The organism is Algoriphagus sp. SE2, from assembly GCF_039563885.1.
Lineage (GTDB): Bacteria > Bacteroidota > Bacteroidia > Cytophagales > Cyclobacteriaceae > Algoriphagus.
The window spans coordinates 115,344-173,014 of sequence record NZ_JBCLWJ010000001.1; the positions used below are offsets into that span (position 1 = coordinate 115,344).

At 38.4% G+C, this 57,671-nt stretch carries 47 protein-coding genes (2 of these 47 cut by a window edge); 30 read left to right on the top strand and 17 right to left on the bottom strand.

Going from position 1 to position 57,671, the window contains the following annotated elements; translation table 11 throughout:
* A protein-coding gene (locus AAGF08_RS00410) for a class I SAM-dependent methyltransferase (RefSeq protein ID WP_343508902.1) crosses the window boundary here: on the bottom strand, window positions 1-307 show its 5' portion. 629 nt of this gene lie to the left of the window's left edge; the window shows 307 of its 936 coding nt (coding positions 1-307); the start codon lies at window positions 305-307; its stop codon lies beyond the left edge, outside the window.
* Window positions 308-522: 215 nt separating this feature from the next.
* Here AAGF08_RS00410 and AAGF08_RS00415 point away from each other — a divergent pair, with 215 nt between their 5' ends.
* Window positions 523-1,194 carry a class I SAM-dependent methyltransferase gene (locus AAGF08_RS00415; protein WP_343508903.1) on the top strand — a complete coding sequence of 224 codons (672 nt, stop codon included), beginning with the start codon at window positions 523-525 and terminating at the stop codon, window positions 1,192-1,194.
* A gap of 9 nt (window positions 1,195-1,203) precedes the next feature.
* Here the strand turns inward: AAGF08_RS00415 and AAGF08_RS00420 are convergent, their stop codons facing one another.
* The 5 genes from AAGF08_RS00420 to rbfA all read right to left on the bottom strand — a co-directional run bounded on the left by AAGF08_RS00420 (window position 1,204) and on the right by rbfA (window position 6,773).
* The gene (locus AAGF08_RS00420; protein ID WP_343508904.1) at window positions 1,204-2,994 is read right to left on the bottom strand and encodes an ABC transporter transmembrane domain-containing protein; all 1,791 of its coding nucleotides are present in this window, start codon (window positions 2,992-2,994) and stop codon (window positions 1,204-1,206) included.
* Between the two features lie 95 nt (window positions 2,995-3,089).
* Complete coding sequence (solA, locus tag AAGF08_RS00425; protein WP_343508905.1) at window positions 3,090-4,226, bottom strand: N-methyl-L-tryptophan oxidase; 1,137 nt, start codon at window positions 4,224-4,226, stop codon at window positions 3,090-3,092.
* 142 nt (window positions 4,227-4,368) lie between these two features.
* Window positions 4,369-4,968, bottom strand: a complete 600-nt coding sequence (locus AAGF08_RS00430; protein ID WP_343508906.1) for a hypothetical protein — start codon at window positions 4,966-4,968, stop codon at window positions 4,369-4,371.
* 182 nt (window positions 4,969-5,150) lie between these two features.
* Window positions 5,151-6,377 carry an FtsX-like permease family protein gene (locus AAGF08_RS00435; protein WP_343508907.1) on the bottom strand — a complete coding sequence of 409 codons (1,227 nt, stop codon included), beginning with the start codon at window positions 6,375-6,377 and terminating at the stop codon, window positions 5,151-5,153.
* 12 nt (window positions 6,378-6,389) lie between these two features.
* Entirely contained in the window at window positions 6,390-6,773 is a 384-nt protein-coding gene (gene rbfA, locus AAGF08_RS00440) for a 30S ribosome-binding factor RbfA (protein ID WP_343508908.1), read from the bottom strand.
* A gap of 94 nt (window positions 6,774-6,867) precedes the next feature.
* Between rbfA and AAGF08_RS00445 the strand changes: the two genes are divergently transcribed.
* From AAGF08_RS00445 to AAGF08_RS00550, 22 genes are all read left to right on the top strand, one after another.
* Window positions 6,868-8,253 carry a hypothetical protein gene (locus AAGF08_RS00445; protein ID WP_343508909.1) on the top strand — a complete coding sequence of 462 codons (1,386 nt, stop codon included), beginning with the start codon at window positions 6,868-6,870 and terminating at the stop codon, window positions 8,251-8,253.
* A 437-nt stretch (window positions 8,254-8,690) separates the two neighbouring features.
* Window positions 8,691-9,329, top strand: coding sequence for a response regulator transcription factor (locus AAGF08_RS00450; RefSeq protein ID WP_343508910.1), 639 nt, complete (start codon window positions 8,691-8,693; stop codon window positions 9,327-9,329).
* 158 nt (window positions 9,330-9,487) lie between these two features.
* Window positions 9,488-10,078: a DUF4255 domain-containing protein gene (locus AAGF08_RS00455; RefSeq protein ID WP_343508911.1), complete on the top strand. Its 591-nt coding sequence runs from the start codon at window positions 9,488-9,490 to the stop codon at window positions 10,076-10,078.
* A gap of 2 nt (window positions 10,079-10,080) precedes the next feature.
* On the top strand, window positions 10,081-10,698 hold the full coding sequence (locus AAGF08_RS00460) for a hypothetical protein (RefSeq protein WP_343508912.1): 618 nt from the start codon (window positions 10,081-10,083) through the stop codon (window positions 10,696-10,698).
* Window positions 10,699-10,728: 30 nt separating this feature from the next.
* Window positions 10,729-12,123, top strand: a complete 1,395-nt coding sequence (locus AAGF08_RS00465) for a phage tail sheath C-terminal domain-containing protein (protein WP_343508913.1) — start codon at window positions 10,729-10,731, stop codon at window positions 12,121-12,123.
* Window positions 12,124-12,156: 33 nt separating this feature from the next.
* Window positions 12,157-12,588 (top strand): phage tail protein, encoded by a 432-nt coding sequence (locus AAGF08_RS00470; RefSeq protein ID WP_343508914.1) that lies wholly within the window; start codon window positions 12,157-12,159, stop codon window positions 12,586-12,588.
* A 2-nt stretch (window positions 12,589-12,590) separates the two neighbouring features.
* Window positions 12,591-13,088, top strand: coding sequence for a phage tail protein (locus AAGF08_RS00475; protein WP_343508915.1), 498 nt, complete (start codon window positions 12,591-12,593; stop codon window positions 13,086-13,088).
* Between the two features lie 10 nt (window positions 13,089-13,098).
* On the top strand, window positions 13,099-13,269 hold the full coding sequence (locus AAGF08_RS00480; protein WP_343508916.1) for a DUF5908 family protein: 171 nt from the start codon (window positions 13,099-13,101) through the stop codon (window positions 13,267-13,269).
* Window positions 13,269-13,985 (top strand): LysM peptidoglycan-binding domain-containing protein, encoded by a 717-nt coding sequence (locus tag AAGF08_RS00485; RefSeq protein WP_343508917.1) that lies wholly within the window; start codon window positions 13,269-13,271, stop codon window positions 13,983-13,985. Before AAGF08_RS00480 ends, AAGF08_RS00485 begins: the two co-directional genes overlap by 1 nt.
* 4 nt (window positions 13,986-13,989) lie before the next feature.
* Window positions 13,990-15,759 (top strand): type VI secretion system tip protein VgrG, encoded by a 1,770-nt coding sequence (vgrG, locus tag AAGF08_RS00490; protein ID WP_343508918.1) that lies wholly within the window; start codon window positions 13,990-13,992, stop codon window positions 15,757-15,759.
* Between the two features lie 7 nt (window positions 15,760-15,766).
* Window positions 15,767-16,060 (top strand): PAAR domain-containing protein, encoded by a 294-nt coding sequence (locus AAGF08_RS00495; protein ID WP_343508919.1) that lies wholly within the window; start codon window positions 15,767-15,769, stop codon window positions 16,058-16,060.
* Window positions 16,061-16,064: 4 nt separating this feature from the next.
* Window positions 16,065-16,481 carry a GPW/gp25 family protein gene (locus AAGF08_RS00500; protein ID WP_343508920.1) on the top strand — a complete coding sequence of 139 codons (417 nt, stop codon included), beginning with the start codon at window positions 16,065-16,067 and terminating at the stop codon, window positions 16,479-16,481.
* Between the two features lie 6 nt (window positions 16,482-16,487).
* Entirely contained in the window at window positions 16,488-20,060 is a 3,573-nt protein-coding gene (locus tag AAGF08_RS00505; RefSeq protein WP_343508921.1) for a hypothetical protein, read from the top strand.
* The gene (locus AAGF08_RS00510; protein ID WP_343508922.1) at window positions 20,060-23,041 is read left to right on the top strand and encodes a hypothetical protein; all 2,982 of its coding nucleotides are present in this window, start codon (window positions 20,060-20,062) and stop codon (window positions 23,039-23,041) included. The genes AAGF08_RS00505 and AAGF08_RS00510 overlap by 1 nt, the downstream gene beginning before the upstream one ends.
* A gap of 2 nt (window positions 23,042-23,043) precedes the next feature.
* Window positions 23,044-27,144: a PKD domain-containing protein gene (locus AAGF08_RS00515; RefSeq protein ID WP_343508923.1), complete on the top strand. Its 4,101-nt coding sequence runs from the start codon at window positions 23,044-23,046 to the stop codon at window positions 27,142-27,144.
* A gap of 1 nt (window position 27,145) precedes the next feature.
* A complete protein-coding gene (locus tag AAGF08_RS00520; protein WP_343508924.1) occupies window positions 27,146-28,666 on the top strand; it encodes a contractile injection system tape measure protein in 1,521 nt (506 codons plus the stop codon).
* 14 nt (window positions 28,667-28,680) lie between these two features.
* Window positions 28,681-29,856 carry a DUF4157 domain-containing protein gene (locus AAGF08_RS00525; RefSeq protein WP_343508925.1) on the top strand — a complete coding sequence of 392 codons (1,176 nt, stop codon included), beginning with the start codon at window positions 28,681-28,683 and terminating at the stop codon, window positions 29,854-29,856.
* Between the two features lie 6 nt (window positions 29,857-29,862).
* Window positions 29,863-31,167, top strand: a complete 1,305-nt coding sequence (locus AAGF08_RS00530) for an ATP-binding protein (RefSeq protein WP_343508926.1) — start codon at window positions 29,863-29,865, stop codon at window positions 31,165-31,167.
* An 18-nt stretch (window positions 31,168-31,185) separates the two neighbouring features.
* Window positions 31,186-33,030, top strand: a complete 1,845-nt coding sequence (locus AAGF08_RS00535) for a DUF4157 domain-containing protein (protein ID WP_343508927.1) — start codon at window positions 31,186-31,188, stop codon at window positions 33,028-33,030.
* 26 nt (window positions 33,031-33,056) lie between these two features.
* The gene (locus AAGF08_RS00540; protein ID WP_343508928.1) at window positions 33,057-34,736 is read left to right on the top strand and encodes a DUF4157 domain-containing protein; all 1,680 of its coding nucleotides are present in this window, start codon (window positions 33,057-33,059) and stop codon (window positions 34,734-34,736) included.
* 9 nt (window positions 34,737-34,745) lie between these two features.
* Window positions 34,746-35,135, top strand: coding sequence for a hypothetical protein (locus tag AAGF08_RS00545; protein WP_343508929.1), 390 nt, complete (start codon window positions 34,746-34,748; stop codon window positions 35,133-35,135).
* A 71-nt stretch (window positions 35,136-35,206) separates the two neighbouring features.
* A complete protein-coding gene (locus tag AAGF08_RS00550; protein ID WP_343508930.1) occupies window positions 35,207-36,763 on the top strand; it encodes a DUF4157 domain-containing protein in 1,557 nt (518 codons plus the stop codon).
* 761 nt (window positions 36,764-37,524) lie between these two features.
* On the opposite strand, the gene AAGF08_RS00555 is transcribed toward AAGF08_RS00550, so the two are convergent.
* Window positions 37,525-40,779 carry a PDZ domain-containing protein gene (locus tag AAGF08_RS00555; protein ID WP_343508931.1) on the bottom strand — a complete coding sequence of 1,085 codons (3,255 nt, stop codon included), beginning with the start codon at window positions 40,777-40,779 and terminating at the stop codon, window positions 37,525-37,527.
* Window positions 40,780-41,434: 655 nt separating this feature from the next.
* On the opposite strand from AAGF08_RS00555, the gene AAGF08_RS00560 reads away from it, so the two are divergent.
* Both AAGF08_RS00560 and AAGF08_RS00565 read left to right on the top strand, forming a co-directional pair.
* Window positions 41,435-42,490 carry a helix-turn-helix domain-containing protein gene (locus AAGF08_RS00560; protein ID WP_343508932.1) on the top strand — a complete coding sequence of 352 codons (1,056 nt, stop codon included), beginning with the start codon at window positions 41,435-41,437 and terminating at the stop codon, window positions 42,488-42,490.
* A gap of 78 nt (window positions 42,491-42,568) precedes the next feature.
* Window positions 42,569-44,398 carry a DUF4932 domain-containing protein gene (locus AAGF08_RS00565; protein WP_343508933.1) on the top strand — a complete coding sequence of 610 codons (1,830 nt, stop codon included), beginning with the start codon at window positions 42,569-42,571 and terminating at the stop codon, window positions 44,396-44,398.
* Between the two features lie 64 nt (window positions 44,399-44,462).
* On the opposite strand, the gene AAGF08_RS00570 is transcribed toward AAGF08_RS00565, so the two are convergent.
* Entirely contained in the window at window positions 44,463-45,200 is a 738-nt protein-coding gene (locus AAGF08_RS00570; RefSeq protein ID WP_343508934.1) for a CPBP family intramembrane glutamic endopeptidase, read from the bottom strand.
* A gap of 74 nt (window positions 45,201-45,274) precedes the next feature.
* Window positions 45,275-46,375, bottom strand: a complete 1,101-nt coding sequence (locus AAGF08_RS00575) for an AraC family transcriptional regulator (RefSeq protein ID WP_343508935.1) — start codon at window positions 46,373-46,375, stop codon at window positions 45,275-45,277.
* Between the two features lie 520 nt (window positions 46,376-46,895).
* Here AAGF08_RS00575 and AAGF08_RS00580 point away from each other — a divergent pair.
* The 3 genes from AAGF08_RS00580 (at window position 46,896) to AAGF08_RS00590 (ending at window position 50,116) form a co-directional block, all read left to right on the top strand.
* Complete coding sequence (locus AAGF08_RS00580) at window positions 46,896-47,801, top strand: endonuclease/exonuclease/phosphatase family protein (RefSeq protein WP_343508936.1); 906 nt, start codon at window positions 46,896-46,898, stop codon at window positions 47,799-47,801.
* A gap of 122 nt (window positions 47,802-47,923) precedes the next feature.
* Window positions 47,924-49,549, top strand: coding sequence for a S8 family peptidase (locus tag AAGF08_RS00585; protein ID WP_343508937.1), 1,626 nt, complete (start codon window positions 47,924-47,926; stop codon window positions 49,547-49,549).
* Window positions 49,550-49,663: 114 nt separating this feature from the next.
* A complete protein-coding gene (locus AAGF08_RS00590) occupies window positions 49,664-50,116 on the top strand; it encodes a DUF4231 domain-containing protein (RefSeq protein ID WP_343508938.1) in 453 nt (150 codons plus the stop codon).
* Window positions 50,117-50,295: 179 nt separating this feature from the next.
* On the opposite strand, the gene rpiB is transcribed toward AAGF08_RS00590, so the two are convergent.
* The 3 genes from rpiB to glyA form a co-directional block, all read right to left on the bottom strand.
* A complete protein-coding gene (rpiB, locus tag AAGF08_RS00595; protein WP_343508939.1) occupies window positions 50,296-50,733 on the bottom strand; it encodes a ribose 5-phosphate isomerase B in 438 nt (145 codons plus the stop codon).
* 103 nt (window positions 50,734-50,836) lie between these two features.
* On the bottom strand, window positions 50,837-51,700 hold the full coding sequence (gene tatC / locus AAGF08_RS00600) for a twin-arginine translocase subunit TatC (protein ID WP_343508941.1): 864 nt from the start codon (window positions 51,698-51,700) through the stop codon (window positions 50,837-50,839).
* Between the two features lie 15 nt (window positions 51,701-51,715).
* Window positions 51,716-52,984, bottom strand: a complete 1,269-nt coding sequence (gene glyA / locus AAGF08_RS00605; protein ID WP_343508942.1) for a serine hydroxymethyltransferase — start codon at window positions 52,982-52,984, stop codon at window positions 51,716-51,718.
* Window positions 52,985-53,142: 158 nt separating this feature from the next.
* Here glyA and AAGF08_RS00610 point away from each other — a divergent pair, with 158 nt between their 5' ends.
* The gene (locus AAGF08_RS00610; protein WP_343508943.1) at window positions 53,143-53,517 is read left to right on the top strand and encodes a UDP-glucuronosyltransferase; all 375 of its coding nucleotides are present in this window, start codon (window positions 53,143-53,145) and stop codon (window positions 53,515-53,517) included.
* A 328-nt stretch (window positions 53,518-53,845) separates the two neighbouring features.
* Entirely contained in the window at window positions 53,846-54,754 is a 909-nt protein-coding gene (locus AAGF08_RS00615; RefSeq protein ID WP_343508944.1) for an AEC family transporter, read from the top strand.
* Here AAGF08_RS00615 and AAGF08_RS00620 read toward each other — a convergent pair.
* From AAGF08_RS00620 to AAGF08_RS00640, 5 genes are all read right to left on the bottom strand, one after another.
* Window positions 54,739-55,560, bottom strand: coding sequence for an inositol monophosphatase family protein (locus AAGF08_RS00620; protein WP_343508945.1), 822 nt, complete (start codon window positions 55,558-55,560; stop codon window positions 54,739-54,741). The genes AAGF08_RS00615 and AAGF08_RS00620 overlap by 16 nt on opposite strands.
* Before the next feature lie 19 nt (window positions 55,561-55,579).
* The gene (gene rsmI / locus AAGF08_RS00625) at window positions 55,580-56,275 is read right to left on the bottom strand and encodes a 16S rRNA (cytidine(1402)-2'-O)-methyltransferase (protein WP_343508946.1); all 696 of its coding nucleotides are present in this window, start codon (window positions 56,273-56,275) and stop codon (window positions 55,580-55,582) included.
* Window positions 56,272-56,505, bottom strand: a complete 234-nt coding sequence (locus AAGF08_RS00630; protein WP_343508947.1) for a 4a-hydroxytetrahydrobiopterin dehydratase — start codon at window positions 56,503-56,505, stop codon at window positions 56,272-56,274. Before AAGF08_RS00630 ends, rsmI begins: the two co-directional genes overlap by 4 nt.
* A gap of 12 nt (window positions 56,506-56,517) precedes the next feature.
* Window positions 56,518-56,784, bottom strand: a complete 267-nt coding sequence (locus AAGF08_RS00635; protein WP_343508948.1) for a DUF493 family protein — start codon at window positions 56,782-56,784, stop codon at window positions 56,518-56,520.
* An 84-nt stretch (window positions 56,785-56,868) separates the two neighbouring features.
* On the bottom strand, window positions 56,869-57,671 hold the 3' end of the coding sequence (locus tag AAGF08_RS00640; protein ID WP_343508949.1) for a SurA N-terminal domain-containing protein. Its footprint extends 1,306 nt past the window's final position; the window shows 803 of its 2,109 coding nt (coding positions 1,307-2,109); its start codon lies off the right edge, out of view; the stop codon is at window positions 56,869-56,871.

A 57,671-nucleotide genomic window follows, 5' to 3' on the forward strand; every position in this document is an offset into this window, starting at 1 on the left:
ACCAATAGCCAAATGAAGGTTCTAAAAATTCGCTCCCAAATTTATAAAAAGCTTTCATTCTAAGGCTTTTCAAAAATCTTCGAAAAAATGAAGAATGGGTAAGACCTACCAAAGAATAATATCCACTTGCATAATAAGGTGACAGATCAGAGGGAATAGTTTCCAGTTGTAGGGAACCGCAGGACAAACATTCAGAATAGGTAAATTCACCACCCAATCCGAACATTCTTTCCTTAGCAACATGTACTTTTTGATCCGTAGAACCACAAAATTTACAATTCACCATCGAATCAACAAGTACTTTCATTGGGTTAAAATAAAATTGGTAAAATGCTAAATCAATTCCAAAGCTATTGAAGATTATTGACTTTTAGATATAGAGGAAAAATTGTCATGGATTAATCATATAGTTAGCTTAGCCAAGGAAAAATCTTCTTTTCCTGAAAAAATTGAGAAAAGATTCGACTAGGCTGATTACTTTTGGATTTAATTGTTTTCAAAAAAAGCTCCCCCGAGCAAATTATGAGTTTTATTTCCAATTTATTTGCTTCATCTGACAATCCCGATTCTTTAGGAGCTAGACTAAGAAATAAAAGGCAGAAAGAATTTGAAGCTCTTTTTTATGCCAGATTCAAAAAAACTGATCCTATAAAAATTTTGGATGTTGGAGGTACTGATTATTTCTGGAAAAATAGTTCGCTGCCAAAAAACCCAAATATTGAAATCACTTTACTCAATCTGAGCAAGGAGGAAGTCAATAATCCAAGAATCAGGAGCGTGGTTGGTGATGCTACAAATATGCCTGAGTTTTCAGATAATAGTTTCGACCTGGTATTCTCAAATTCAGTGATTGAGCATCTTTACACCTGGGAGAATCAAATGAAAATGGCCAAAGAAATTCAAAGAGTGGGCAAATCATTTTTTGTGCAAACACCAAATAAATACTTCCCTATTGAGGCTCATTATGCGATCCCCTTTGCCCAGTATATGCCAAAATCATTGATGTTGACAGTCCTAACCAAGACTAGATTAAGTCGACTTAACAAATGGGATAAAGCTGAAGCCAAGCAATATTTGGATGAAATTTTATTGATTGATAAAGCTGGTATGAAAAAATTATTTCCGGGTGCTTCTATCTATGAAGAGCGAATGATGGGAATGGTAAAATCATTCTCTGCCCATAATCTGATTTAATAAGTTCTATCAATTTTCAGCAAATTGAAGCCTCACTAGATTTGCATAAAAACCTTCTTCTCTTTTCAGCAAATCCTGGTGATTCCCTTCCTCGATTATTTCACCGTCTTTCAAAACATAAATCCGGTCTACTTTACGGATAGTGGCAAGTCTATGAGCTATGATAATTGTTGTCCTTCCTTTCATCAACTCGTCTAAAGCTTCTTGGACTAAAGACTCAGATTCTGCATCCAAAGAGGAGGTTGCTTCGTCCAAAATCAATATTGACGGGTTCTTTAGAATCGCACGGGCAATAGCTACTCGCTGCCGCTGTCCTCCGGACAATTTAACTCCTCTTTCCCCAACCATGGTTTCTAATCCTTCTGGAAACTTACTGATAAACTGCCATGCATTGGCTTTCTTAGCAGCAAGGATAATCTCTTCTTCTGTAGCATTAGGTTTAGCATAAGAAATATTCTCTCGAATAGAACCTCCAAAAAGTAAAACTTCCTGTGGGACCATCCCAACTTTACTTCTTAAAGCCTTTAAGTCCCAATTAGTAATGGATTTATCATCAACCAAAATGCTGCCATTTTGAACGTCATAAAATCTCAATAACAATTGAATAATGGTAGATTTCCCTGCTCCAGAGTGACCCGCAAGCGCTACTTTTTCTCCTGGATTGACATGGAAACTAAGATCCTTTAAAACATCAACTTCAGGCCTTGTGGGATAATGAAAACGAATATTTTTAAAGTCGATTTTACCTTGAAAATCCAAAGCAACATCTCCTCCTTCACTTTCTGTTTCTTCATCCAAAATTTCCAATACTCTTTCTGAAGAACCAATCGCTTTTTGAACCTGTCCATAGATGTCCCCTAGACCTGCAATTGATCCACCGATAAATGTGGTGTAAAGAACAAACGAAACCAATTCACCCACGCTCATCTCTCCTGAATCCACCAAGCTAGCTCCATACCACATCACAGCGACGATTCCTCCAAACAAAGCAAAAATTATAAAAGAGATAAACGCTCCCCGATATTTTGCTTGCCGCAAGGCGACACCGACAACAGAATTTAACCCTTTGCCGTAACGAGCTGATTCGTAAGCCTCACCCACAAAGGATTTTACCGTGCTGATAGATTGTAATGTTTCTTCAACTATGACATTTGCCGAAGCTAATTCATCCTGGGTTTTTTTGGAAAGTCTTCTGATAAATTTCCCAAAAACCATCGCTATAAGGACTAAAACCGGGAAAGTTCCCAACATAAAAAGCGTCAGCTTCGGAGTATTATATAACAAAAATCCGACGCCAGCTACCAATGTGACAATCTGCCTGAAAAACTCTGCCAAAGTAATAGAAAAGGTGTCTTGGAGTAAACTTACATCCGCAGTGATTCTTGAAATCAGCTCGCCTGTTCTTCTCTTGTCAAAAAAGGTCATCGGTAGCCTTACCATTCTAGAATATAAAGCCAACCTAATGTCACGCATAGATCTTTCAGAAACCAAGGCAAAAAGCCAAACTCGAAAGAATGAAAATATACTTTGGACAGCTAAAATTGCAACCAAGATTAAGGCAATAGAATTGATATCAGAAACTATCCACTCTGTTCCTTGAGCTGCGTCAATCAGCTTTCCTGCGACAAACGGAAATGTTAATAGAGTTAAAGAAGAAAAGAGAAGAAATATCAAACCCAAAATGAATGCCCATTTATAGGGCAAAAGAAAACGAAATATGGTTCCAATTTTCTCTAAATTCTGCTTTGACAACTTCCTCTTTTCATGCTCTTCCAAAGCAGTGCCTCTTTGTTTTGCCATTAGACTTTTTTGGTAATTGAACAGACAAAAGTAAGGGTTTTTATAAGTTTATCCTTCCTCATTTTAATATTCCCTTTCAGTACAGAAAAATTCAATTAAAGTTGGAATCTGGTAGGTCTCTCCAAAACCAAATCAGCTAAATATTCACCTAGTGCTGCCGAGTGTTTAAAGCCATGACCAGAGCAAGCTGAAACTATCCATTCATTTGGAATTTCAGAATTCCTTTTGATGACAAATTTAGCATCGGAAGTAACTGTGTAGAAACAGACCTCAGATTTCAGAAACTCAGGCTTCAAGCCGGAAATCCTATGATTTATCTTTTCATCCCAAAATATTTGTTGCTCTTCCAAGCTAACTTCCCGATTAATCAGATCAGGATGATCAACTGATATAAAAGACTCTGTGGCTACTTTAATACTTTTCCCATCCAAGCTTGGAAAACCATAAATAAAATCCTCTGGGTCAGGACCCATCCCCCACATAAAAACAGGAGAATCTTTCCATGAATCAGAATCAATTTTAATCCAATGAAGCACTTGTCTGCAAATTTTAAAATTTGATCTTTCCTCAGTTGAAACAAAATCTTTTATCCAACCCCCCGAGCAATTAATCACTGTATTCGTAAGTACCTCTCCTCCCCGGAAATTGAGTTTTATCAGACCATTATCCAGTTTTAAAATAGAGGAAACCGGACTATTTCTAAGAATTTGGGCACCATTAGTCTCCGCAAGCGCAAGCTGTGAAAGAATTGCTTGCTCTGGTCTAACATACCCAGCTGCCGGCTCAAAATAGCAAGCCCCCTTATTTCCTAATTGAAAAAGTGGGTAATTCTCATGAAATTGTTTGGCATTAAAAACTTTATGGTTTATTCCATATTTCTCTGCAAAGCCCACAGTTCTACTCAAAAACCCTTCTGATCCGTGCTTTGACCAAGGTGATTCTCCCGAATCAAACAAAATGCCACCACATTGGGTGAAAATCTTTGAGTTGGAAAGCAGCTCAATCTCGCGCCAAATTTCATGTGATCGCATTACCATAGGAACATAGGCATCAGATTCCCCTACTGCCAATCTCGTAATTCTTGTCTCTCCATGAGAGGAGCCCATTTTATGCGGAGGATCGAAACGATCAATTCCTAAAATGGAACGATTGGATTTTGAAAGTTGAAAAAGTGTTGCTGCTCCTACTGCACCTAATCCGATCACTACTACATCATATTTTTTTTGACTCATGCAAATAACTAGGTTAATATACTCCCGGATCGAATTAGAATTTCACTTATCAAAAAATAAGAAAAAAATGGGTAAGAATTCTGGAAACCCAGTTTTCTTACCCATTTATGATATTTCAATAATATTTTGGGGTTGTAATCTACTATTTGCCCATTTGAGCATCAACCAATTCTCTTTTTAATTTCCGCTCTCGATCTAGCGTGTTTTTTCTATGGGTGTCAAACTCTTCCTGTACATCTGCAAGATCATTTTGAGCTTTTTTAATTTTCTTAAAACTTCTCATGTATTGCATCGAGAAAAATGCCAAGGCTATTCCTAAAATAGCTACTAATAACCACATTATTGAAGAATAGGCACTCTTGTGAATTCCTATCCCTAAAAACGTGAAGTTATCTTTGTTTGCAATAGCTTCTTCTTTCTCTACCTCGGCCTGAACTAATACAGTATTCATACTCGCAATAGAGTCTTTTTGATTAGAAATCTGAGTCTTAAGACCCAATACTTCCTGCCTCATGGAGCTCATGGAATCAAGCATATTAGACATTAACTTATCCAAATTGGTCCTCTTGACAATCTTATATTCTTGATTATTTTCTTTATAACTATTGGAAACGTTATAGATGTATTCAAATTGGCTATCTATTGTGCCACTATTTAAAGATCCTTCGTCTTGTGCCATAGCCAGGCCTCCATTTCCAATAAACAAAAACAGCAAACTACTTAGGGTCAATACTTTCAACATTAGGTATTTTATTTACAACTTGGGGTGATTTGATTCAGGCTTCAAGAAACATGCCTTAGTGCAAAATTAGTAGGATTTTTTTAAGTGTGATTTCGATTCAATTGTTTTCTGTCAGACTCCTTGACATCCATAAAAAATAAGAAACTGGTATGGTTAATCTTGGAATTTCATCTAATGTATGGCTAAAGCTCTTTTACCGTATCCACTTTTGATGCAATCCATGCTGGCCTATAAGACGCAAGTAAGGTAATTCCGATTACAGAAATACTAATCCATAAAAAATCAGTCCAGGAAATTTTGACTGGATAAGCATCAATAACTGCAGAAGAAATCCCCAAAGAAACCAGTCCAAATCTCTCTTGAATTAAGCAAACTAAAAACCCTAATACCAACCCTATAATTGCTCCACTCAAAGCAATCAAGGACCCTTGTTTCAAAAATATTCTCCTAATAAGTCGATCAGGAGCTCCCATGGCTTTTAATACAGCAATATCTTTTTTCTTCTCAATTGCCAACATACTTAAAGAGAAGAAAATATTGAATGAAGCAATGGCGAGAATAAATGTCAAAGTCAAAAAGACAAAAAGCTTCTCAAGCTTGACAGTTCTTAGAAGCCCAGCATGTTGTTCATCTGTATTTTTGACTAAAAATTTTATACCGAGTAGCTCTTTTAACCTTCTCTGAACATCGCTAATTGATGCATTTTCATTTACTTTAATTTCTAATGATGTCCTCCTATTTCCATAATTCAGAAGATTTTTGGCAAATTCCAATGGGGCAATTACATATTCATCATCAAACTGTCGCTCTATACTAAAATACGCAACCGGTTCTAGAATCGCGGAAGAATAAAGCTGGCTTGGGTCAATACTAGCCGCAGATCTTGGTGCCTTTGGATAAAAAACTTTTAACGGTACATTGATATTATTCAAATTTACAGAAAGGAAAAAACCAACTCCTCTTCCCAAAATTGCAGCTGGCCTAAGATCAGTTCCAAGCGTAGTATCTCCCCAGAAATAACCTCTTGAGAACCTACCTTGATCCAAAAAATTGTCTGATACTCCTTTTAGCCGGGCTACAATTTGATTACCATTATAATCAAATAACGCATTATCCTCAATGACCTCTGTCAATATCTCCACGCCTTCGAGAGCCCGAATACTATCCAGCCATTCTTCTGTGATCTCAAAACTTTTCCCTTGCGCCGCTTCAATTTTCAGTTCAGCATCAAAACTTGCAAAAAGCCCCCTGATTAAATCCTCAAGACCATTGAATACAGACATCACTATTACCAAAGCCATCGTCCCCACTGCCACTCCCACCATTGAAATAGTGGAAAGGATGGTGATAAAGTTCCGCTTTTTTTTACTGCGAAAGTATCGGCCCGCTATGAAAAAACTGAGGTTCAATTTAGAGTTCCGTTAATCATCATTTTCCTCTTCCTCCTCTTCCGGAGCCTCAGGAATATTCAAATCAGAAATAACTTTGTCCATATGCTGGGCATAAGAAGCAGAATCATCAGGAAAAAATGCAATCTCAGGGATTATCCTAACTGATTTTCCGATTCGCTTGGCCAACTGATACCTAATTTCTTTCTTATGCTCGTTGATCAACTTATAAGTAGCATCAGGATCAGCAAGCAAAAAACTTAAATAAACTTTAGCAAACCCCAAATCCGGACTTACCAGAACATGGGTGATCGTGATCATAGCCTTTCCAATAAGGTGTTTCGCGTCTTTCTGAAAGATATCGCCTAGTTCTTTTTGGATTAGTTTAGCGTATTTTTGTTGTCTTTTACTTTCCATATGAAGTATTTGTGGTGCAAATTTAGCGAAATAGTTGGGCAAGCTTTAATTTCGGGCAAAAGCAACTCATTTCAAACTCAATATTCCAAACATCTTGCTTAGATTTTTCAAAGTTAATGACCCATTTAGGTTGGTAGGATTGGCAATTTACTTGCTTATTTTAACTTCCATCTATCTTGTTTGGAATCCTCTTCCAATCACCTCTCCTCAATTGATCTGGATGTTACTTGGTGAAAGACTTGGGCAGGGTTTCTTTTTGTATCAAGATATTATTGATGATACGGGACCGCTCTCAGCTGGTTTTTTCACTCTTATAGATTTATTATTTGGGAGAAGTCAACTTGCTTATGAATTGATAGGAAGAGTAATCATCTTATTTCAAATCATTTATTGGAACTCTACCTTGATCCGATATAAAGTATTTGATGAAAATACATATTTACCAGCCATAATTATGGCAGCCTTATTTCACTTCTCTTTTGATATGCTTTCGCTAAACCCGGCTATGTTGGGAAGTACCTTTTTAATTTTGGCATTGGGTCAACTTTTTTCTCAAACAGTTCTTCAAAAGGAAACCAGTGAATCAACTTTACTAATTGGTATTTATGGTGGTTTGGCTGCAGGATTTCATCCGAGCTATATTCTGTTTTTACCCTATCTTATCTTTACAGCTATCGTAATCAGTGGATTTTCATTTCGGCAATTAATGCTTTCACTAGTGGGGTATACCCTACCAATCTTACTTATTTCCGTTTTTTATTATTGGAATGACGGGCTGCAAGAAGCGATAGATATTTGGCCACTTATTCTTTTGACTGCAAAGTCTACATATCAATCTTACTGGAGTTGGTTGATTATTGCTGCATTCCCGATTTTACTTTCCCTGATAGGTTATTTTTTAAGCGCTGTTTTAAAGGGATCAACTATAAACCAACAAAAACAACGTCAATTAATAATACTTTGGCTTTTATTTGCCTCAGCAGAATTTCTGTTCATAAAAAAACAGGCCGGCTTTCAGTTGATCATTTTTGTGCCTGGTTTTACTTATCTGATAACCCAATTTTTCCTCCATATAAGAAGAGGGATTATTCCAAAACTTGGATTTTATCTTTTAATTCTTGGATTACCTGCCTTTGCATGGTGGTATTGGCAAAATAATGTGGATAATCCTGAATATTTTGTTTCGGATCAGATCGACCCAGCCTTTCAGAATAAAAACATTATGATATTGGGGCCAAATATTTCGGATTACCAAAATTCAATATTGGGAGGACCATTTTTAAACTACCAATTAAGTAAGACTTATCTCGATCAAGAAAGGGATTTACCAGAAAAGGCGCGGCTTTATCAAATGCTCCAAAACCAACAGCCTGAAATAATCTTAGATCAGGAAGGACAGTTTCAATCCATATTAAATGATTTCCCGGAACTCAGCAGACATTATAAACTTCAAAAGAAAGGGGTATTTATTCTAAATTAGAATGATAGATATTTGACATTCAGTATGATAAGGGGTATTTTTACATATCCTTTTTTTTTATTCCTGTTTTTCAATAAATACTTTTTTTATGAGTATGATATTAAAAATGTCGGACCATAGTTCTTTGTTTCAAGAGAGCTTTTCCCGCCAAAAAATTCAAATCCAAGACCACCGGATTTCTACGGACTATCGGCTAATGGAAAAATTGGTAATAAATTTTGATTTGAAATCAATTGGTAATTTGAAATTGATTCTTGTTCCAACTCAGGTTTCGTTCTTTTTTTCCTTAAAAAGTAGGGTTATTGATCATTTCGGGTAAAACTCCCCAAAACTCATTTTTGCTCCAAAAAGAAAGAGATGCAGCTTTTAGCTTAATTTTTCAAAAACCCCCTTAAAATTTGAATCCTAGTACTATAAATTTTTAACTCACTAAAATCATGGAAAGTCATCACATAATTAGTAAAAACACGTTACTCTCCAAAGGCCTACAGCAATACCTTGAAATCAATAGTTTTGAATCAAATGTGGATTTAATATCCTGGGAGGACATAAACAATCATTCGACTTTAACTTTTAAGAATGGTCAATACATTTGGATTGACGTAATAAATGAGATCAATTGGATTCTGGATTTATGCCATAAAATCCTTCAAAAACAGCCTTTATTAAAAGTGTTTGTATTTGGCGAATTCAAAGATCTGCGAAACATCAAATCACTCTTGAAAACTGGAATCAGTGGATATTTTTTACCCAATTGCTGTATCGAATATCTTAAGGAGGCAATTCTCAAGGCAAGCTCAAAAAACCCATTTATTGATCCCCAGATGAGCGATATCTTGATGAAAAACCTTGTCCAATCCCATCGCTCTACTTCAGGGAAGAAGAAACTAACTAAAAGAGAAAAGCAGATCCTTCAATTGATTGTTGAGGAATATACAACGCACGAAATTGCCAATAAATTATTCATTAGTTCATGTACAGTAGAGACCCATCGCTTGCATTTGATCCAAAAAATGGGAGTAAGAAATACTGCAGGTCTGGTAAGAGAGGCGATATGTGCAAACCTTGTCTACTAATATCCATGAAAACCATGAGTTTTAAAAATCAATGATTCCAAGGACTTTTATCCAGAAATTATTCCTGAACTTGAATCGTTAGATCCCCTTCGCTATCAAGGTCTTAACTGAGATAGAATTTTGTCATATATATATTTTTAGATCTTAGATTTTCTGGCATGATAGATCAAGTTTTAGGTGCAGTTGTAGAATTAGTAAATGAACACATTGGCAATGTTGAGCCTGAAGTTATTTTAGGAAATTTGTCCTTATTAGATTCATCACAACAAGGAGGGGAAACGAATATTACTGATAAAGTAGTAGTTTCTGTTATTAACATACAGGAGGAAAGTAGCTTAAGAAACAACCCTGCAAACAAACAGATTTATGACAACATGGGTCTTCCCCGTGGTGTTTCCAGGAATCCTGGCATCTTCTTGAACGTTTTTTTGCTTATTGGAGCAAATAAGGACCAATATAATATTGGACTACAAAGGATATCCCAAGTTATTTCCTTCTTCCAAGCCAATTCAATTTTTACAGAAACTGATATCCCTGGACTCACAAATTTTGGGTTGGATAAAATTCTTTTTGAACTCCACTCGACCAGTTTTGAAGAGCTAAATCAGTTGTGGGGAATAATGGGGGGCAAATATATCCCGTCTGTAGTCTATAAGATGAGATTAGCTTATTTCAGCAGTATAGATGAAAGAATGGAAATACCTATTGTAAAGTCAATAGAATCTCAATTTGGAAATAAGCCATTGTAGCTATGGATAGCATTGTCAACAAGTTTGAGAAATTATTTTCCATCAGGTTTTCCCATGATGCATTCCCTTTTTCTGCATCTACTGGAGGTGTTTTAACGCCAAATATCAAAATTGACACTGATCCTACCACCACTACACTATTTACTAAACATAGTATTTATTATCGCTGGAGAAATGACACCTTGATCTGTTTTATTCGGATTAAAACAGAAGAAGATTCCCCTTTTTTCCGTTTACCAAATAATTTCAACGCTCGATTTTTTATCAACCTTTCTGATCCGATAAAAGATAAAACTGAAGTTGCTCCAAATCACGGAAAAGAGAATATATATCGTTTTAGGATTAATGTTAGGGCATCTTCCAATTCGATGAATTTGGCAGGAGCAACTCTAGGTCCACTTGCTGCACAAGAACCAATAAAAGTTTTCAATCCCGGAAATCCAGGCTCCTGGACCACAACCGTCAAAAATCTTTCAGGACACTTTGGTGTGATTGATATAGTGACCGAAGGATCAAGCACGCATAGATTATACACTGACGTCGCTAATCAGAACTTATTTTATACAACCGCAAATGGTAATGAAAATGAACATCTGTTCACGATTCATTTAAATAACTGAATATAAAAAGAAACATAAAAATCCTTTCCAATGTCACAAATCAATGAATCCGCAATCAAGACCCCGGGAGTCTATATTAATGAAATCCCGCTCTTTCCACCTTCTGTGGCCCAAGTCGAAACTGCTATTCCCGCATTTATAGGGTATACACAGATAGCCGTTAATGAAATTGGCGAATCACTTACAAATGTCCCAACCAAAATATTTTCCTTAAAAGAATACGAAACCTATTTTGGAAAAGCTGAAAATGAGGAAGGCATAGCAGTCAATATTGTGAGGGAAACTCTGGTGGCTGATGCAAGCATCACCGATCCTTCAGATTTCACCATGTATTATAACCTCAGAATGTATTTTATCAATGGAGGAGGGCCATGTTATATCATTTCAATTGGTAATACGGAAACTACTCCTGATCCTGAACATTATGATAACGGACTCTTGGCATGTGAAGCAGAAGACGAACCTACCATTATAGTATTCCCAGATGCCATCAATACCTTGAATAGTGGGGATTATTTTACTTTGATTTCTTCAGCCATTGACCAATGTGCACTTCTTCAGGATCGGTTTACTCTCTTTGATATTCACACACCGGGAACAAATAACACCACCACAATAAGTGATTTCAGAACTGCATTTACCAAGAATGACAGTCTCAACTATGCCGCCGTCTATTATCCATATCTCAAAACAACTTTTGACTTTGAATATGATGATACCGATGTAGATGTAATCATAAATACAGCAGGAGCAGATGAAGCTGCCGTAAGCCTTGACTCTTTACGCACAAGCGAAACGGGTATTTACAATGCTGCTTTGGCAAAAATAAGAGAGAAATTAAGTCCAACACTTCCTCCTTCCTCTGCATTGGCCGGAGTTTATGCCAAAGTGGATGCATCAAGAGGAGTATGGAAAGCTCCAGCAAATGTTTCATTAAATGCGGTATACGACTTAACTGCAAAAATTAGTGAGGCAGAACAAGGAAGCATGAATATAGATCCTACTACAGGAAAATCTGTGAATGCCATTCGCATGTTCCAAGGAAAAGGATATTTGGTTTGGGGTGCGAGAACCTTAGCAGGAAATGATAATGAATGGAGATACATCAATGTCAGAAGATTTTTCATCATGGTGGAAGAGTCCTCCAAAAAAGCAACGATGCAATTTGTATTCGAGCCAAATGATGCCAATACCTGGGTCAAGCTGAGAGCAATGCTTGAGAATTACCTGACATTACTTTGGAGACAAGGTGCTCTGGCCGGAGCAAAACCTGAGCATGCCTTTTATGTACGATGTGGGCTCGGTCAAACAATGACTGCTCAAGACATTCTGGAAGGTAGGCTAATTGTCGAAATCGGAATGGCTGCAGTCCGTCCAGCTGAATTTATTATCCTAAGATTCTCCCACAAAATGCAGGAGTCTTAATGGTTATTTCTAAAATTTTAAACTAAAAATATCATGGCTAATTATCCTCTTCCAAAATTTCATTTCCAAGTTGATTGGGGTGGAACAAAAATCGGATTTACTGAAGTTACGGGACTTGAAGTGACCATTGAGCCCATTGAGTATCGTGATGGAGCAAGTCCTGAATACTCAAAAATCAAAATGCCTGGAATGCAGAGTTTTTCCAATATTACTCTCAAGCGGGGCATTTTCAAAAGTGACAATGAATTTTACTTATGGTGGAATACTGTGGCATTGAATACCATTGAAAGAAGAGATCTAATTATCTCTCTTTTGGATGAATCTCATTCGCCAGTAGTAGTCTGGAAAGTTAAAAATGCCTGGCCCATCAAAGTTCAATCAACAGATTTGAACAGCACAGGCAATGAAACAGCTATTGAAACAATGGAAATAGCACATGAGGGACTCACCATCGCAAACGAATAATTATGTTTTCTTATCCACCAGTAGGTTTTCATTTTTCAGTGGTTTTCCAATTATTCCCACAGACTCCCAATGACTTTAGATTTCAGGAGGTCAGTGGATTGGATATTGAAATGCAAATGGAAACTATTATTGAAGGAGGACAAAATCGATTTGTTTGGGAATTACCGGTCAGGGCAAAATACACAGACCTGGTTTTAAAAAGAGGGATGTTTATAGGTTCCGGGATTTTGATGTGGTGTAAAAACGCCTTTGAAAATTTTGTCTTTGAACCTGTGAATATCATCATAAGCCTGCTTAATGATAAACACATCCCCATTCAGTCTTGGTATGTGGTGAATGCTATTCCGAAAAAGTGGTCTGTCTCAAGCTTTAATGCAGAACAAAATTCAATTGTAATTGAATCCATCACGCTGAGCTATCAATATTTTAACATCATCAGCTTAGACTCAGCTATTTCAATGGCAGGAAGCATAGGGGCTTCTGGCAGTATTGGAATTTAATAAATGAAAAATGCCCATAGAAATAAGAGAACTTCAGATAAAAGCTGCAATTGGGAACAGTAAAACTGAATCCGGTACCCAAAATTCAAATCCAGCGGACTTTGAACAGATCAAACAAGAAATTGTAAAAGAGGTCACAGAGAATGTTTTGAGAGCAATCCAGTTAAAATTTGAGAGGTAATGTTAGAACTAAGCCAAAAAGCTGAAAAACTATATGTTCAGGCTTATAGAGATGCTGAATTTCAAGATCAGGTTTCAGGAAATAAATTTAATGCCCTGATTAACCCGGCCACTTACAGTGTTTCCTACAAGTTTGAGTTTGATGATACACAAGCACCGGGAACATCTGGGGCAAATATGAAATTCAACCGGATTCTTCCCGGGGATTTCAATTTTGACTTTTTGTTTGATGGAACCGGGGTCGTCAAAGATATGTCCGTTTTAAGCTTAGGAATAGCTAACCCTTTTGAAAAACCAGGTACTGTCACTGAACAAATTGAGGATTTTAAACGGAAAATCATTGATTATCAATCTGATAAACACCGTCCTTATTATCTAAAAATACATTGGGGAGAGCTGCTTTTTAAAGGAGTTCTTAGGCAGATGGATATAGAATATAAGGTTTTTGCTCCTGATGGGAAACCTATAAGAGCTATTGCAAAATGCCAGTTTGTAGAAAGTATTGCTGACGTAGAAAGAGCTGCTCAAGAAAATAGAGAAAGTCCTGACATTACTCATGAGAGGACCTTTGGTGGATCAGATAGGCTGGACTTGATGACAGAAAAAATCTATGAAAAGAACTCCTATTATATCCAGGTAGCTGAGTTCAATTCCTTAGACAGTTTCAGAAAAATTGATTCTGGTTCTAAAATATATTTCCCTCCATTAGCCAAATAAAAAAATGATTTCCACAGCGAACAGGGAACTTGTCACTTCAAAAATCCTAATTGGGAATGGTCCTTTTGCCATACCTGATCAGGAAGTATCTGGGCAAATCCAAATTCTTGAAATCGCTGTCCACTTAGAGTTAAATAAAATCCCCTACGCCAGAATCAGAATGGCTGATGGCTCAGCAGCAGATTCAGATTTTGAAATCAGCAATAGTGGAGAATTTGCTTTGGGTAAAAGCATAGAAATCCAACTCGGGTTTAATTCGGATGATACGGCAGTTTTTAGAGGAATCATTATAGCAAACTCTCATATTGTTTCTTCCAATAGGTCCACCCTACAACTCACTTGTAAACAAGAATCGGTGAAAATGACTGTGTCACCTAAAAGTAGGCACTTCAATGATCTAATGGATAATGAAGTAGTGGAGCAAATTCTAAATGAAAACGGGATAACAGATTTTGATATCCCATCCTTCGGAAGCGTTCATGAGCAATTACTTCAAGCTAATGTCAGTGATTGGGATTTTATTTTAGGAAGAATCGACTCAAATGGAATGGCTTGTTTTATCGATGGAAGTCAATTCAAAGTGATGAAACCAGATCCATCAATGGAGTCAGTTCATACCTTGACCTACGGGACCAACATCATTTCGATCAGATCCGAATCAGACATCAGATCCCAATCAACTGCCGTAAAAGCATTTTCTTGGGACTTCGCAAATCAATCCGTCCTTGAAGCCGAAGGTAGTGGTTTGGAATCTGCCTCTCCAGGAAATATTCAAGAGTCCACCATAGCAGAAATAAATGGGCAAGAATTTGAAATCAGGACTTCAGGAAAGATTTCAAATGAAGCATTACAGGGCCTTGCAGATGCCAAAAAACAAAAGCAATCTTTATCCAAAATTAAAGGGAAGGTATCCTTTTTAGGAACTGCAGAGGTAAAGCCCGGAGATTGGGTTACCCTTGCAGGAATAGGAGAACAATTCAATGGTAAAGCTTTTGTCAGCGCTATCGATCACGAGATTCGTCAAGGTAATTGGGTAACCGAAGCAACTTTAGGATGGGAAGAAGTTTTTTTTACAGAAAAATTCAACCATTCTTCCATCAGTTCTGCTACCGGACAATTTTCCAGAATTCAAGGATTACATGTGGGAATAGTCACAGATATTATAGATCCTTTGGGAGAAGGCCGGGTCAAGGTTAGGCTACCCATTGTCAATCCCAATGATGCAGGAATTTTTGCCAGAGTGGCAACATTAGACGCAGGAGATAATAGAGGTACATTTTTTCGACCTGAGATAGATGATGAAGTGATTGTAGGATTTATAAACGATGACCCTTCCCATCCTATAATTCTGGGAATGGTTCATAGCAGTGCCAAACCTTCACCAATTGAACCTGAGGATGCAAATGATAAGAAAGGTTATGTATCAAGGTCTGAAATCAAAATCACCATTCATGATGGAGATAAAAGTATAGTGATTGAAACGCCAGGTGAAAGAAAATTCACGCTGGATGATACTGCAGGAATCATTCAGGTCGAGGATTCCTCAGGTAATATCTTAACAATGGATGACAGCGGGATAGTCTTGGATTCTCCTATGGAGATCAATTTAAAAGCAGGAACTAAAATCAGTTTTGCCGCTCCAGAAATAGCAATTAAAGCAGATATGAAAATCAGTGCTGAAGCCTCTGCAGGGCTCAGCTTCAAGAGCAACGGATCCACAGATCTAGAAGGGTCTTTAGTAAATATTAAAGGAAGTCTTGTCAAAATAAATTAACGAAAGAATGCCATTAGCAGCTAGAGTTTCTGACATGCATGTTTGCCCCATGTTGACCCCCGGTGGGACTCCTCATGTAGGTGGTCCAATTTTGCCTGCAGGAGAACCGACTGTTTTGATCGGGGGATTACCAGCTGCTAGGCTTGGGGATTTGGCTACTTGTGCCGGACCACCCGACACAATTATTATGGGCTCTTCCTCAGTAATGATAGGAGGAATGCCAGCTGCCAGAATGGGAGATTCTACTTCCCATGGGGGTGTTATAATAATTGGATGTCCAACAGTAATGATAGGAGGATAATTCAATGGAAAAAATAAACAAGTCTTTTTTAGGTAGTGGTTGGAGCTTTCCTCCTCAGTTTGATAATGATGGAGCGAAAACAAAAATGCTTAGAGATGAAAAAGATATCCAAAGCAGCCTTGAAATACTGCTTTCCACAAAAAGAGGAGAACGGGTGATGCGATCTGATTATGGTTGTGACCTACATGAGCTAGTATTTGAACCTTTGACCACCACCTTCAAAACCTATATCACGGATTTGATAAAGACCTCCATTCTGTACCATGAACCAAGGATTGAGGTAGAAAAAATTGATTTAGACGACACCGGAGAATTAGAGGGAAGAATCCTTATAACTATTTCTTATAAGGTTAGAACCACGAATTCGAGATTCAACTTTGTATTTCCTTTTTACAAAACTGAAGGAAGTGAATTGAAATAAAAAAATATGGCTTGCAATGACAAAAACCCATTGACCCGAGAAGGAGTAGACAGGCTAACCAGAAAGCTACTCGCTCTCCCTCCCACATTCGCCAATGTGGATGATAGGTCTATGGAGGATATTATCCTTTTTGCAAAAAAATATGCTACGTTTCTCAAATTCAAAGATCTAAATAACGAAGATAAGGGGACATGGGAGCCATTGATGAAAATGGATATTTCAGTGGTTTTAGCAGTTCTTTTAGCACTCGACATCATTGAGTTATCTGATTATATCAAACTCCTTCGCAAAAAAATAAAACTTGCCATAAGCTCAGCGGATGATGCTGAAGCAAGCTTGCAATTCAAATTCTTCTACGATTTGATTTTTTCACTAGCCTCATTAATTGATGAGCAATGCCAATTGCTTGGAGACGAATTAGAATACCAGAAAAACATTCAATCAATAATCAGCACAAAATTAAATACCCCTTTTTCTAGATTATCAAATTTCCGAACTGAGCAGATAACCTTGATTTCAACTTCAAATCAAACGGACGCTACGGCTCCAATTATAACCATTGATTCCAATACGCCTCTCTCTTTAGAGTTTTTTGCACTTACCTCACAAGGATTGAATATTACAGTTCCTGATTCAACTGCCAGTGAAAAAATAAGTCATATTATCAATCATAACCTCTTCAATAATCAAGTAACGGTGTTTATCGGAGGGATTTCTTCAGTCCTTTCCAATGCAAAAGATTTACTTGAAACTTCTCTAAATTCTTATTCAAAACATGAGCCTCATTATGGACTTTTTCTTTCTTTTCTAAAGCTATTTAAAGCTGCTCAAGAAAGCCTCAATAATTACAGCAAAAGACATCTGGATTTTTATTATAAAGATGTTTTAAGACTGAAAAATAAAAAACCGATCCCAGATCAAGTTCATTTGACTTTTGAACTACAAAAGCATATCCAACAACATCAACTTAAGGAAGGCACACTTTTTAAAGGAGAAAAAGATATCAATGGCAAAGAAATGAGCTATAGTCTTTTGGAAGATGTAGTTTTCAATCAAGCCGTAGTTAGTGAAATAAAAGCCTTCAAAATCCATAATAAAAACCTACTGGCTTTCCCGGTTGTGAATAGTGCAGATGGGAAAGGAGAAAAGTTTGAAACAGATGATAAAAGCTGGTTCGCCTTTGGGAAACAAAAATCTGAGCCTACCAATGAAGCTGGATTTGCTGTGGCTTCCAATTTACTTTTCCTTAAAGAAGGTGATCGAACGATTACAATTACGGTTCAGTTTACAAAGCCTCTAAAATCAAAATCTGCATTTTCTCCTGTAGGATACCAAAAAATTATCCCGTTTAAAATAAACCTTACAGGTGAGAAAGATTGGATCATTAAAGATGTAGATGCAAAATACACGGAAAAGCAAAAGACACTGGTTTTAGAATTTTCACTGGGAGTAGAAGAACCTCCAATTCTTCCCTACATTGAAAAAACACATAAGAAAAATATTAATACTTCCTTACCCCTACTAATGGCCTCTCTTGACCAAGGGAAAAGCAATATCTGGTATGAGGATTTGATGAATAACCCAATTTCATCTATTAAGCTTTCAGTCGATGTAATCGGGGTAAAAGATTTGGCCCTAAGTAGTGATGGAGGTTCAATTGATGCCTCAAAGCCTTTTAAACCATTTGGAGATTTCCCTAAATTAAATGCAGGTTTTTACATAGGTTCAAGGGAAATTTTTCAAAAAAAATTAGATTCCTTAAAAGTTAATTTTCCCATATCCGACCCCATTACCTGCCAATACCTACATGGAAATATTTGGGAAACCTATCCTAAAATTAAAGAGGGCCAATCCTATTCCATCCAAAAAAATTCAGATGGATATTTATTGAAAACCACCAATATGGGTTTTGGTGCCAATACCTTTTTACAGGCAACTTCCTTTGAGGGGTTCCTCAAATTCCGATTGGATACCTCCAATTATTCCTTGGACAGTTACATGTCCGATGTAAACAAAGCCCTTGACAATGTTAAGATCAATTCTCAACAAGGAAATGTGGTAGTCAAAACTTTAGCAAGTAGATCTGCTCCACCTCCATCTGAAAGTCGAGTTGATCTTGGATCAATTGAAATGGGGATCAAAGATCTGAGTGATATTAATGCAATAAAAGGTTTGAGCACAGTTTCAGGAAATTCTGTTCCAGTACCTGATGAACTGATTTCAGATTCATTTTCTATAGATTATTCCGCCTCTGAGACCATTCCTACTGAAGGGTCAAACTCCAAGCATACCTTCTACCATATAACTCCTTTTGGATATTATCAACCGATCTCAAATGAGAACCTTTCTTTAATTCCACGTTTTGATCAAAAAGGTGAGATGTTAATCGGGATAGCAAAATCAACTTTGCCTACCACTATAAACATCCTATTTCTTCTCGCAGAAGGAAGTTCCAATCCATTAAAAAAAGAAGAGACAGTCAATTGGTCCTATCTAGATGACAATGAGGAATGGCGGAATTTTGAATCCAGTAAAGTCATAGATGGAACAATCAATCTTACCAGGACAGGGATTGTTACTTTAAGCTTTCCTAAAGAATCGGGAAAATCCCATACGGCTTTGACTACCGATTTAATTTGGTTAAAAGTTTCCGTCGCAGATAATACTGACGCAGTCTGCAAAATCATTGATATCAAAGCACAAGCTGCATTAGCCGAATTGGTGCAGATTGAAGCAGATAATATTGAATTTCGAAGTATTCTTCCTGCAGGGACTGTCAGTAAATTACAGCGTTCTGATAGTGCTTTCAAATCTATTAATCAACCTGCCGATTCGGTGGGAGGAAGAGAGCGAGAATCGGACGAAGATCAATACCAACGGGTAAGTGAAAGGCTTCGTCATAAGCAACGGGCTATTACCATGTGGGATTTTGAACATTTGATTTTGGAGGAGTTTCCATCTGTATATCAAGTAAAATGTCTCAACCATACCGGATTTTATGATAAAAACGGGGAACAGATATTCTGTGAAAATTATCCAGGCAATATCACTGTCATCTGTATTCCAGATTTAAAGAACAAAACCAATGTTAATCCTCTTACCCCTTACACTCCTATCGGTACCTTAACAGACATTGGTATTTTCTTAGATAAAATCAAAAATCCCTTTTCGAACCTCCACGTTATGAACCCAAAATTTGAGGAGGTTCAACTTGAATTTGAAGTGCATTTCCATGACAACATGGATGAAGTATTTTATAGAAACCTATTAGACATTGAGATAGAAAAATTTCTATGTCCCTGGGCCTGGGACACAAATCAAAAAATAAGCTTTGGTGGAAAAATCACCAAATCAACCTTAATCAATTATGTTGAAGAAAGGCCATATGTGGATTTTTTAAGTTGCTTCAAACTAAATCATATCATCAGGGACGAAGAAGGAAAAATTTCTAAGGCCTCCTTTGACGTGCAGGAAATCATAGCTACCTCATCCAGATCAGTTTTGGTTTCACATTTTGATGAATCCAATCTCAGTTCGCCAAGACATATCATTCAAGTAATCCAAACCTGTGACTGCTGATGAAAACCTCTGCTACCATACCTAAGAACCCCAATCTTGGCCACTCGCTGGACTATGAAAGATTGCGCAAGGAAGGATTGGAGTATATCGAGTCCCTTTCCAGTGATATTTGGACGGATTACAATTCCCATGATCCGGGTATTACAATTTTGGAAGCCCTCTGCTACGCCATTACCGAGTTAGGATACAGAATTAATTTTGATATTAAGGATCACCTCGCTGAGGCTACTGGCCAAACATTTTTCACAGCCAGAGAAATATTGACTTCAGCCCCTTTTACAATTACTGATTACAGAAAGCTATTGGTAGACATCCCTGGGATCAATAACGCTTGGTTATTTACAGATGGAAACCAAGAAGTTCCTATTTACCTGAATTGCGAGGAGGATCTTCTCCAATACGAAGCGACCAAAGAAAAACTTTCGTTGAAGGGCCTCTATACCGTACTGCTGGACCTATCGGTAGATTTAGAATTGGGAGATATGAATTCAGGAGACATTGTCTTAGATAATGTAGCTTTTCCATTTACTCCAACAGTAACAATGGAAGCAGGAGAATTCCAGATCAAGTTTGAATTCCCTAGCATTAATGAAGTAAATAAAGGGGTTTTAACAAGTGAATTCTCAGGATTCACATTAGAGAAGAAAGCAGGCGTACTTTGGTCCTATACGTATAAAATTGAACTCAGCGATGGGAATGTTATTGACTTACCTTTCAGAGTAAGTATTCCAAAAAATCCCTCAAAAGGAAAAATACTTGATTCTCATGTAGAGTTAATGCTTCAAGACAGTGATTTTGTTGAGCTGATTTTGGATACCTACCTAATTAAATTGTCCAAAGCGGATTTAATAATTAAAAACTGTATTAAAGTTCTTCATGAAAATAGAAATCTATGTGAGGATTTTATAAGCGTGAAACCCATAGATTCAGAAGAAATAGCCTTTTGTTTTGATGTAGAGGTAAGCCCGGAAATTGATATAGAAAAGGTTCAAGCCGAGATTTATTTTACAATAGAAAACTACCTCAATCCTCCTATTCCCTTTTATTCTCTTAGTGATCAGTTAAAAAAAGACATCCCGGTAGAGGAAATTTTTGAAGGTCCCAAACTTGGACATGGGTTTATTGATACTGGGGAGCTAGAAAATGCCCAGTTGAAACAAGTGATCTATGCCTCGGATATCATTAATCTGCTAATGGATTTGGAAGGGGTCAGAGAAATCAAAAATTTCTTGATGACCAAATATGACAAAAATGGAAAACCTGTTCCAGGTCAAATGGGTGTTTCATGGTGTCTTCCAATTTCACCCATGCATAAACCTGTGTTGAGCACAGACTATTCTAAAATTCTATTCTTTAAAGAAGGTTTTCCATTTCTATCCAGATATGAAGAAGTAAGGGATACTGTTCATATTCTCCATGCTCAAAATAATGTAGGAAAACTGATCCCCACTTTTGAGGACCTTCCTGTTCCAAAGGGGAATAAGAGAGACACCCTAAGTTATTGGCCTGTACAATATGACCTCCCCATCGTTTATGGTGTGGGAGAGTTTGGGCTTCCTCCTGAATCTTCCAACCTGAGAGTAGCCCAGCAACAACAATTGAAGGGTTATTTAATGTTTTTTGAACAACTTCTGGCTGACTTTTTTGCCCAACTTACTCATGCTAAAAATCTTTATTCCACAGATGATATTCGTCAGACTTACTTTTCTCAATACCTGGGAACCATCAAGGAAATAGATGGAATTCTTCATCCTGATTTGGAAAAGGCTTTAGCAAATGATTCAGGAGATACTGAAAGTCAGGAACTTTGGCAAAAACTTTATGAAAACAAAAACCAATTTCATGAAAGACGAAATAAATTTCTAGACCACCTCTTAGCACGCTTTGCAGAATCCTTTAATGATTATTCCTTATTGATGTACCGGATAAATCTGGAAAACCTCAGTCTTGAAAAAATTGAACTGGAAGAGTTGATTGATATTAAAATCAGAACTCTTCAATCTTACCCTGAAATCAGTTACGGAAGATCACTTGCATTTAATTATTTCCCTCAAGATGAGGAGTATAACCTAGAAGAAGACAGGCTTTGGGATACAGATAATGTCTCTGGATTGGAAAAAAAAGTTAGTCATCTAACTGGAATTGAAGATTTTACAAGACGATTCCTGTATTGTATCAAAAATGTGGAGATCATCTGTGAAGAAATGGAAGTAGGAGATGAAGTACACTGTGTCCATTCTTTTTCAATAACCTCCAGAAATGGAGTAAAGCTTGTTTCAAAACAGTTTGAGGACAAGTCCGAAGCCGAAATGGTTTTAGAAGAAGTCATGGAATTGGGAATCGATTCGGAAAATTACCATTACACAACTAAACAGGTCAAACTCAAAAAAGGGAATTCAATCATTTTGGCTAGTGAAAAAACTTTTCCCAATGAAGAAGAAGCTGCCAAAGTAATTAAAGAAATCGTGGCAGAGCTCTCTGCCGAATGTGAAGATCCGGAGGGATTTCATTTGATTGAACACATCCTACTAAGGCCCAAAAGCAAAAATTTCAAACTGATGGAAGTCTGTCTTCACGACTGTGACTGTCCTTGTGAGCAAGATATCTATTCTTTCAGAGCCTCGCTGATTTTACCTCATTGGCCTAATCACTTTGACAATATGGCCTATCGAAAGTATTTCGAAAAGAAACTAACTGAAGAAGCTCCGGCACATCTTCAACTAAAAGTTTGCTGGGTGAGCAACGAAAAACTCCGGGAGTTTGAAACAAATTATAAAAGCTGGATCGAAGAACACGCAAGATTCAAAAATGATGGGAAAAACCATTCTACGTATCAGGAGGCCAATGACAGAATGCTGGAAATATTGGCAAAACTCAACTCTGTGTATCCAAAGGCAACACTGCACGATTGTGAAGAAAGTGATGCCGAAAAAAACCCTGTCATGCTGGGTAAAACAATTTTAGGAACTCAAAATTTATAATCATGCAGCCTATACAATCATATCCCGTTTTTGAAGCTGATCAGGTGCTGTCAAATGGTCACTTGAACAACTTATTGAACTACCTTGAACAACAGGAAAGGCTGACCCGAATAAAGCTTCTGGGAAGAGGAATAGTCTGTGGTTTTAAGATTAATTCATCTCCATCTCAAATTACCATCAGTAAAGGGTGCGGAATAACCTCACAAGGATATCTTATCCAACTTTGTGACACCAATTATTCTTTTTATTCAAATTATACTTCTCCAGCACTTCCAAATGATCTTACTTTTTTGACTCAATGCAGCACAGAAGACAGAAACAAAGTTCCATACTACAACCAAAAGGATATTCTCCAGCTAATCCCTTCCGATGATAAGGAAACCGAAGGGAAAAAACCTTTAACCACCCTAAAATTAGAGAATTATGTAATCGTATTATTTTTAGAAGCTGAGCAAATAGATCTCAAAAACTGTGATACACAGGACTGCAATGACAAAGGAAGTAAGATGGAATTTGAACTTAAGACTTTGCTTGTCAACAAAAAATTACTGGAGTCATCCAAAAAGATTGGTTTTAAATCAATACTTCTCAAACGCTATAATGTCCCTGTTGAAGACCTTAAGACATCTGAAGATGTGCTTCAAGGATTTTTAAATATCACCGATGATGTGACGCTGAATAATATGTCAGAAAACTTGGTCAATTGTTGGGAGAGATTTGCCGTTTCTCTTGGTCTTCCGGAGGTAAATCCTTTAAAAGGGCTTAATCTAGTTGAGTTCAAAAAGAAATTCTCGAACAGTACAGGTCAGCAAATTTACCTGCAATACTTTTATGATTTTATTGATGATTTATTCAAGGCCTATCTGGAATTCCGCTCCAAAGTAAGAGAAGCTTATGGAGAATGCTGTCCAGAAGAAATGAGTTTCCCTCTTCACTTAACCTTGGGGGTGGCCAATGAAAGCACCTCTTTAGGAAACGATAATGCTCATAGAAACTATTTTGAATCCTCTCCAATACTGAATGGACAAGTTAAAGTAGTAGAAGAGGCGGCCTCTCTTCTGGAAAAGCTAGTTGCAATGGTGAAAAGTTTTATCGGTGAGAAATTATCTGCAAATGAATCAATTATCATTACCCCCAATTATTTAGGCCCTGAAGCAATTAGTCTTCGATCTATTCCTTATTACTATGATTGGAAAACCATAAATACAAAATGGTATTTCAACCGAAGATATAATGGAAATGAAAGATATAACCTAGGATATCGAGCAGCTAAACAAGTGGATGCTCCTGAACCTGTAAAAAACCCCTTATTATATGATATTGAGCGCTACAATGCCTTTAGGATTGAGGGACACGTTGGTAAAAATTACAGAACAGCCCTAACCGATATCATTCAGCAAAAAAACAAATTCAATCTGCCATTTGATGTTTTAGCTCTCAATGCCATTGACCTTTCCAAAATTTTGAATGGAAAAGAAATCAAATGTCATGTAGAAGATCTGAGTTCTGATTATAGGGTAATGATTACTGGAATAGTCTGCCAACTACAGCAAATCATGGCCTATGTGGGAAATTTAAGACCAAAGAGAACCGTAGAACCCAATATTAATTTGGGAAGTCTCACTATGAAAAGAGACTTCTATATATCAAGAAATTTGGTGGATATGCAAAAAACCATCAAGTCAGATCTATCAAAAAACCAACCATTGAGTATTTCTAATGAAGATATCATTAAAAATCTTGCCTTGAGAGATGTGGAAGAAGGAGAGAAGTTAGCTGATTTTGTTGCCAAAGATGTGAGTTCATTTATAGTAGATCACAAGGCATTTTTTGATTACATCATCAAACAGCCAGATCTTTTATTGATCTTTTTACAGCAATTGGCTGAAATAGTCAAATATCTACTCGCCTATGATTTAGACCAATTCGATGAAGATGCCTACAACAAACTTTGGACTCCCTACTCCAAAACTGTTGCAAGCCTCATTCAGGAGGCAGCCAATTCTGATAACGAAGAAATCAAGCGCTATTTTTCCTCCAGTAATAATGAATTGCTTTTCGAATGCTCAAATGAAAAGTTATTTGCTCTCAAGGAGGAGTATCTCAAGAGAATTGAAGAGTATCATGCCGCCATAAATTTCAGCGAGTATTTCAAAAAGCACCCGGGTCTCGAACACAAAGCGGGAGTGCCAAAAGGAGGAACTTTCATTTTGGTTTATAATGGCGTTTTGGAAAGAGTATTACCTTCTTTTAATGCGAATATTGACAGGGAAATTCTATCTGAACTCTCAATTGCAAGCTCGACTCCCAAGGAACCGACAGCCAATTTATTTGGGTTGAGGGCTTCTGAAAAACCTGAGGAAATTTCTAGATCAAACAACTTACTGGGGATTAAATCGATCAACAAAACAGAGTTTGAGCTAGCCTCAGAATTAATTGGAAGATTAAATCTCGGAGAAGCTGCAAAAAATGTCTTGGAAGCACTCAACCTCAAAGACAAAGAAATAAGAGAACAAGCTTCACCGATTCCCAAAGGAACAGTCATTGCTGATTTTTACCTCCCTTACTTATGCTGCAGCGAATGCCCTCCTATTGCTTATGTCATTCCTGAAGTGGAAGAACCAGAAAATATTGGGCCAATAGCAAATGCTGGTGAGGATCAAACCTTTACCATAGCACCGGATCAACCTCTTTCTTCAACCTTGGACGGTTCGGCCTCCAAAGATGAAGACGGTACAATCAAAGCTTTTGCCTGGAGTCAGGCCAGTGGTCCTCAAGTGACTTTAAAAACTCCTAACAAAGCAAAAACCACTGTAGAATTTAAATCCGCGGGAACCTACGTCTTTGAACTGAAAGTTACCGATGACAAAGGAGCTTCCGCTAAGGATCAGGTTAAAATCACCGTCAATGCTCCCGAGAATGTGGGACCTGTGGCCAATGCAGGGAGGGACCGAAGCTTTACCATTTCACCGGAACAGCCTATTACTGCAACTTTGGACGGTTCTGGGTCCAAAGATGAAGATGGCACTATTCAAGCTTTTGCTTGGAGTAAGGTAAGTGGACCTGAGGTAACTTTAAAAACTCCAAACAGGGCAAAAACCACCGCAGAATTTAAATCAGCAGGCACCTACGTCTTTGAGCTGAAAGTTACCGATGACAAAGGGGCTTCAAGTCAAGACCAGGTTACTTTCAATCTTGTGGCCCCCCAAAATAATCCACCGAGAGCGGAAGCAGGAACTGATATTTCAATAACTATTCCTAACCCTAATAGTCCAGGTTCAGTTACTTTGGATGGTAGCAATTCCGTTGATCCGGAAAACGGACCTCTAACTTTCAAATGGAGTTTTGAAAGGGGTCCTTCCAATCCTACTATTCTAAAGCCAAATCAGGCTAAAACAACTGTCTCTGGTTTACTGGAAGGTGAATATAAATTCGCTCTAAATGTTACTGATAGTGCTGGAAGCAGTAGTAGTGACTCAGTTGCAGTAAAAGTCGGAATATTACCTGTGGAAGAGGATACTAGGACCAAAGTGTGTGGCCCACTTCCTAATATTCTGACAGCATTTAGGACATTCGACAAAACCGAACCTACAGTCAACTTTAGAAAGTTCTTGGAGACATTTAGTTCTTATAATGAGTTGAAAGAATTCTTCATCTCAATGAGTAGAATTTCCACTTCCAATCTGACAAAACAATTAGATTTCTTTTCAACATCCTTTGGAACAAATGGATTGATTCAAAAATTGAGGGATTGGCTTGAAAGCCTTCATACCATCATTCTGGAATTCAAAGACTTTAGACCGTTCGCTTTCCAATTGTATCAAATCATTAGCTCACTCATAAATTATATTGTCTGTATCCAAAAAGAGGATTATGATGTGGCTAAAATCCCGATGTTAAAAGTATTTGACCTCATTGAAGCCCATTCTAGAAGTTGGACTGAAATGCGCGAAAGCGGAGCATTTGGAAGAAGTGATGTACAGGCAATTGCAAAAATAGAGACTGGGTTTACAGCAGCTTCAACTCAAACAAGAGAAAATGGTGAAGGCACTGCCAAACCAAAATACTTAAGAAGAATAAAGACCATTCAAGGAATACTTTGAAATGAACCTGTCTAAAAACCATAAGATCCATACTACTTCTCTTCAAGTGCAATTTGAGGGAATAGAGGAAGGATTGGGTTTACAGGATAAGCTTGCCCTTGTGTTTCATGAAAAGGTAATGCCTGCCCTTGAAAAGGAGTTTGATGTACATGCTGGATCAGACTCCACTTTGGTTTTCGATTCCTTAATTATAGACTGTGGCTATTTATCCAGCGAAAACTGGGAAGAATTATTGCTTCAGAATATCCTGGACCAGATTCGAAAAGAATTAACTTCAAATCTTTCCAATAAACCAACTTTCCGTTCAAAAGAAAACAAGGCAAGCGAGGTTTTTTTCTTTTTTATGGAAAAGGGATATTTCCCCTGGAACAGTCCATTTGCTCATCCGAATGATTTAGAAAATATAATTGTAATAGATCAACAATTCATTGAGAAACTGGAAAAATCTATCAAAAAAACTTCCTTGATAAAGGATAGATTATTTAACTCTTTTTCCCAGAAGTTTATCTCAAAAATTTTTAAATCCCTCGGGGAAGTTTTAAATATTAAGATCTTTTCTCTTTATAAAATCCTCCACAAACGGAGAGTTGAAAATACACAAAAGAAAATACTCTCGGTATTTCTGAATTTGGCAACTAAAAAGAAAGCGCTCTCAAATCATGACCTAATTCAAATCATCATTTCCAATTCAAAAAAAGAAAGTGTCTTAGGTTATGCAGACTTTTTCAGGGATGAATTGATAGAAGACCAAGGCTTTAAAGAAGCATTTTTAAGTATTATTTCAGATTCAGAAAATCCAGATCATGTCCTTTTCATCAAATATTTATTGAAAACCTTACATGAAAGCTCTCCTGATTTATTAAAGACAACCGGTATTCCAATATCAATAATTAAGACCCTCGGGTCTTCGAAAAATTTGTCTAATAGTGCTGAAAGAAGCCTCAAGCTATCAAAAAAATCAAGTGAGAGTTTTCCAAAAAAGGATATTCAATCCGTCAAAGAATTTTCGACGAACACGGACGAGGAAATATTTATTGAAAATGCGGGGCTTGTTCTTTTACATCCTTTTATGGCTGGTTTATTCAGCACTCTTGAGTTGGTAAAAAACCAAAAATTTGAAGATCCTTTGAAACGATATTTGGCTGCAAAAATCCTCCAGTTTTTGGTTTATGGAGAAAATCAATTGCCTGAAAATTATTTCGTGTTGAATAAACTTTTGTGTGGTATAGATTTATTTGAGGTTTTACCATTAGATCAAGAAATCGATACTGAGACTAAAAAAGAATGTGAAAACCTACTCCAGATAGCGATTGGCCACTGGGAAGTTTTGAAAAACACAAGCGTTGATGGGTTGAGGGAAACATTTTTGCAAAGGTCCGGAAAACTTAGCCGAGTGGATAAAGGATGGAAACTGACCGTAGAAAGAAAAACAGTCGATATCCTTATGGACAAACTACCATGGGGGATCGGTCTGATAAAACTTCCATGGATGAGTGAAATGATGTATGTGGATTGGAACTAAACAATAATTTGGCTTTGAAAGACTGTAAAGAAAAAATAAGGCAAAGTAAAGTCCCTCAACGCGGAGAGACATTTTTTCAGGCAAAGCTTTCTGTAAACAGGCCCGGGGATAAATATGAACAGGAGGCAGATGATATGGCTGAGCAGGTAGTAAATGGTATTACTTCCACTTCAACTACCCAAAAGAGTTCTGCTGAAGTCCAGAGAACATGTGCTGCTTGTGAAGAAGAAAAGATTCAAATGAAAAGGAATTCTTTAGGGGGATTTGCGGATCAAGAAGTTGAGAGCGGAATCAAATCTCAATCGGGAAATGGAAAGAAATTAGATTCCGAAACCAGAAACCTGATGGAATCTAGTATTGGTGCAGACTTTGGAAAGGTAAAAATCCATGATGGAGACACTTCCCAAAAATTGAATAAAAAACTGCATGCCAGAGCATTTACCCACCAAAATCACATCTTCTTCAATTCAGGTGAATTCGACCCGGCCTCAAAGCAAGGCAAAAAACTGCTCGCACATGAACTGACTCATGTGGTACAACAAAGCGCTGCTCCAATTAATATGCTCCAGCGAGATGATGATGAGACAAGTACTCCAAGTCCAGAAGAAGAAAGTGAGTTTGAATTTGATTTCGACTTATTACCTCCCTCCATCCAATTTTCATTAGGCCAATGGATGCTGGAAGCAAATACCAGTAGTGCCGCACTCCAATTTACCCAAGGCTTGATGCGAACAAGATTGGGATATAATTATGGAGGTGAACTCACACTAGGGACTAGAACCCCCTCCTGGAGTACTCAATTAGGTTTTAACCCCTCTGACCCTGCATTATCATTTGGCTATTCACAAGATCAATTCAGGTTTGGCGCTAATGCAGACCTGACCGCAGGGGGATTTGGTTTTAATTTAGGTTATGGGTCGAGGCTCTTACCAATGCCTTTTGATTTAGCAGGTCCTATCAATCAAGGATGGGCTGGGGCAAGTGGCGTTTTGGGAGATTTAGGAAGCATGGATGATCCCATTAGTTTTTATCAATCCCATGGAGATAATATAGATGATATTATGGGTGCAGTCAAAGCCCTTCAACCTCTTGCCAATGAAGAGAATCAAGGTTTTGGGGCAGGATTGCGTTTTAGATATAATCCACAATCCGGACTATTGATTCATGCTGGTGTACAATGGATGTTTTAAGAACTTATGGGAATAGAAATTCAACAAGTTGTATCATTTCTTCATACAATTACCTCGAAGAGGCTTGAAAGTTATTTTGAAGGGAAGGCTTTTGCATTTCCAGATTTTAAGCTTTCGGGAAATCTTCCTATTTCCAATTTTATAAAACATTACAACTTGAGTAAAGCAGAGGTAGTGCTTTTTTCTGCTGCTTTAATTCCCCATTTGATCCCGGGTTTTTTTGATAGAATAATTGAAAAATATTTACCCAATGGAGGGGATTTCCCAGAATTCGGAGGTCTAAAGCAAGATCAGCATCGAGGTATGATTCCAACTGGTGAGACAGTCCTATTCATTCTGGCAGGAATCGATATCCAACAACGATTGAATTTCCTATCGCTTTTTAATGAAGGAAAACCTTTGTTCAAACACAAAATTTTATCGCTAACTTCAGTTAAATCCAGTGACCCAAAACTCTCAGGAAAATTGCAGCTGGATCCAGAATATGTAGAGGTTTTTACTACCGGAAAAATCAGTCTTCCAAGTCTAAGCATCAACTTTCCTGCAGAACATTTGCAAACCGAAATGACTTGGAAAGATTTAGTCCTTCCAGATCAGGTTTGGAGCCAAATTAAAGACCTACAGGTTTGGCTGAAACATAAGGAAACGCTTTTAAGAGAATTTGATCTGGGAAGAAAAATCAAACCAGGATACAGGGCTTTATTTTATGGGCCTCCAGGTACAGGAAAGACCTTGACAGCTACACTATTAGGAAAATACACCCAGAAAAATGTATTCCGAATAGATCTGTCTATGATCGTATCCAAATATATCGGTGAAACAGAAAAGAATCTTTCATCCCTTTTTGACAAAGCCGAAAATAAAGACTGGATTCTGTTTTTCGACGAAGCAGATGCCATTTTCGGGAAAAGGACGGGTGTAAGAGATGCACATGACAAGTATGCGAATCAAGAGGTTTCCTATTTATTGCAACGAATAGAGAGTTATAACGGACTCGTTATTCTTGCATCCAATTTTAAAAACAATATCGATACAGCTTTTATCCGACGGTTCAATTCCATTGTCTACTTCCCTGCCCCAAAAGCGGAGGAACGCCTGATGATTTGGGAAAAGACTTTTCCGCAGCAAATCACTTTGGAAGATGATAGTCTCTTGAAGGAGCTCGCTGAACGATTCGAACTGACTGGATCTCATATTTTAAATATTATCCAATATATCTCCTTAGCCTCCTTGGAAAATAAGAATTACAAAGTTTCTCGAGAGATGATGATTAAAAGCATCAAAAGAGAAATGGAAAAAGAAGGAAAGTGATCATCAAGTTTTTATCCTATGAAAGAGTCTCAAAAATTAAAAAATTCAAATTCCTCTCTTTATGGAAAGGTGAATGAATCATTTTTCTCTCCTTCACACGTTCAGCCCAAAATTGAGATCAATAATTCAGAGGATAAATATGAACAAGAGGCAGATGCTGTGGCTGATCAGGTAGTTAATGCCCATGGGATTAAAAATTTTATTTCCCGAAAAGAGAATACTTCGGGGATTCAGACTAAGCAACATGGAGTTTTAAATGGTCAAAATCACATCGTTCCTCCATCTGTTACAAATACCCTTGGAAATGAGGGAAGGCCATTGGAGAAAGGGGTAAGAGATTCAATGGGAATCTCATTTGGTCAAGATTTTAGTAAAGTTCGAATTCATACCGATGCCAATGCAAATAAAAGTGCTGATGAAATTAGTGCGAAAGCTTATACTTTTAAGGGAGACATCGTTTTTGGAAAGAGTCAATACAATCCCCATTCCTTTGATGGGAAAAAGCTATTAGCACATGAATTAACGCATGTAGTTCAGCAAACAAATCAGATTCAAAGAGATCCAAACGAAGAGGCAGAAAAGGCTGAGAAAGAAAAAATTGGAAAACTTAAGGCATCTATAAAAGCTACTTTTTCATTAAAATCCGTAGAGGATGGATCTTCAAATTGGACTTCGAAAGAATTAAGGATCACTAAAGAAGGAATGGAAATGATTCCAAAGAAAGATATCCCTGCATTAAAGGACGTAGTCCTTAAACGGGTTTCTAGTTTAGGAGGGAAAACAGCTGGTCAATTTGGTTCAAAACAATCTGTAAATAATACTACCGTTACCAATGAGTACTTACTTGAAATTGCGGATTTGAATTTCAGCAAAGGCTCTTCGGAAGCCGAGCAAAAACGGTTAGTTCAACACGAAATAGGACATGCTATCGCTAGTCTTCCCAGCAGAAAGGCCAATCTGGCTGCAAATGAAGCCACGGCGAAATACAACGAAAAAGTGGACGAACAAAATGCGAAATCAGACACCTTCAATACCGCCAATGATGAATTTAATGCCGCGGTAATCAACTACAACAATAAACTAAAAGAGTACAACATAGAATCCGATGCTAAGATCAAAAAACAATTGAAGTCTGAAATGGATAACTTGAGAAAAATTGTAGCGCAAAAAAGAAAGGTCCGAACTAAAAAAGAAACTGAATTCAAAAAGGCTGAAAGTGCCACAAAAAAAGCCAAAACAACCTCAAAGAAAAAAGATCTTGATGCCAAAAAACTTACCATTAGCCAAGCGGACCTTGACTCGATTAAGAAAACTACAGCCACCGCTAAAACGGATCATGATACTGCTTTAACAAAAGCCAAAGGAAAAATAACAAATGAGATGACCGATCTCAATGAAGCAAAACAATATGCGAATTCAGTAGAGACTTTGAGCACGAAAATCAGTTCATTTTACACAGAAACCAAGGATCAGAAGAAGCCTGAAAGTGAAGTAGAGATTTTGATTGTTGAGGTCAATAAACTCATTAAGACGAAGGGACAAGCTTTTGGAGCTCTTTCCAAAAAAGATGGAAATCATTCCCTACTGTCTATTTTACCATCATTTGAAAAATATCAGGACACATTTTTTCATGCTGCAAAAGCAAATGCTTTAGCCCATGAAAGATCTGCTCGAGTCCAGAAATTTGTGGCATTCGTACAAAAAAACAATATCCCACCAATTTCTAATTATGCTAGCGAAAACTGGCCACACAAGCCAGAAGAGTTTTATGCCGAGGCATATTCTTTTTGGGTATCAAAAAAATTGAAGAGTATTTCACCAAAACTCCAGAAATGGTTTGATAGCAAGAAATACAAGTATTAGTAGAACTATAATAAGTTTTAAAAGAAATGGAAGCAATAAAAGAAAATAAGAAATCTACCCCCTTCAAGGGACATAAAAGAAATTCTTTTTTTACTCCTGTTCCTGTTCAGGCAAAATTGACAGTCAATAAACCGGGGGATAAATATGAACAAGAAGCAGATGTTGTGGCCGATCAGGTAGTTAACGGTCTTACTACAAATTTTGCAAAACAGGATTTCATTTACTCTAAATCAAACATAAACTCTTCTGAAATTCATTCATACAATCCAAGTAACAGTAATGCTCTAGTCCAGGCAAAATGTGCTGAATGTGAAGCCGAAGAAAAAAATGAACAGGAGGAACAAATACAAAGAAAGCCTGTTCCAGTTTACTCTCTCACTTCCGAAGAAAGCAACCAAAATAAATCAGATTTAATACAAACTAAAGGAAATGATTCCGCAGGAGCGTTTGTATCTAATAACATTTCTAATCAACTCAAAAGCCCTCCAAAACAAGGTAATCCAATCCCTAAATCTACCAAAACTGAAATGGAAAAAGGATTTGGGATGGATTTCAGTCAAGTTAGAATTCATACAGACCAAACGGCAGAAAGTATGAGTAAAAACCTAGGAGCTCAAGCTTTTACCTACGGTTCAAATATTTATTTCAATTCAGGAAAATTCGAACCACAAAGTCAAAATGGTAAGAAACTGCTGGCTCATGAATTGACTCATGTAGTTCAGCAGCGCAAATTAAGTAATTTCAAAATTCAAAGGGCGATAGGTGATGGACATGATTTAAGTTCGCCAAGATTTGCAAGAGACACAGAATTGGAAGAAGTATTTGATGGAAACAAAGTTCTGGAAAGAGGTGAAAGAGGAGGACATGTGAATAAAGTTCAGCATGCCATTCAGGATAAAGGACATTTTCTGATTCGATTTGGAATTGATGGAATTTTTGAAGGTGAGACCGAACAGGGAGTAAGAGCTTATCAACAAGAAAAAGGCGTAACTACTGATCCGGCAGGGAAAGTAGGTACAGCAACTATGGCCGCCTTGGATGCTGATTTTCCCACGGTAGTAGATAATTCCACTACACTATCCCAAAACCCTGCAGATGTGGCATGTATTCAGGAAATACTTTGCCCATGGAATGAAGCCATTATAAACGATTTTAGAACGGGATTGAGAGTGGTAATATTAGTGGATGATCTATTTTGGGCAGATGAAATTTTTCAAGGTGGGTCTTGGCAGCCACATCCAATGCAGGGAGCAGGAGAAACCTCTGGTAATACGATTAGGTTGAATATTTCAGACGATTGTGAAACAGTCGCTCAAACCCTATATCATGAATACCAACACGCACGCTCTCCAAGAAGGCTACGGTCTGAGGCTTGGGCTGATGAGGAAGACTATGCTTATTCCTTAGAAACTAATTGGAGTATTGCCAGGGGACTTACTCCTGATCCCAGTTTAGTAACCACTGATCCTGTTTCAGGAGATACCGTTTTAGACCAAAGCGGTGTAGACGCGCAGGTTTCTACTTATCCAGGAATGGTTGCCAATGAAGAAGTTCTTGCCAAAGTGGGAGCAACTAGAGTAAGAGTACGAAGAGAAAACGGTTCCGTTTACGTGCGCAATGCAGTGAATGGTGATACTGTCCCTGGTCCAAGACGAGTAGTAAATCCTAGAACTATCACACCTTTAAATTGGCCAACTTGTCCATAAAAAATAGAAATGAAAATAACATTGAAAGGGATACCGGTAAGTAAAGTGTATTATTCGGGACAAGAACCCCAAATTACGAATGGGTGTTTTCAACTCACTAATGCTAATGAAAAACCCATAAGCTTCCATATTTTGAAAGTTGAAGTCTCGGATGGGGAAAAAAATCAGACTATCACCAAGTTTCATTTATACAAGCTTCCAGAATATGATGAATTAGCTCAGAAATCAATACCTGTGGGGTCGAAAGCAGATTTAAATTTCGATTTGAGTTTCCCATTTATTTCACAAAAAGGATTCAATAGAGACAATATCCAGATCAACTTGACCATAAAAGTTAACGATGAAATCATTCAATCTTCGTCTCAGGTATTCTTTGAATTAAGAAGACCGAAGAATTAAGCAAAAAAGACCGTAAATGAGTTTCAGATTAATGTAAAAACAAGGAGCATGAACTTTTAAATCTAAATTCCATGAAAGAGCAAAAAAAACTTAAAAAGTCCAATTCATTGCCAATGGAAAAGTTAAAAGTTTCATTTTTTTCACCTTCAAAGGTTCAACCCAAGTTAAAAGTTAATGATCCTAATGATTTTTATGAAAAGGAAGCAGACCTAGTTGCGGATCAAGTTATTTCTGCTCGAGGGAGAAATGATTTAATTTCTCAGAACGGAAACTTTCATAACATACAGGCAAAAGAAACCGATTTAGGAAAATCCCCAAATGACACTATTCCCTCGTCTGTAAAAAATACATTGGATAAAAACGGGGAGCCTTTAGAAAACGGAGTTAAGGAGTCTATGGAGTCTGCTTTTGGTCAAGATTTCAGTAAGGTCAGAATCCATAGTGATGGTACCGCAAATCAAAGTGCAGATGAAATCAACGCCCGGGCATATACTTTTCAAAATAATATTGTTTTTGGGGAGAATCAATATAACCCTAATTCATTCCAAGGAAAAAAACTTCTTGCTCATGAATTGGTACACACCATCCAACAAGGAAATTCAGGTTCAAAAGAAATTCAGAGATCTGTTAAAACTTTTATCGAAGGAGGGATCCGAGGACATGCCAGCCCTAGGTGGGAAAATACAGGAAGAAGTACTTCTGAAGAATTAAATCTGACTCTTTCCAGTGATCGGGCGAATAATGTGGAATACTTATTCCAAGAAATGTTTAGAAGGTACATGGCAGGGCATGGTGAGATTGAATTTGCCATTGAATCCTCCATTTCAGGAGAAAGAGATGAAGGAGTAGTTTCCATACCTGCCGAAGGAGTTGGAGACCGGGTAACATTGGTAGAAGGAGGAGGTGATTTAGAGGCTAATGACCCATCAATGAGACGTGTTGATATTGACATTGTAGTAACTAGACAAGAATCTGGAATAGCCCCATCTATGGAATCAAGAGTCATCCCAGAAGAATGCGAACCCCATGCTACCAATCAATGGGCTATAAAATTGTCACTTTCAGGAGGCGGCGGACATGCAGGATTAGGAGGAGCCTTTGCCATCGGCAAATTAAAAAATAGAAGGACAGGACAAATTGCTGAAGGATCCTTTGTGGGAGGCGGTATTGGAGTAGGGCTTCAAACTCCCGGAGCAGACCCAGGATGGGGAGATTGGACTGATTTTGTTACGGAAGATATCTGTACCTTTGATGACTTTAATAATACGCTCTCGAGGTTGACCACTGCAGGGGCCGGCGCATATGTAGGTTACGGAATGGCCTGGATTTCTTTTCCTATGAGAGGTGCCAATTCCATTTATGTAGGAGGATTCAATGTAGGGGCTGTAGGAATTGACGCAGGTAGCAATGTTGGAAATTGGAATATTCATGGAACACCCCCTGGACCAAGGTGTGTCCCTGAACACGAAGTTCAGCGAGAAGTATTCACCCCTTTCGAATTTGATACTCAAGATGGACTTCGACATACCGTCTATTTTGAAACCGGAAGTTCAGAAATAGATGATGAACAATTCCGATTGTTAGACGCTTTTGTGCAACACATCACTTCCAGGTATACGGAGGATTAAGCAAACGCTATATTTTATTGATTTTTATAACCTCTAAATACCTTTAAGTGAAAAATCTATTTCTCTTTTTTCTACTATTTTCCTACCTAATTTTTTCCTGGGAAAAAGTAGAAAATCAAACTGCCCCAATCCAAGATGAAATCTCGACTTAAGTGTAAAAGGAAAAAACATCTTTGTATATGACCCTAATAATGGAGACGAAAACCTGCTTTCCCCTACTTCTGAAACTGATTTTTTGGACTTGACAACTGGCGATCGAGTGAAATCCCAGCATACAGAAAATCCAGTTGGTATGCTTTGGGGAGGGAATTTTCAGTTTTATAAGGTGAAGGAGTAACTACCACTTTTTATTTACGTCACTGCCTGCCCTCCGGTAGGCGGGCGATGTGAGGAACAGCCTGCCCCGTACAATTGTCGGGGGCGGCTTGGCAGTCTCAATAATTAAACCTTTACTATTCACGGGATTGCTTCTCCGCCTGTGGCGGATCGCAATGACGGACAAAATTGTAATCACAAATGGTATTTGAGGAGCTTCCCTTAAACTAACCGGTTTTTGAGCTGCATGTAGATCCGTTAAGAAAATCAATTAGCCACGATCTTGCTTCGGGAATCCATTGATTTTTAGGATTTACAATCCCGCACGGTTCTTTATTGGACTTCAATGTTGCTGATGACTATCTATTCAAAGGCACGTCTTTAATTTATTCTCCACAAAAAAGCCGGTCAAAATTTGACCGGCAATGTTGTGATAAGCTCTTAAATCAATTGTTCTTTAGTCCTTTAGCCGTCCTATCTTCATAGGGAGGTGCTGGAGTCATTTGAGAAGGTTGGGATGGAATCAGCTTCAGAACTTCCTGAACGACACGTTCCATTTGTGGATCTCTCCCTTCCATCATCAGATTTGGATCATCCCAGACTACAATATCAGGACTGACACCCTCTCCTTCCCAAAACCAATGGCCGGCATTGTCATATAACCTAGCATCAGGGACAGTAATTCCTCCACCATCAATCAATTGGTGACCTGTTGCTGGACCTACCAAGATTCCAAGTGTGTTTTCTCCTACGATCGGCCCTGCATTCAACACTTTAAACGCCCAAGGAAGGCCATCTCCTCCTGAACCTGCCCAGCCATTTATCAGCATACCCATTGGCCCGGTATTGGCCTTGATCGGGTTGGTATGGTCCCTGCCATTTCTCCAATGCAAATTATACACAACTGGACGGAGCAATAATTCTAAAAACCGATCAGCCAACTGCCCTCCACCATTGAATCTCTCATCAATAATGAATCCCTTCTTATCCAGTTGCCCATAATACATACTGATGAGTTCACGCTGTCCATCCCCGGCTGTATTGGACATGTAGATATAGCCCAATTGCCCATCAGATAGCTTTTCCACTAGTTTTCGGTTGTTTTCTACCCACTCGAGGTAAATCAAATCCCTTTCTTCATTAGGAGTGAGGCAAGTAATTACAATATTTTTTGAATCTTCTGTAGTACCATTTCTCTGTCCAATAGTCAAGGAAACTGTTTTACCGCTTAGGCCTTCGAAAGCAGCATACGGATCTTTTTTAGGATCTAATTTTATTCCATTGACGGCTAGGATAAAGTCCCCTTCCTTTACCTCCACGCCCGGACGATCAAAAGGGGATCTTACCTCTGTATTCCAGGAAGATGGCCTGACAATCCTGCCTATTTTATATCTATCCCCTTCCTTTTCCCATTTGATACCAAGAAACCCAGTCAAAATCGGTGTTACTGACTCATTATCCCCTCCTCGCGTATAGGTGTGCCCCGCCGCCAACTCTGCTTGCATATTGGATTGGATATTGGAAACATCCCATCTGGTTCGTGCATCTTTTAACAATGCACCATATCTTTTACGCATATCCTCCCAATCGACTCCCTGCATATTAGGATCATAAAAGAAATCACGATATCGACGCCAAGTATCGTTGAAAATCTGATTCCATTCATCCTTAGCCACCCAATTCATAACCAATCCACCGGTGGGTACGGGCTTTTCGATTTTTTGTCCCGGATTAGTAGCAATCACAGCATACTGCCCATTACTGAATACGAGAATGGATTTCCCATCTGCACTGACAGTATAATTGTTAACTTTTTCCAGAATGACTTTCTCTTCCCTTTCCTGAATATCATAAAATGAAAGAGTTGATCCTGAAGCACCGGATCCTGTTCTCGGGTTCCTTTGGTAGATCAACTTACCCCCAATAGCTTCCATTTTTCCAAAATTCCCAGGCTTGACCGGAAGCAAGACAATACGGGATTCCAGACCGTCAAAATCAATACTGACCTGCACATCTTCTTCCTTATTTTCCTCGGATTTTTTATCAGATGAAATTGATAACGAATCGTTTTTGGGAGAAATCAGAGAGGCAGTAGCTTTAGTCAGACTGACCGCGGCAAGCTGGGTAGTATTGGCATAAACCCAGGTTCCATCCCCCAAATCCGAATAAATAGATTCCATATTTCTGTTTGTCTGAAAAAAAAGATACTTCCCATCCTTACTGAATACCGGAGAGGAATCCTCATAAAAACCTGAAGTGGCTTGAGTTAATTTTTCAGTTGCAGTATCATAGATAAATATGGCTTGGTTTGCATTTTCCTGCCCTATTGTGAACGTCAGATATTTTGAATCCGGAGACCAATTGATGGGATAGTATGGTGATCCATTATGACCTACTATCCATTTTGTATTTCCAATTTTTTTAATATTTCCCGAAGCAACATCAACAATAGATATATCATACTTTTCGTCGAGGAATGCTATTTTCTTGCTATCTGGAGACCAATATAAGGTATATCCAAAACCGGATTTCCGATCTGTTAGTTTTCTGGACTCTTGACTGCCTTGTGATTCTTGAAGGTGAATTTCAAATTCTCCTGAACGGTCGGACCAGAAAGCAATGTTCTGCCTATCAGGGGACCAAGCAGGACTGTGATCAAATGCACCGCTCGATTGGGTCATGTTGATAGTAAAACCTTCCTTTGCAGGAGTATTAAACAGTTCACCTCTGGCCTCCAAAATCACCCGCTTTCCATCGGGAGACACGGTCATGTTCTGAATATTCTTGCTAACATCCCTGAGTTGAGTAATTTCTTTCGAAAGATCTGAAACGACCTGAATGTCAATCTTCTTGTAATCCTTGCCTGCCAAATCCATCAAATACAAATCTCCTCCCATTTCAAATACCAAGTCTTTATCACTGGCTGAAAGGTATGATACATCAAAATCCTTAAAATCAGTCAATTGGGAAATGCTTTTAGATTGTGTATCGTAAGACCATACGTTGAGACGCATTTCGGGATTATCGTCAGAAAGAAAATATACAGTGCTTCCCGACCAAGCAGGCTTACCGTCGATTGCAATCCGATTGGTAATATTTTCAACCTGGTTTGAGGCTAAATCATAGATTAATATGTCAGAATTGTTACCGCTACGAATTCTTTTGAAGGGATAGTTTTCAGTGATTTTTGTAATGTAGGCAAGTTGCTTACCATCTGGTGAAAAACTCCCAAGTTCTCCATAAGGCAAAGGAAGTTTTTCAGGAAAGCCTCCATCCTTATCGACAAGGAAAAATTGATTAAGAAGCCTCCTACCACCCAATTCACCAGTGGAGGCAATCAACAACCGCTTACCATCAGGATGCCAATCAATCATCCTATCGGGAAATGATTTGTATGTTACTCGGGTTGGTACTCCTCCAGTCACAGGCATGGTATAAACATCCTCATTACCATTGTAACTAGCAGAAAAAGCAATGTAAGCCCCATCAGGCGAAAACCTAGGCCAGGATTCCTCTCCTGGTGAGTTGGTCAACTGGACAGCCAAACCTCCCTCTTTGGGTACCAACCAAATATCTCCTCCGTAAACAAAGGCAATTTGGGAGTCTGAAACATCCATGTATCGCATCAATTTTGCATTAATCTGTCCAAAAGAAGGAAAGATCATGCTTGTAAAAAGGAAAAAAAGCAAAAGTTTCTTCATGATTTCTAGTAGGATTTTTATAAAAGTTAAGAATTTATTAAAGTTTTCCCCCTCTGGTTATAGTAGAATATGAATATTCCTTGGTGTAGTTTGAAACCACACCATTTTATTTTTTGGAATTTATTATTCCTACCCCCTCCCCCCTCTCTATACCCCCCCAGGGGGGTCAAAAGAATCTCGCGAGATGCTTTTTGTATATAGCGAGACTCTTTTAGTATCAAACGAGATACTTTTTATATCTCCCTAGACCCTCTGAGTATCTTCGGAGATACTTTTTGGTTCATGTGAGATTCATTTTGTATCTCGCGAGACTCTCTGAGTATTTCGCGAGATACTTCGAGTTTCAATCAACACCTAAAAAGAGTCTTGCATGAATCAACTTTGGTATCGCGAGATTGATTTTGAGTATCTGGATATTGAACAAGCATCTAAAATGGAGAGCATCTTCCCTACCCAAAGAAAAATCTTCCTGAAATAGCATACTCGTACGTAAGGCATAGGGAGAATTGGGGGAATTGGCCCTTTGGGATGTTAAGACAAAAAAGAAACTTTCGTATTTCTTTCAACCGGGACCTATCCTTATTTTTGTAAAGCTTGTGCTCGAGGATCTTACCCCAGTGGATCCTCTAAGGACCCAGAACTAAACCCCGAATAATTGGAAAACTTAATTCTTGTCGCTGCAATTCTTGGTCTGCTAATTGGACTTGCAATGATCTCCAGGGTTTTTACAGAAACCAAAGACGATTTTTTCATTGGTCTTGTGGTTCTCATGTTAACTCTTGAACTGCTATTTTCCTGGGGTTTTTATTCTGGCTATAATAATTCCGAAGGTGCTGTTCCATTCTGGAAATTGCTGAACTACCTCCTAATCCCTCCTTCCATTTGGCTCTTTGTCCAATACAATACCGATGACAACTTCAAGTTTCAGGGCTGGCATTTCACCCTATTTATCCCTGCATTACTAGCCTACCTGATTGAACTACTGGCCAGTTGGAGCTCTATTTCTTTGAAAGAGTATGAAGTTTGGTTTTGGTTCACAGATATCCTCCCCTTGCTTGGTCTGATTTATGTCATCGGGATATTTTGGATCCAATACCGCAAGTTGTACCATCTTCGAGCCATCCCCGCTGGAAAGGATACGAGCATTCAAAGAGCCAAGCTATTTTTACTCATGACTAGTCTTACTTTATTAGCACTCTTTTGGCTTTTTTTCTCATTCATTGGCTGGCGACATTTTGAGATCTTGGAATACCTACTCATTTTCTTCTTTTTTGGATTTGCTTTCCTTCATTTCTTGGAAGGACGAACCTTTCCCGCCTTGAATTTGGAATCAAAACAGCAGGAATTCCCCCAATACAAGGATCCTGAAAATCTGCAATTATTAGAGGAACTGATGAAAGAAAAAAAGCCTTTTCTTATGCCCTCCTTCCCCCTACAGGAACTGTCGAAGGAGGTCCATTTGCCTCCTCGGTACGTTTCCTTTTTGATCAACGAATACCATGGAAAAAACTACAAAGAGTACATCAATAGCTATCGAATTCAGGCATTTCTAGAAAAGGCCAGGTCAGAAGAAAATAATTATAAAACCTTATTGGGTCTGGCATTGGAATCTGGCTTCAGCAGCAAATCCACCTTTAACCAAGTGTTTAAAAATCAAATGGGCCAGTCCCCTTCAGAATATTTGAAAAACCCGCCCTCTAGTAGGTCCTAAAATCGGATTTGGAAGTCCAAAAAAATGTTTTCGGTCGATTGGGTCCATTGCTTTGCCTTGCTTTGGAAAAAAATAGCGATGAAAAAAGCCTTTTTACTATGGACCCTATTCTGCTGTGTGGGTGTCCATGCCCAAACTATTGAAATCCGATTCAATAAAAACATTGAGCTCCTTGGATACCTCATTGAATTGGGTGATCCTTCTGAAAATGATCCGAATCATCCGATTTCTATTGCAATCAACCAATTTCCTGAGGACAAAAATAATCCAGCGTTGGCTAAGCTTTTCGAGTTGGGCGAAACTATGGATTATTCCACGCTTGTCCAGTTGATGTATCGTTTACCGGAATTTCCTCATAAAGAAGGAATGGAGTATTCGGATGAAATTTTAAGTAGCACAGCCTTTGATCCCAAGCTCATTCAATCCATTTTTGAACAAGTCAACCAGTTCTCAAAATTATCTCATTTTGATGAACTATGGGATAACCTGGAAGCAGCAAGATCAGCCACTTCCAGCCTATTGGATGAACGCAAGCCTTCCATGGAGCTTATCACCGAATTGGAGCGTTTTTATGGACAGTCTTATGCAGCATACGAAATAGTGCCTAGCCTCACCCTTTGGTCAGGTTCTGGTTTTGGGATTCGAAGCCAGGAAGAAAATAAAGCCACTTTTGTCTTGGGTCCGTTGGTAAAAAATTATGATTTCACCAGCGAAGTATTTTCTAGCCTGACCATTCATGAGTTTGGCCACTCCTTTGTCAATCATATCGTAGAAGAAAACAGCGATATCATCAGTAAAACGAGTGAACTTTTTGAGGAGATCGAGTCCTCGATGAGGCAGCAGGGATACACTAACTGGCCTACTTGTGTCCTAGAGCATTTTGTAAGAGCAGGGGAAGTGATCATCCCGGAACTAATGGGAGACCATACTACCAGTCAATCCAATCTTCAGTATCATACGATAGAAAAGGATTTTATCTACTTAGAATACCTGATTGATCGTCTTAAGGAATACCGGTTGAACCAAGGACTCCTCTATTCAGAGGCAGTCAGCAACACTATGAAGGACTTCCAAATCAAACTTCAGCCTGAGAACGATCAGGTGGAAACTATACAAGGGGTGGTTCAAAGGAAAGAATCAAACGAGCCCATTCCATTTGCACATATCGGAGTTCCAGGTAAAAACCTGGGCACTATTTCAAGGCCAGATGGATCCTTTGAGATAGATTTATCGCAAGCCTCGCCTACCGATAGCCTGGTATTTTCTTCCCTCGGCTTTCTAAGAAAAGCATTTCCTGTCTCAGACTTGACAACTTATTTAGATGTTTCACTGGAGGAGGAAGCTAATCTGCTCCAGGAAGTTGTGGTTACAGCCAAAAGAGAACAGGCCAAGTCAAAAAAGTTGGGTAGGATTAAACCAAGTAAAAGAACACGAGGACAAAATGGATTGAAGGAATTTGGTTTTGGAGGAGAGCAAGGAATAAGAATTAAAGCCACGCAGCCCTATCTTCTTGAAGAAGTTTCCTTTCACATGCGGTTTAATACCGTAGATTCAGCGCTTTTCCGACTCAACATCTATCGCGTGGATGAAGATGGGCTCCCCGAAAAATCACTCCTGAAGCAAGACCTATTTGTAAAGTCAAAAAAGGGACAAAAGTGGATTAGAAAGGAGCTTGAAGCAAATAGCCTACTCATCGATCAAGACCTAGTCATCACCTATGAGGTAGTTCAGGTATGGTTCAGCGATACCTCTACTAATGCCCTCTACCTAACCTTTGGAAAAGGATACCCGGAAGGAGGCGCTTTCTTACGAAGGTCAAGTATGGATCAATGGATTACTGAAACCCCCGATGCTTTTCCAATTACCCTTTACGTGTCAGTTAAAGTATACGAGGATGGAGAACAGTGATTGGATTTGAAAAGCACATGAAAACATGTAGAATCATCCTTATAGGTAGCTGGCCGCTTGCGATCTAGCGACTAATTACTATCCCGCCTGACGCAGCCATAAATCCTCCTACCGCTCCAAGGATATTTAGCGTACAATGGATGACTATGGCCACATAAACATTCTTGGTTTTCCAAGCAACAAAACTTAAAACTATGCCCACGGCCATCGTAGCCAAGAAATTATGGGGTTGCCAAAAATGATACAAGCCGAAGAGAGATCCATTGACCAAGGGAGCCCAATTTTTCAAGAAAGCCATTCTAGGTAGTAAGTATCCCCTGAAAAAGAGCTCTTCAGCGATCGGGCCAATCAAACCGTCCACCACTATCCCAATTAGAAATGTGTTGGCAATCAGTTGGATATTCTCAGTCCCGTATAAGGGATTGAAATACCATTCAGGAAGCCATCCGAACCAGTTTTCTCGCAAGAAAAGACCGACGGGATACAAGGGAAGGTAAACAACGGCGCAGGCAAGAAGCCCAAAAAGGGACCATGCGATGAACGATTTAGGGGATAGTCTTTGCCGAAATAGAATGAGATCTTGAATGGGCACAGATTGTTTTCGGGCACTAATCTTCAGGTGAGCGAATACCAAGGGGGCAAGAATAAAAATCTCAGCAGCCAGTAAAACTGAGATTCCCGGAAATCCTGCATGTATAATCATTGGGCTGAACCCAATGTAAAACAAGGTGATGATTACACCCACATAAAAATGATTCACCAACAATGACGGAATAGCGAGTTGTTCGATGGAGTTTTTCATTTGTTTTTTGAACAAAGCTCCGTGAAAGAGGGATGCAAATCGACCGAATACACGAATTCGAACTAATTTTATGATCACTTTTTTTTGCGATTCCGGTATTCAGAGGGTGTTTGACCCATTCGTTTCTTAAACTCGGTATTAAAGGAGGATTTGGAGTTGAACCCAACTTGATAAAGAACTTCTAACACGGTAAGGCCAGAATCCTTTTCGGTATCAAATATATGGCAGGCCTCTTTAATTCTGTAATTGTTTACCAAGTCGTAAAAATTCTTTTTCATGAGCTTATTGATTGACTTGGATACAATTCTATCAGAACTATTGATTTCCATTGCCAGCTCTTTGATCGTTAACTCCGGACGAATAAAGAGTTTTTTTCCTGATAAGGCCTCCTGAATTTTAGCGCTGACTTTTACCAATTCTTCCATAGAAGGCTCGTTTCCTATCTCTGAATGCGATGAAGTCTGAAACATCGGCTGACTCATTGCCTGAAGGATCAGTCGCCCCATAAATACTACAGAAATTACACTTAGAGAAAGGAGCAGCATCGCAAAAACTTCTTTTAAGCCCAAGTATTGAACAATTGCCACCAAAAGTGAAATCAGAAAGACGATGACCACCGTTTGGATCATGCGTTTGGACCAATCAATATCAATGGAAGAATAGTATTGCTTCAGTTGGTCAATGTGTCGTGTTAACGTTCGATTTGCAAAAATTGAATAAATCAGCAAATGTGCGAAAAACGGTAGGATGCCTATCAACAGGATAAAATTCTGGTCCAAATTCCGAATGGAATCTATCATCGAAACGATTTCAGTATCAGAAGTTCTGAAATGAAAAATAACTACCAGAACCTCGAAAATTAGGAAAGGCAGGAGATGCAAAAAGAGACGGAAGTTCCAATTCCATTGTTTGGCAATGAGTTGCAAAGTGAAAAAATAAAGAAGAGGTCCGTACAAAAGCGCAAATGGATCCTCCCAAAAAGCCCACCTTGGAAAATCCCTTAGCGTGCCATTGAAGAGCAGAATCCCATCTGTAAAATTTAGAGCAAGAAGGATAAAAAATAGCCCCAACCATCCAAAGCCATTGCTCAGAGACTTTTTTGTGGATATAAGAAAAATTCCAAGTACACAAAAAAGGCAGATATTACAAATGAGAAGTGCTTCAAGGTACTTCATAGAGTTACAATGGCGAGGTTGCTACAAAACAATAGGCTTTGTTATCATAAAATAATGAATACAGGTCAAATAGTAACACTCGGTACCTTTAGAAACCAGGTCTGGAACTGAAAATAGACTAACAATTGGGAATTTTATCATAGGTTGAATCTTCCCAGCAGATTCTTTGTAGTACAACCTGAATTTGGTAAATTTTATAACCTAAACACGCCATTTTTAATACTGAATTATAACTATTCGGCAAATGCAACTTCTTGATGAACTAGAAGTGATCCATAAAGGAAAAACGAAGACAGCTGGGTTATATCATGGTGACTTAACGAATTTGACACCAAATGAATTTTTTCGATTTACTGGTAATTTCTGCTTTCCCCAATAACTATATTCCTATTCCAACCTCCATGGTCAAGACACTGGACAGAAAAGGTCTGTCGGTGGAAAGGGTAGTTAAAGAAAAGAAATAGATTATTCTTAATTCTATTCCCAATTTTAGGTATACAATTTAATCAAGATTTCAGAAATGATGCGCTTCTTCTCACCAGTACTATTCTTTATCCTTTTCAGCTTTGGATACTGCCTTTCTGCATATGCACAGCAGGATATTACTTCTCTAAAAGTCATGACCTATAATATCTGGAATGGCTTTGATTGGGGGAAAGATTCTACCCGTCAGGAAAACCTGATTCAATGGGTGAAAGAGCAAAAACCGGATGTCTTGGCATTACAAGAACTTTGCGCTTACGATGTGGATAAGTTGAAAAAGGATGCAGCAAAATGGGGGCATCTATATGTACAAATTTTGAAAGATAAAGGTTATCCAACAGCCCTCACATCCAAAGAACCCATAAATCTAATTGAAAAAAATGTGGATAACTTTTGGCATGGACTCTTACATGTACAGACCTATGGGATTGATTTTTTTGTCGTACACCTATCCCCGTCGGATGTGGATATCCGTTTGAGAGAGGCCCAAAAAATCAAATCAAGGATTCAGGAGTTATCCACAAACGATTATATCATTTTGGGAGATTTCAATGCCCATTCCCCTTTTGATGCCTATTGGTTGGAAGCGAGAACGACCCTTAAAACCAAGATGGCAAATGAGAAAAATGGCACTTATTCCAATATGCGCCTGGGTGAATTCGACTATGCATCCATGTCTGAATTCTTATCCATTCCAGCCATTGATGTGAGCTTGGGAAAAGCAGATCGGGAAGTGAGTTTTACGTTTCCTACTCCGGCATTGATTGGCTTATACGATCAAACTGAAGAAACCATCCTTCAAAATCGAGTTCGTATTGATTATATTCTTGCAAGTCCTACTTTGTCAAAAACTTGCATCGAAGTGAAAATATTTAATCAGGGAACCCCCGAAAAGCTTTCGGATCATTTTCCGATGATGGCGGTTTTCCGGTTAAATCAATAGGTCTGAAATGTTCAATTTCAAATAGATTAATACCTTTACCACTCAAGTAAAATAATTCTTGCTTCACCATTTTTAACAAGGAGAACTCCTCTTTTTTTGAATTGGGAGCGTTACTTTTAACTATGATTAGAAGCAAAATCCAACTGGTAGTAGGCTTTGGAGTTGGTCTAATGGTCATGGGGTGCAGTTCCTCTTCCTTGATCACAGCTCCTCCAATCGCTTATAGTAATACCAGTCCAAAAGAAGCCGAACTCACTGACCCAGAATCCAGACATTGGGGTCATTTAGATTTACAAAAAGACACCATACCGGGCATGAGTGTGGATCGTGCCTATGCGGAGCTTTTGAAAAAGAAAAAAGGGGAAGAAGTTATCGTAGCCGTGATTGATTCAGGCATAGATCTAGATCATGAGGATATTAAGGATGTTCTTTGGACTAATCAAGACGAAAAACCAGGTGACGGAATTGACAATGACGGAAATGGTTATATCGACGACATTCATGGCTATAATTTCTTGGGAGATTCATACAATGAGCAAATGGAAATGGCTCGGATTCTTCGCTTAAAAATCGGTGACGAAGCCTATCAATCCGCTGCGAGAACCAAATTAAACGAAATGCTTCCTGAAGCCAGAGCTGCGCTTCCTCAGTTAAAGCAGATTGAAGCTTTGGTCACTTTGGCTGATGAAAACATTAAATCAGCTTTAGGAAAAGAATATTATTCTTTGGCTGATTTACAAAGATATCAGCCTAAAAACATGCAGGAAGAGCGCTTGATCGGAATGCTATCCCAAGTGATAAGTACTGGGCAGGAGATTCCGGAAGCAATCAAAGACCTTCAAGATGGAATCAAGTACTACGAAACACTGGTAAACTATCACCTGAACGTGGATTTCGATGGTCGAACCCCTGTTGGAGATGATCCTTATGACTATTCCGATCAGGATTATGGCAATGGAGATCCGAACATCAAAGATCCGGATGAAAGCCACGGTTCGCATGTGGCTGGGATCATCGCTGCAACCAGAAAAAACAAAAAGGGAGTTGATGGAGTGTCTTCCAATGTTAGAATCATGTCCATCCGAGCTGTTCCAAATGGGGATGAATACGATAAGGACATTGCATTAGCGATTCGGTATGCCGCAGATAATGGCGCCAAAGTTATCAATGCCAGCTTCGGAAAGGAATTTTCTCCCAATTCAGAATGGGTGTATGATGCTTTGGACTATGCTGCTTCAAAAGATGTGCTGTTTGTACATGCGGCAGGAAATGACGGCCTTGACTTGGATTCGCCAGAGAACGCAAATTTTCCGAATGATAAACCTAATGGTAAGTTGGGAGAATTCGAAGATAATTACATTACTGTGGGAGCTTTGACTCCATTATATGGCCCAGAGATGATTGCAGTATTTTCCAATTATGGAAAAGAAAATGTGGACATCTTTGCACCGGGAGATGAGATTTATTCTACCATGCCCAATGACCAATATGAGTTTCAGGGCGGAACTTCAATGGCGGCTCCCGCAGTCGCAGGCTTGGCAGCCATGATCCGTTCCTATTTTCCCAACCTAAGTGCGGCGCAGGTTAAACAAGTCATTATGGAATCTGGAATTTCTCCTGATATAAATGTGAATGTAGGGGGAGAAGAGAAATCCTTCTCAGAAATTTCAAAATCTGGAAAAATCGCGAATCTATACAATGCTTTGATTTTGGCTAGTGAGGTGGCCAAAGGAAGAGTAAGCTTATAGTAGCATGATTTCAGTTCAATACCTAAAATGATGTCAATGATAAAACTGAAATAAAAATTAAAAAACATTAAATCAGTCAGTTATATTAGAGTTGATCATCATAGTATAGAAATCATGAATGAAGAAAATTATATAGCCGAACGAGTCGATAAACAATTGGATTGGTATGAAGAAAAAGCAGCATTAAACAAAAAGCTATTTATCTGGAAAGAAGGTCTGGTAATCTCTTTTGCTGCTCTTATTCCATTTATATTAGTTTGGGATCCTTTAGAATCTGGAAAAATATTGAGTGCTGCCCTTGGCATGTCAATTACCATATTGAGTGGTGTTGCAAGCACGATGAAATTGGAGAAAAAGTGGACTGAATACAGGACCACTGCAGAAACATTAAAGCATGAAAGGTTTTTGTATTTCACCAGATCTGGACACTATCAAAATCCCAAACCCTTATTTAATGAATTTGTACAAAGAGTTGAGAATATCATAAGCAAAGAAAACTCTTTCTGGAATCAATACATTGTAAAGAATAATAATGAAAAGGAAGACCAGGAAATCAAACCCTCTTAAAAATTCCTACAAAGCATGATTAATCACTTTTGAAGAAGGAATTTTTTATTATACTTCATCTTCTTTATGTAATTTGAAGAACTCTATTCATTATAAATATTACGCCTAGGTTTCATAAAAGCAATAAAGCCCATCCTATAATCATAAGATGGGCTTTATCCTGTTATAAGATGCTTGAATTAACTACACGCTATCTTATTTACTCGATTTTGGTGCCTTCCTCCTTCAAACTCAGTTGTGAGGAAGATTTCTGCTAATTTTTCTGCTAATTCATAGGTAATAAAGCGGGCAGGTAATGCAAGGACATTGGCATTATTGTGCATTCTAGCCAATGCTGCCAGCCCTTCATTCCAACAAAGTGCTGCTCTTATTCCCTGATGTTTATTGGCGGTGATTGCAACTCCGTTTCCACTTCCGCAGATCACAATTCCAAACTCATACTCACCAGCTTCTATTGCTGAACTCAAGGGGTGTACATAATCAGGGTAATCTACAGAGGCATCCGAAAAGGGTCCAAAATCCTTTACTTCATATCCTAAGGATACAAGCTTATCGATCATTTTAGCCTTGTATTCAAATCCTGCATGATCACCTCCTATTGCTATTTTCTTTGCCATAATTTCTACAAGACGGTGGACGATAGAAAGAAGATCTCCGAAGGATCCCCTTTCATGTCTTTAAATTTTATGTTCTGTATATCTTAACTCTTTCAATTTATAATCAATCCCTATCTCCCATTGCATCAGCAATATCCTCTTCTTCTCTTTTCAGGGCTCTCTTTTTTTCTAATCTCTTAGCAATCTGAATACCTGCTTCATATAACACTAAAATAGGCATTGCAATCAAAATCTGACTGATAACATCGGGAGGAGTAATTACCGCTGCAAGAACCAGGATTACTACTATTGCGTGTCTTCTATAAGATCTCAACATTCCTGAAGTCACCAAACCTGACATTGCTAAGAAATATACAACTACAGGCAGCTGGAACATGATAGCCGAAGCCAAAACCAGCATGGTCAGAGTAGAAACATAGGAGGTAATATCAAATTCATTAAGTATGGATGGATCCAACTGATAATTTGATAGGAAATTAATGGATAAAGGTGAGAGGATATAATATCCAAATGCTGCTCCTAAGAAGAATAATAAACTTACGAAAAATACTGCTCCACGGGCTGCATTTTTCTCTTGATCATAAAGACCAGGACTGATAAATCTCCAAATTTCCCAGAAAACAAAAGGAAACGCAGCTATGAACCCTACCACAAAACTGGAAGTCATGTGCATGGTAAACTGCCCTGTCATTTGCCTACTTTGGATCGTAAAGGGTAATTCATCGATACAAAGTGCAGCCATCCCAAAATAGTCACTGACATTGCAAAGCCAACGGTAAGTAATAAAATCGACCTTTGAGGGGCCAAGTATTACTATTCCAAACACAAACCCTTTTGCAATAAAAGCCGCAACTGATAGGATTAAAATAGCGGAAATGGACCGAAGTAGATGCCAACGAAGCGCCTCCAAATGGTCCAAAAAGGACATTCCTTCTTCTTCCTCCTCTTGATATTGATCTAATGCCACGGGTGGTATTTTATTCTAGTATAATGGAAACTGATTCATCCAAGCGTTTACTTCACTTCGGATTTTTGACAATTCTGTCTCATTTTCATGATTAGTTAATGCGCTGTCAATCAAATCAACGATCTTAATCATGTCATCTTCTTTAAGCCCTCGTGTAGTGATGGCCGCAGTTCCAACTCTCATTCCCGAAGTAACGAACGGAGATTTTGTATCGAATGGAACCATATTTTTATTGATGGTGATATCTACCTTCCCAAGAGTTTGCTCAGCAATTTTACCAGTAAGGTTTTTATTTCTTAGATCAATTAACATCATATGATTATCAGTTCCTCCTGATATGATCTCATATCCTAAACTTACGAACCTATCTGCCATTACGGATGCATTCTTTTTTACTTGTAGCACATAATGCATGTATTCATCTGAAAGCGCCTCTTCAAAAGCGATTGCTTTAGCTGCAATGATATGCTCCAATGGTCCTCCCTGAGTCCCTGGGAAAACTCCCATATCCAACAAGGAAGACATCTTTTTGATTTCTCCTTTAGGAGTAGTCAAACCCCAAGGATTATCAAAATCTTCTCTCATTAGAATCAAACCGCCTCTAGGTCCTCTCAATGTCTTGTGGGTTGTCGTGGTGACGATATGACAATGGTCTAAAGGATCATTTAAAAGACCTTTTGCAATTAATCCAGACGGATGGGAAATATCAGCTAATAAAATTGCGTCAACTTGGTCAGCTATTTCTCTCAACCTTGCATAATCCCAATCGCGTGAATAAGCAGAAGCACCGCAAATAATCAATTTTGGAGATACAGCCAGTGCTTTCTCCTCCACTTTGTCATAATCAATTCTCCCAGTCTCTTTTTCCACTCCATAAAAATGAGGCTCATATAATTTACCTGAGAAATTCACCGGAGAACCGTGTGTCAAGTGACCTCCATGAGAAAGGTCAAATCCTAGAATTGGATCGCCTGCACTTAGACATGCAAGGAAAACAGCAGCATTTGCCTGAGCACCCGAATGTGGCTGAACATTAGCCCAAGTGGCACCGAAAAGCTGCTTGGCACGATCTATCGCTAACTGCTCAATTTCATCCACCACTTCACAGCCGCCATAATATCTTTTTTTCGGCAAACCTTCTGCGTATTTGTTCGTCAATACGCTACCAGCAGCCTCCATTACTTGTTTGCTTGTAAAGTTTTCTGAGGCAATTAATTCAATTCCTCTCTTTTGTCTGTCCTCTTCTTGGGCAATTAGGTCAAATATTACCGTATCTCTTTTCATATTCAGGGGTTTGAAAGCGGATTAGCTAAGATAATGAGCCACTTGATCAAGCTCAAAAACGAGCCCAAAAATAGCCTGAAAGTCTTGATATTCCAATCCAAAAACAGCTTAGATGCAAGATTAAAGATTTACTTTCCCGGATTCACTATTTTTGTAGCATGTTTGATTTTAAATTCACTCCTGAAACCTATTTCAAAGAGGGAGTTACTTCCGTCTTATTGGTAAAATTACAGTACCCGGAAAGTCAATGGGGTGAACAAATCAGTATTTATGCCCATTTCATAGAAAATAAAATTCACTTTGAAGCGGTTGATTTCTATGGAAATGATTTTATGCTTTATCCATCATCTAGCTTTGAACCATTAAATTTTGAAGATTTGGTTTATATGCTGGAAGGGATTCAAGTGAATCAGGACACAAACGAAGGAAATGTTGAAATTACCCTATATGGCATACCCCAAGCAGAAAGTAATTTCTATCCTGAAGTAGAAAAGTATTTTGAGGAAAAAAGAGAAAATGCAGGCTTAACTTAGAATTCCATTGAGTTTAGACTGCGATTTGATGCTTGGTGAGAGCGGAACCAATATTCATAAGTTGAGAAATCAACACATTCGTTTAATTCTATCCCTTGAAAAAAAATTTTCTTTATGCTATTGACTGGCAGCCAAGATTTAAACTGCTTTGCATGATTAGAATTTAACTGTGAAAGTTGAATCCATTTTACTCCTTCAATAGAAATAGGTACAAGTTTCGTCATATGATCACTATAAATTTGGATAAAAGTATACTGATTTTCAATGTCATACAAAATTTCAAAGTTAATTCTATGTTAATAACTATTCCATTTTATCCAAAAACCTCATGATACCTGTAGTCATTGCAGTATTAGGACTTTTTTTGGGATTATTTCTTCAATATAGAAAGGGTTTCCCTACTAAGGAGGCAACTAAATGGACAAATTTTTATTTATTGAACATTGTCTTGCCAGCTTTGGCTTTGCTTTACATTCCTCAGATCAAAACCGAATGGGCTTTATTGATTCCGATTTCAGCAGCATGGTTTACTTTCATCGGCTCTTGGATAATCTTTGGATTACTAGGCAAAATTTTCGATTGGGACAGGGGCTTAACAGGATGCCTCATCATCGTAGCTGGACTTGCCAACACCTCTTTTTTGGGGTTTCCCATAGTTGAGGGACTCTATGGCAAAGAAGGAATGCCAGTCGCCCTACTTATTGATCAAGGTGGCTCCTTCTTACTAGTTTCTTCCCTGTCAATTTTAGTTGGATCTCTTTACAGCCATAAACGTGGCAAACTCAGCAGTATTCCCTTAAAGATTATAAGTTTTCCACCTTTTGGCTTTCTTATGGGAACTTTGGTAATGAGTATCCTGGAAATATCTACCCCGGAGTTCCTTATGCCATTCTTAAAATTTATAGGTAGAACCATGGCTCCTTTAGCACTCTTTGCCATTGGGCTAAAATTTTCTCTGGATTTTGATTCCTTAAAATCAAGATATTTTTGGATGGGAATGGGTTATCGATTAATCCTTGCTCCAATCTTAGTCTGGATCATTTATAGAAACTTCCTTCCGACAGATGGTTTGACCTTCAAAGTAACTGTACTGGAAAGTGCGATGGCTCCCATGATAACAGGATCTATTGTCGCAATTAGTTTTGACTTGCGACCCAAATTAGCTACTCTCTTGGCAGGTTTGGGAATTCCAATTGCAGGAATAAGCGTCCTTGCCTGGTATTATTTATTAGGCTGATTTAAGCTCCAAACTGCTTGAAGTTCTTTCATAAATTCATTTTGAATACGCCCATTCGATGCTATAATTTCCCTTCCAAAAATAAAGTTATTTCCACCGGAGAAATCGGTGACAGTCCCTCCTGCTTCTTGAACAATAAGAGCACCTCCCGCAACGTCATAAGAGTTTAGATTATATTCAAAAAACCCTTCAATTCTTCCTGAAGCGACATAACATAAATCCGTGGCAGCACTTCCAAACCTTCTAAGGCCATGTGTTTTTTGCATCATCGATTTTAATGCAGCCAAATATTTATCTATCAATTCAAAATTGTAATAGGGAAAACCTGTCGCAATAAGAGAGGCCGACAAATCTGGTGCATTGCTTACTTTAATTCTTGTATCATTACAATAAGCCCCCCCTCCTTTTCTGGCATAGAAGCATTCATGTCTATTTACTTCATAGACAACCCCCAAAATAACCTGATCGTACTCCATCAGGGCAATACTTACGGCAAAGAATGGAACTCCATGTATGAAATTGGTGGTGCCATCCAGGGGATCAATCACCCAATTATACTTTTCAGCTCTTGTTGTATTCGTGCCTTCTTCAGTAATGAATCCTGCTTCACGTAAAATTTTTGAAAGGGCAGACACAATTTTCTGCTCCGCTTCTTTGTCTACATAAGATACCAGATCATTGAAGCCTTTGTGCTCCACTTTTCCCAAATCAAAATGCTGCCGTTCTTTTCTGATAAAAGAACCTACTTCTTTGGCTATTTCCTGTGTTTGCTCAAGGAGAACACTCAATTGGTCTAGGGTATTCATAAAATAAATGGATTTGAATTTAGGCTTTGGGATTTTTGCCTGCTACTACAAGAACAATTTCCCCTTTAACTGGATGGGTTTGATAGTATTCGATTAATTCTTTCAGTGTGCCCCTCGCGTTTTCCTCGTGTAACTTTGTCAATTCTCTTGAAACACAGGCTTGTCGATCCTCTCCAAAGGCTTCTGCGAGTTGTACCAGTGTCTTTTGGATTCTATGCGTAGATTCATAAAAAATCATGGTGCGGACTTCTTCAACCAAATTTTCAATTCTTGTTTTTCTCCCTTTCTTATGAGGTAAGAACCCTTCAAAGACAAATCGATCATTTGGTAACCCACTATTGACCAGCGCAGGGACAAAAGCAGTAGGACCAGGAAGGCATTGGACTTCAAGGCCTGCTTGTATGACTGCCCTCACTAATAAAAATCCTGGATCAGAGATAGCAGGAGTCCCTGCGTCACTGATTAAGGCAAAATGCTCACCGCCTTTCATTCGCTCCACCAATTTTTCAACAGCCTTATGCTCATTAAAAATATGATAGCTCTGTAAAGGCCTTGAAATATTTAGGTGTTTGAGGAGAATGCCACTTGTTCTTGTATCCTCAGCTAGGATCACATCGGCTTGCTTGAGAACTTCAATAGCCCTTAAAGTGATGTCCTGAAGGTTTCCTATCGGAGTCGGGACAATAAAAAGATTAGGATGAGAATCTTGGCTCATTTAAATATAGCATCAATAGCTTTCGCTAAAGAATGGTCTTTTTCTGTAACAGTATTGCCTTTATCATGTGTAGTAAGCTCAATTGTTACTTGATTGTAAACATTACTCCAATTCGGATGATGTTGAGCAGCTTCTGCCAAAAAAGCGACTCGGGTCATAAATGCAAAGGCCTCCTGAAAGTCTTTAAATTTGAATGTCTGCTTGAGTTTATTGTTTTCTTCTGTCCACATCTTTGGGTTGCTTTAAAGTGAAATTATTCCTTCTATGTTAGCAACTTTTTCATAAATATCAACTATTTGATCAGGTGTTTCCATCATAGCCTGAATCGTAGTGCTGACATATTTGCCTCCAGAACTAGGTTTAATCTTTATTTCATTTTTAGGAAAATAGACTGCTATTTCATTCTCCTTGCCGCTAGGCACAATAAACTTAAACATATAGAGCATTGGAAACTGTCCAGATGCCTCTAATTTTTCTTTGAAGTTTTCTTTATCAAAATTCCTGTCCATGGCTTACACCCTTTAAGTAATTCCAAATAGGTTTAAACAAAGAACCCATGCCGACTGGCATGGGTTCCGAAGTTGTAATGTTTATTAAAAGAATTTATATCGGTAGTCTTTAACATCTGCTAGATCTTGCAAGGCCATCATAACCTGATAGGATGTTCGCTGAGAAGCACTTTGTGTCAATTGATTTTGGAATCCGCTATAATCGCCAATTTCGGCAGCTGGTGTTAAACTATTTAGTTTAGCAACAATCACACCCACATCTTCTTTTATCGGTGCGGTCATTTCTCCGGAATTCTTTAATCCAAAAACAGAACCTATTGCTCTTGGAGCAAATCCAACACCTGGAATTACAGATGCACTCAGTTTCAGATCTGGAGTTGTATTCAATGAAGCTTCAGGGAACTCTGCTTGCATTTCTTCAAGCGTAGATTTTCCATTCAATCTCTCAGCGATCAAAGAAGCTTTCTTATCATTTCTTACCTGAGCCTCTACTTGAGTACGTACATCTTCCAGCTTAGCATCTCCTTCTTCTTTTTTGCTGATTAAAGAAGCTACAATGTAATTGTTATCCAATTCGAACACTGGAGAAACTTCATCTTCCGAAGCTTCCGTGAAAGCCCATCTAATGACTTCTCTTGCATTCTGTATGTTATTGATGTTTCTGCTAGTTGCATCCACGTTAGTTGCCTCTAGGACTCTGTAACCATCTGCAGCAGCATTCTCATTGAATTCAATTCTGTTTCCACTGGAAGCAGCAAATGAATCAGCATTTCTGAATGCTTCGTTTCTGGTTGCGTCACTAGCTACAAGTTCAAGTTCCAATACTGCCACCTTAGTGTATTCAGTCAAAGGCATTCCAGTCACCTCAATGATATGGTAACCATACT

What these genes read in the sequence shown, in the direction of transcription:
- AAGF08_RS00415 (WP_343508903.1), top strand. Translation starts at nt 523, where the DNA reads ATGAGTTTTATTTCCAATTTATTTGCTTCATCTGACAATCCCGATTCT.
- AAGF08_RS00420 (WP_343508904.1), bottom strand. Translation starts at nt 2,994, where the DNA reads ATGGCAAAACAAAGAGGCACTGCTTTGGAAGAGCATGAAAAGAGGAAG.
- solA (WP_343508905.1), bottom strand. Translation starts at nt 4,226, where the DNA reads ATGAGTCAAAAAAAATATGATGTAGTAGTGATCGGATTAGGTGCAGTA.
- AAGF08_RS00430 (WP_343508906.1), bottom strand. Translation starts at nt 4,968, where the DNA reads ATGTTGAAAGTATTGACCCTAAGTAGTTTGCTGTTTTTGTTTATTGGA.
- rbfA (WP_343508908.1), bottom strand. Translation starts at nt 6,773, where the DNA reads ATGGAAAGTAAAAGACAACAAAAATACGCTAAACTAATCCAAAAAGAA.
- AAGF08_RS00450 (WP_343508910.1), top strand. Translation starts at nt 8,691, where the DNA reads ATGGAAAGTCATCACATAATTAGTAAAAACACGTTACTCTCCAAAGGC.
- AAGF08_RS00455 (WP_343508911.1), top strand. Translation starts at nt 9,488, where the DNA reads ATGATAGATCAAGTTTTAGGTGCAGTTGTAGAATTAGTAAATGAACAC.
- AAGF08_RS00460 (WP_343508912.1), top strand. Translation starts at nt 10,081, where the DNA reads ATGGATAGCATTGTCAACAAGTTTGAGAAATTATTTTCCATCAGGTTT.
- AAGF08_RS00465 (WP_343508913.1), top strand. Translation starts at nt 10,729, where the DNA reads ATGTCACAAATCAATGAATCCGCAATCAAGACCCCGGGAGTCTATATT.
- AAGF08_RS00470 (WP_343508914.1), top strand. Translation starts at nt 12,157, where the DNA reads ATGGCTAATTATCCTCTTCCAAAATTTCATTTCCAAGTTGATTGGGGT.
- AAGF08_RS00475 (WP_343508915.1), top strand. Translation starts at nt 12,591, where the DNA reads ATGTTTTCTTATCCACCAGTAGGTTTTCATTTTTCAGTGGTTTTCCAA.
- AAGF08_RS00480 (WP_343508916.1), top strand. Translation starts at nt 13,099, where the DNA reads ATGCCCATAGAAATAAGAGAACTTCAGATAAAAGCTGCAATTGGGAAC.
- AAGF08_RS00485 (WP_343508917.1), top strand. Translation starts at nt 13,269, where the DNA reads ATGTTAGAACTAAGCCAAAAAGCTGAAAAACTATATGTTCAGGCTTAT.
- vgrG (WP_343508918.1), top strand. Translation starts at nt 13,990, where the DNA reads ATGATTTCCACAGCGAACAGGGAACTTGTCACTTCAAAAATCCTAATT.
- AAGF08_RS00495 (WP_343508919.1), top strand. Translation starts at nt 15,767, where the DNA reads ATGCCATTAGCAGCTAGAGTTTCTGACATGCATGTTTGCCCCATGTTG.
- AAGF08_RS00500 (WP_343508920.1), top strand. Translation starts at nt 16,065, where the DNA reads ATGGAAAAAATAAACAAGTCTTTTTTAGGTAGTGGTTGGAGCTTTCCT.
- AAGF08_RS00505 (WP_343508921.1), top strand. Translation starts at nt 16,488, where the DNA reads ATGGCTTGCAATGACAAAAACCCATTGACCCGAGAAGGAGTAGACAGG.
- AAGF08_RS00510 (WP_343508922.1), top strand. Translation starts at nt 20,060, where the DNA reads ATGAAAACCTCTGCTACCATACCTAAGAACCCCAATCTTGGCCACTCG.
- AAGF08_RS00515 (WP_343508923.1), top strand. Translation starts at nt 23,044, where the DNA reads ATGCAGCCTATACAATCATATCCCGTTTTTGAAGCTGATCAGGTGCTG.
- AAGF08_RS00520 (WP_343508924.1), top strand. Translation starts at nt 27,146, where the DNA reads ATGAACCTGTCTAAAAACCATAAGATCCATACTACTTCTCTTCAAGTG.
- AAGF08_RS00530 (WP_343508926.1), top strand. Translation starts at nt 29,863, where the DNA reads ATGGGAATAGAAATTCAACAAGTTGTATCATTTCTTCATACAATTACC.
- AAGF08_RS00535 (WP_343508927.1), top strand. Translation starts at nt 31,186, where the DNA reads ATGAAAGAGTCTCAAAAATTAAAAAATTCAAATTCCTCTCTTTATGGA.
- AAGF08_RS00540 (WP_343508928.1), top strand. Translation starts at nt 33,057, where the DNA reads ATGGAAGCAATAAAAGAAAATAAGAAATCTACCCCCTTCAAGGGACAT.
- AAGF08_RS00545 (WP_343508929.1), top strand. Translation starts at nt 34,746, where the DNA reads ATGAAAATAACATTGAAAGGGATACCGGTAAGTAAAGTGTATTATTCG.
- AAGF08_RS00550 (WP_343508930.1), top strand. Translation starts at nt 35,207, where the DNA reads ATGAAAGAGCAAAAAAAACTTAAAAAGTCCAATTCATTGCCAATGGAA.
- AAGF08_RS00555 (WP_343508931.1), bottom strand. Translation starts at nt 40,779, where the DNA reads ATGAAGAAACTTTTGCTTTTTTTCCTTTTTACAAGCATGATCTTTCCT.
- AAGF08_RS00565 (WP_343508933.1), top strand. Translation starts at nt 42,569, where the DNA reads ATGAAAAAAGCCTTTTTACTATGGACCCTATTCTGCTGTGTGGGTGTC.
- AAGF08_RS00570 (WP_343508934.1), bottom strand. Translation starts at nt 45,200, where the DNA reads ATGAAAAACTCCATCGAACAACTCGCTATTCCGTCATTGTTGGTGAAT.
- AAGF08_RS00575 (WP_343508935.1), bottom strand. Translation starts at nt 46,375, where the DNA reads ATGAAGTACCTTGAAGCACTTCTCATTTGTAATATCTGCCTTTTTTGT.
- AAGF08_RS00580 (WP_343508936.1), top strand. Translation starts at nt 46,896, where the DNA reads ATGATGCGCTTCTTCTCACCAGTACTATTCTTTATCCTTTTCAGCTTT.
- AAGF08_RS00585 (WP_343508937.1), top strand. Translation starts at nt 47,924, where the DNA reads ATGATTAGAAGCAAAATCCAACTGGTAGTAGGCTTTGGAGTTGGTCTA.
- AAGF08_RS00590 (WP_343508938.1), top strand. Translation starts at nt 49,664, where the DNA reads ATGAATGAAGAAAATTATATAGCCGAACGAGTCGATAAACAATTGGAT.
- rpiB (WP_343508939.1), bottom strand. Translation starts at nt 50,733, where the DNA reads ATGGCAAAGAAAATAGCAATAGGAGGTGATCATGCAGGATTTGAATAC.
- glyA (WP_343508942.1), bottom strand. Translation starts at nt 52,984, where the DNA reads ATGAAAAGAGATACGGTAATATTTGACCTAATTGCCCAAGAAGAGGAC.
- AAGF08_RS00610 (WP_343508943.1), top strand. Translation starts at nt 53,143, where the DNA reads ATGTTTGATTTTAAATTCACTCCTGAAACCTATTTCAAAGAGGGAGTT.
- AAGF08_RS00615 (WP_343508944.1), top strand. Translation starts at nt 53,846, where the DNA reads ATGATACCTGTAGTCATTGCAGTATTAGGACTTTTTTTGGGATTATTT.
- AAGF08_RS00620 (WP_343508945.1), bottom strand. Translation starts at nt 55,560, where the DNA reads ATGAATACCCTAGACCAATTGAGTGTTCTCCTTGAGCAAACACAGGAA.
- rsmI (WP_343508946.1), bottom strand. Translation starts at nt 56,275, where the DNA reads ATGAGCCAAGATTCTCATCCTAATCTTTTTATTGTCCCGACTCCGATA.
- AAGF08_RS00630 (WP_343508947.1), bottom strand. Translation starts at nt 56,505, where the DNA reads ATGTGGACAGAAGAAAACAATAAACTCAAGCAGACATTCAAATTTAAA.
- AAGF08_RS00635 (WP_343508948.1), bottom strand. Translation starts at nt 56,784, where the DNA reads ATGGACAGGAATTTTGATAAAGAAAACTTCAAAGAAAAATTAGAGGCA.